Origin of the sequence: Streptomyces sp. NPDC015032, from assembly GCF_043080425.1 — a bacterium.
Classification (GTDB): domain Bacteria; phylum Actinomycetota; class Actinomycetes; order Streptomycetales; family Streptomycetaceae; genus Streptomyces.
The window spans coordinates 1-57,671 of sequence record NZ_JBIBVN010000022.1 but is presented as its reverse complement, the minus strand read 5'-3'; the positions used below and the strand labels follow the sequence as shown (position 1 = coordinate 57,671).

Below are 57,671 nucleotides of genomic sequence, written 5' to 3'. Positions count from 1 at the left end.
ACGCGGGCAGGCTTTGCCCCTGCCCGGAATTTGAACGAGTGGCCCCCTGGACTTGCCCGACGCGGGACCCGGACCGGGGAGGTGGGTAAAGCCGTGGAAGCCGGTCGCCCCAGCCACAGAGCCTCGGCCACGTGCTGCCCTTCGGGGAATGCTGGCGGGATCGGCTCGTCGGGGCTGGCGTGCAGGTGGGCCAGGGCGTGGACATCTGCCGAATACCTCGCTGGTCGCAGTTTGGCGGTACGGCTGCGGTTGGCCGGCTGGGCGGTACCGGCACTCCCGGGCGAACAGGGCCCGGACCCGGTCAGTCCGTCTCGTGCTCCGGGCCGCCGAAGTCGGGACTGGTGAAGTCCGGGCTGGTGAACGTCGGGCGGGGGCCCGCCGCCGGTCCCTCGTCGGGGCTGGTGAAGTCCGGCCGGCTGTAGCCGATCTTCGGGATGCGGTTCGCCGAGCGATGCGGTGTACGTGCCGCGCGTCCGGCGTCGGGGTCGGCGAGCGCGTCCCTGAGGAACGGAAGGATGCCGCGCTCCAGCAGGGCGTGGCGCCACGCCTCCCTGGCGCGCGCCACATCCTCCGGCAGTTCGTTCCCGAGATCTTCGGCGGGCAGCGGCGCCGATCCGTTGCGCAGCGCGGTGACGAGCAGTCCGACGGCGGCGGCGAGGATGGCGGCGGCCATGACCGCCGCGAAGAACCAGCCCGCGGCGACCATGGTGGAGGCGAAGGACGGCGGCGGGCTGAGCAGTTTCAGCAGATAGCCGGCCAGCAGGAATATGAACGCGGAGGTGCCGGCGAGCACCGGCGCCAGGACCGTGACGACGGCCCCTATGCCGGCGCCCGACTGGTTCCGACGGATCGTGCCGTACCCGGGGTCCGGGTCCTCGGACGCCCCTTCGGCCGGCCCGCGCAGCTCTTCGCGGGCCTTCACATAGTGCTCGTACTCCGTGGCGGCCGTCGCGGTGATCAGTGTCGTGGCGTCCAGTGCCATGGTGCGCAGCTGCACGGCGTTGAGCCGCTCGCCGACCGCGGCCAGATCTGGTCGTTCATGAGCATGGCGCAGTGCGTCGTCGAGGATCCGCTCGTACTCGGGGCGGTCCTCGGTCAGCAGGTGCGGAGCGCTGTTCATGTGCATCCCCCGATGCTCCGTCGGGCCTGAGTGCCCGTTCGAACCGGGCAGTTGGGCGGAAACGGAGGAGAGCCTGCTACTGATACGCCGATGGTAGAGCGCCCACGGCACGAGGTGACAGGGGGTTTCCGTAAATAGGCCCGGTGGTCGGCGTGGTCAGGTCGTGGAGCGTCTTCCCGGCTGGACGTCAGTCATGCAGGGGCAGTTGGACGACCAGTAGCTTTCCGGCCATGGTCACTCCGCCGTCCATGGCGATGGCGAGTCCGTCCGCGTAGACGTGCGGGCCTTCGACCACGGGTCCGGAACCGTCCTCCCCGTCCTCCGAGCCGACCTCGCCGAGGAGGTACGGAATGGGGCTGTGACCATGGACGATGCGCTGTCCGCCGTAGGCCGACATCAGCTCCCGGACGGCCTGCGGCCCCGCCTCGTCGCGGAAGGCGAACCGCTTGGTGAGCTTCCGGAAGAGGTCCCAGCACTCATCGGCGTCGTTACGTGTGAGAATGGCGTGCACGGTGTCGTTGACGTCCTCGATGGTGTGGCCGTAGTCGAGGTACGCCGTCGTGTCGGAGTGCATCAGCAGATGCCCGTCCTCCTCGACGATCGCGTCGAGCCGGGACATCCACTGGAGGTGGACGTCCTGGAGCCGATCCATGTCGTTCTTCTGTCCGCCGTTGAGAAGCCAGGCGGCCTGGAAGGTGGCGGTGCCCGCGCCGGAGTTCACCGGGGTGTCGTTGAACCGCTTGGCGCCGATGAGCAGCAGTTCGTGATTGCCCATCAGGGCCTTGCAGTAGCCTCCGGCGGCCGCGGCCTCGGCGGACAGGCGCATCACCAGGTCGATGACGCCGATGCCGTCGGGGCCGCGGTCGGTGAAGTCGCCCAGGAACCAGAGCCGGGCATTGCCCGCGGACCAGTTGCCCTCGGCGTCGATGAGGCCCTGTTCGGCGAGGGCGGCGTGGAGCTCGTCCAGATAACCGTGAACGTCACCGACGACGTACAGCGGTCCGAGCCCCGGCTCCGGAGTGGGCCGCGGGTCGGGGACGGCCCGCACCTGGACGGTGTCACCGCGGTTGATCACCGGAAGGTCGCGCTCGGTGGGGGTGTACCCCTCCGGCATCTCGTCTCTCGGAACGGCATTGCCCGGGTGCGGTGGTGGAGGCGGCACCGGAGTCTGCGCATAGGGCGGTACGCGGAAGTCGCGCAACGTCGCAGTCCGCACCACGGGTTCCTGACCGGCCCCCTGTGTCATCGACCCCTCCACCACCGTCGCGCCGCCGTACACCTGACGGGCCCTGCTGGTCGAGGCGGTCCGCGGTGTCGTGCGCCCATCATAGGAATGCGGATCGTGCTGTGTGACGCACCAGGGGTGGTGAATCCGGGCGCACGTCGGGTTCACCGGCCGTTTGGTCCGAAATCGCCTGATCAATCCCTGGCAGGGGAGCGGGGCGGGCTGACCGTGGTGCGGGGCGGACGGCGTTGCGAGGACGTCCGGACGATGAGCTCTGTCGGTATGACCTGCTCCACCGGTCCGTCGTGTTGTACGCCCTCGATGGCGTCGATCAGGAGCTGGACCACCGCCGTGCCGATTCTGCGCGGCTTGAGCGAGAGGGTTGTGATGGGGGGCTCGGTCGTCGCGTACACGGTGGACTCGCTGCAACAGACCAGCAGCAGGTCCTCGGGGACGCGCAGACCGTATCGGCGGGCGGCCGCCAGAAGGTCGGTGCCGTTGGGGTCGAAGAGCCCGTAGACGGCATCGGGCCGGTCCGGGCGGGCGAGCAGCCGGTCGGCGGCGACCGCACCCGCGCACGGGTCGTGGGCGGGGTAGGACTCGTACACCGGGTCCTGGCCCACGCGCTCGCACCAATGCAGGTACGCGGTGGTGGAGAGGCGGGTGTACGTGTCGGTCGTGGTGCCGGTGAGCAGGCCGATGCGGCGGGCTCCGGCGGCGGCGAGATGGTCGAGGAGGTCGAGCACGGCCGCCCGGTGGTCGTTGTCGACCCAGGCGGTGACCGGGAGGGTCCCGGCCGGCCGGCCGTCCGAGACGACGGGCAGTCCCTGGCGTACGAGCTCCGTGACGACCGGGTCCTGGTCGGAGGGGTCGATCACGACGGTGCCGTCGAGAGCGACGTTCGACCAGACGTCGTGACGTGAGGTGGCGGGCAGGATGACGAGGGCGTAGCCGCGGGCGAGCGCGGCGGAGGTGGCCGCTCTGGCCATCTCGGCGAAATAGGCGAACTCGGTGAAGGTGAAAGGTTCGTCCCCGTAGGTCGTCACCGTCAGGCCGATGAGGCCGGACTTGCCGGTACGGAGGGTTCGGGCCGCGGCGGAAGGGCGGTAGCCCAGGCGCTCTGCGACCTCGCGGACATGGCGGCGGGTGGCTTCCGGGAGCCTGCCCTTGCCGTTGAGCGCGTCGGAGACGGTCGTGATGGAGACCCCGGCGGCGGCGGCCACGTCCCGGATTCCCGCTCGTCCTCGCCGGCCGCCGCGCCGGGGTGTCTCCGTCCGGCTCACCTGGTGCTTCCCTGCTGCTGTCATGGCGAGCCGATAGTAGGGCTCGGACGGGAGGTTGGCCTGGTCGCATATTCACTCGTTGACAGGCACGTTTTTGCATGATCATTAAGTGTCAAATGCCTTGAAAACGAAGGATGTTAGCGGGCTCAACCATGATGTGTCATGCATCGGACCCGAAGGGTCTCCTCAATGGTCGATGTCTCGAAGAGGTCTCATCTCACCTCTTCGGGGGACGCGCGCTACGGAGTGAGCCACCGGCGCGCGCCGGAGGGGGAAGCGCTCCCCCATTCCCGGCCGTACCGGACGAGGGAACGCTTCGGTCCCGGTCGTACGGGACGTCGGGACGCTCCGGCCATTCGCAGCAGCGCCCAATCCTCATAAGGTGAGCAGTATTGATGCGTACAGACGGTCGAGGAGGACCTGCGGTGAGCGAGACGAGCCCCAAGCTGCGCGCCGAGCTGGACGGCGTCCCTGCCTATGTGCCGGGCAAGCCGGCAGCTGCCGGTGGACCGGTCGCGTTCAAGCTGTCCTCCAACGAGAACCCCTATCCGCCGTTGCCAGGGGTGATGGAGACCGCCCTCGCGGCGGCCGCGAACTTCAACCGCTACCCGGACATGGCCTGCACCGGTCTGATGAACGAGCTGGCCGATCGTTTCGGTGTGCCCGTCTCGCACCTCGCCACCGGAACCGGATCGGTCGGAGTGGCGCAGCAGCTGCTCCAGGCCACCTCGGGCCCGGGCGACGAGGTCATATACGCCTGGCGCTCCTTCGAGGCGTACCCGATCATCACGCAGGTCAGCGGTGCGACCTCGGTGAAGGTGCCGTTGACCGGGGGTGACGTGCACGACCTCGACGCGATGGCGGACGCGATCACGGACCGTACCCGGATGATTTTCGTCTGCAACCCGAACAACCCGACCGGCACCGTGGTGCGGCGGGCCGAGCTGGAGCGGTTCCTGGACCGGGTGCCGGGCGACGTCCTGGTGGTGCTCGACGAGGCGTACCGGGAGTTCATCCGCGACGTCGAGGTTCCGGACGGCATCGAGATCTACCGGGACCGGCCCAATGTGGCGGTGCTGCGGACCTTCTCCAAGGCGTACGGTCTGGCGGGTCTGCGGGTCGGTTTCGCCGTGGCCCACGAGCGGGTGGCGGCCGCGCTGCGCAAGACTGCGGTGCCCTTCGGGGTCAGCCAGCTCGCGCAGGACGCGGCGGTCGCCTCGTTGCGTGCCGAGGACGAACTCCTGGGACGGGTGGGCTCTTTGGTGTGCGAGCGCGACCGGGTGCAGCGGGCGCTGGCGGGCCAGGGGTGGACCGTTCCGGAGTCCCAGGCGAACTTCGTCTGGCTGCGGCTCGGGGGCCGTACCGCCGACTTCGCCGCGGTGTGCGAGCGGGCCGGTGTGATGGTCAGGCCGTTCGCGGGTGAGGGTGTGCGGGTCTCGATCGGGGAGGACGAGGCGAACGACCTCTTCCTGAAGGTGGCGGAGTCGTACCGCAAGGAGCTGTAGTGCGGCGCAGGCCGCCTGCGCACACCGGAGGCCCCGGGCCCCGTACCTCGTTCGGCGAGGTGCGGGGCCTTCGCTTTCGGGGAGGAGGGGTGTTCGCACGGGAACGTTCCGGGGTGTCTGCTTCGGGGGGATTGATCGGAACATCCCAAGAGGGGTACCCCGCCCGAACGTCCCGAAAGTCCGTACGTCATAATTGCTTGTGAATGTGAACGCGTTCACAAGCGTCCTGTTTTTCCCATGATTAGTTGGATTTAAAGGGCAAACTGCCGGTGCGACTACGGCGACGTAAGGAGAAGACGACGTGGAGCTAGCTCTGGCGCCGGAAACCCTGGCGCGATGGCAGTTCGGTATCACCACCGTCTACCACTTCCTGTTCGTCCCTCTGACGATTTCTCTCGCCGCGCTCACCGCCGGCCTGCAGACCGCCTGGGTGCGGACGAACAACGAGAAGTACCTCAGAGCCACGAAGTTCTGGGGCAAGCTCTTCCTGATCAACATCGCCATGGGTGTCGTCACCGGCATCGTCCAGGAGTTCCAGTTCGGTATGAACTGGTCCGACTACTCACGGTTCGTCGGCGACATCTTCGGTGCCCCGCTCGCGTTCGAGGCGCTGATCGCCTTCTTCTTCGAGTCCACGTTCATCGGGCTGTGGATCTTCGGCTGGGACAAACTTCCGAAGAAGATCCATCTCGCTTGCATCTGGATGGTTTCCATCGGGACCATCCTGTCCGCGTACTTCATCCTGGCGGCCAACTCCTGGATGCAGCACCCGGTCGGCTACCGGATCAACAAGGAGCGCGGCCGGGCCGAGCTCACCGACTTCTGGCAGGTGCTCACCCAGAACACCGCGCTCGCCCAGTTCTTCCACACCATCACCGCAGCCTTCCTGGTCGGAGGCGCGTTCATGGTCGGCATCGCGGCCTTCCATCTGGCGCGCAAGAAGCACATCCCGGTGATGCGGACCTCGCTGCGGCTCGGGCTGGTCACCGTGGTGGCCGCCGGACTCCTCACCGCCGTCAGCGGCGACCAGCTCGGCAAGGTCATGTTCAAGCAGCAGCCGATGAAGATGGCCGCCGCCGAGGCGCTCTGGGAGGGGCAGAACGCGGCACCCTTCTCGATCTTCGCGGTCGGTGACGTGGCCAAGGGCCACAACACCGTGGAGATCTCCGTCCCGGGGGTACTGTCCTTCCTCGCGGACGACAGCTTCACCTCGTACGTCCCCGGCATCAACGACATCAACAAGGCCGAGCAGGAGAAGTTCGGCCCCGGCGACTACCGGCCCAACATCCCGGTCGCCTTCTGGAGTTTCCGCTGGATGATCGGCTTCGGGATGGCGTCCTTCGCCCTCGGCATCCTCGGCCTGTGGCTGACGCGGCGGAAGTTCATGCTGCCACCGGCGATGCGGACCGGTGAGGACGAAGTTCCCCATCTGGTCCTCTTCAAGAACAAGGCCCTCAGTCCGAAGCTCGCCAAGTGCTACTGGATCGTCGCGCTCTGGACGCTGCTCTTCCCGCTGATCGCCAATTCCTGGGGCTGGATCTTCACCGAGATGGGCCGCCAGCCCTGGGTCGTCTACGGCGTGCTCCAGACCCGCGACGCAGTCTCCCCCGGCGTCTCGCAGGGCGAGGTGCTCACCTCGATGATCGGCTTCACCCTGCTCTACGCCGCGCTGGCGGTGATCGAGGTCAAGCTGCTCGTGAAGTACATCAAGGCCGGACCGCCGGAGCTCACGGAGACCGACCTCAACCCGCCCACCAAGATCGGCGGCGACGACCACGAAGACGCCGACCGGCCGATGGCCTTCTCCTACTGAGAGCAGAGGAGCTGAGAGATGGAACTCCACAACGTCTGGTTCGTACTCATCGCCGTCCTCTGGACCGGCTACTTCTTTCTGGAGGGATTCGACTTCGGAATCGGTGTCCTCACCAAGCTGCTGGCCCGTGACCGCAAGGAGCGGCGGGTTCTGATCAATACGATCGGGCCCGTCTGGGACGGCAACGAGGTATGGCTGCTCACCGCGGGCGGTGCGACCTTCGCCGCCTTCCCCGAGTGGTACGCCACCCTGTTCTCCGGCTTCTACCTGCCACTGCTGATCATTCTGGTCTGCCTGATCGTGCGGGGTGTCGCCTTCGAGTACCGCTCGAAGCGGCCCGAGGAGAGGTGGCAGACCAACTGGGAGCACGCGATCTTCTGGACCTCGCTCATCCCGGCGTTGCTCTGGGGCGTGGCCTTCGGGAACATTGTGCGCGGGGTCAAGATCGACGCCGACATGGAATACGTGGGCAACTTCTGGGACCTGCTCAACCCGTACGCCATCCTCGGTGGGCTGGTCACGCTCACCCTCTTCACCTTCCACGGTGCCGTGTTCGCGGGGCTCAAGACCGTCGGCGACATCCGGGAGCGGGCACGCAAGCTGGCGCTGAAGCTGGGGCCGGTCACCGCCGTGCTCGCACTCGGCTTCCTGATCTGGACCCAGATCGACAACGGCGACGGCTGGAGCCTGCTGGCGATGATCATCGCTGCGGTGGCGCTGGTCGGTGCGATCGGTGCGATCGCGGCGGGACGCGAGGGCTGGTCGTTCGCGCTCTCCGGGGTGACCATCGCGGCCGCGGTCGCCATGCTCTTCCTGGCGCTCTTCCCGAACGTCATGCCGTCCTCGCTGAACGACGCCTGGAGCCTCACGGTCACCAACGCCTCGTCCACCCCGTACACGCTGAAGATCATGACCTGGTGTGCGGGTATCGCCACCCCCCTCGTCCTGCTCTACCAGGGCTGGACGTACTGGGTGTTCCGCAAGCGCATCGGCACGCAGCACATCGCCGAAGCGCACTGAACCCATCCGGGCCCGTCCGGCACTGATCCGCCGGACGGGCCCCGGTTCACCGACCGAGTTCGCTAGGGGCTGTTTCACGTGAAACCGATCGACCCGCGCCTGCTCCGCTACGCCCGCGCCACCCGCCTCTTCCTGGCAGCCGTGGTGGCGCTCGGCGTTGTCGGCGCGGCGCTGGTCATCGCCCAGGCCATGCTCATCGCCGAAGTGGTGGTGGGCGGGTTCGAGGACGGGCTGACCGTCTCCGGGCTGCGGACCCCGCTGATTCTGCTCGCGGTGGTGGCGCTCGGCCGGGCCCTGGTCTCCTGGCTGACCGAACTGGCCGCGTACCGGGCCAGCGCCGCGGTCAAGTCCGAACTCCGCGGCCGGCTGCTGGAGCGTGCCGCGGAGCTCGGGCCCGGCGGGCTGGGCGGCCGGCACACGGGCTCCCTGGTGACGCTCGCCACCCGGGGCGTCGACGCGCTCGACGACTACTTCGCGCGCTACCTGCCGCAGCTCGGACTCGCAGTGGTCGTGCCGGTGGCCGTCCTTGCCAGGATCGTCACCGAGGACTGGGTCTCGGCGGCGATCATCGTGGTCACGCTGCCGCTCATCCCGCTCTTCATGATCCTGATCGGCTGGGCCACCCAGTCGCGGATGGACCGCCAGTGGCGGCTGCTGTCCCGGCTCTCCGGGCACTTCCTCGACGTGGTCGCCGGACTGCCGACGCTGAAGGTCTTCGGCCGCGCCAAGGCGCAGGCCGAATCCATCCGCACCATCACCTCGCAGTACCGGCGGGCCACGCTGCGGACCCTGCGGATCGCGTTCCTGTCGTCCTTCGCCCTGGAGTTGCTGGCGACCCTGTCGGTGGCCCTCGTCGCCGTCACCATCGGCATGAGGCTCGTACACGGCGGACTCGACCTCTACACCGGCCTGGTGGTGCTGATCCTGGCCCCGGAGGCATATCTGCCGATCCGCCAGGTCGGAGCGCAGTACCACGCGGCCGCCGAGGGGCTCTCGGCCGCGGAGGAGATCTTCTCGGTTCTGGAGACCGAGCCCAGGCGGGGCGGCACGGCGGACGTCCCGGAGTCGCTGCGGCTGGAGCTGGAGGGCGTGACCGTACGCCACGAGGGCCGTAGCGAGCCTTCACCGGACCGGGTCTCGCTGGTGGTGGACGAGGGGGAGACCGTTGCCCTGGTCGGCCCGAGCGGTGTCGGGAAGTCCACTCTTCTCGACGTGGTGCTGGGCTTCACCGCACCCGACGAGGGGCGGGTGAGGGTCGGCGGCGTCGATCTGGCGACCCTGGCGCCGGAGCGCTGGCGGGAACGGATCGCCTGGGTGCCGCAGCGCCCGTATCTCTTCGCGGGCACGATTGCCGAGAACGTACGGCTGGCAAGGCCGGACGCGGACGACGGCGCGGTGACGGCGGCGTTGCGGGACGCGGGGGCGTACGACTTCGTGGCGGAACTGCCGGACGGCGCGCAGACGCTCCTCGGCGAGGACGGTGCGGGCCTCTCCGCCGGTCAGCGCCAGCGGCTCGCACTCGCGCGCGCTTTCCTCGCCGACCGTCCGGTGCTGCTGCTCGACGAGCCGACCGCGAGCCTGGACGGCGAGACGGAAGCGGGGATCGTCGAGGCGGTGCGGAGGCTCGCGGCAGGGCGGACCGTACTGCTGGTCGTGCACCGCCCGGCGCTGCTCCCGGTGGCCGACCGGGTCGTGAGACTGGAACCGGGAGAGGCACTCCGGCCGGAGAGGCCCGAGGCCTCCGTCGCGGTGCCGCAGCCGACGGGCGCACCCGCCGGAGAACATGACGCGGCGCCGGAGCGCGAGGTGCTGCGGGACACCGCGGCCCGTTCCGGGCGGGTCCTCGCCCGGGTCAGGGAGGCCGCGGGCGCACAGCGTGGACAGCTGGCACTCGCGCTGCTGCTGGGAAGTCTCGCCCTGGGCTCGGCCGTCGGCCTCATGGCCGTCTCCGGCTGGCTGATCTCCCGCGCCTCCGAGCAGCCCCCAGTGCTCTATCTGATGGTTGCCGTGACCGCGACCCGCGCCTTCGGCCTCGGACGGGCCGTCTTCCGCTACGCCGAGCGCCTGGTGTCGCACGACGCGGTGCTCAAGATGCTCGCCGAGCTGCGCGTCGCGGTCTACCGGGGGCTGGAGCGCATCGCACCGGCCGGGCTGCGCCGGACCAGGCGCGGCGACCTGCTCTCCCGGCTGGTCGCCGATGTCGACGCCCTCCAGGACTACTGGCTGCGCTGGCTGCTGCCCGCCGGGACCGCCGTCGTCGTGGGAGCGGCGACCGCCGGATTCGTCGGCTGGCTGCTGCCGGCGGCGGGCATCGTGCTGGCCGCCGGACTGCTGCTGGCCGGAGCGGGAGTGCCGCTGGTCAGCGGTGCCTGCTCCCGCCACGCGGAACGCCGGCTGGCCCCCGCGCGTGCCGATCTGGCCACCCGGATCACCGATCTGCTCGGTGGGACCGCCGAACTGACCGTTGCGGGGGCGCTGCCCGCCCGCAAGGCGCGGACCCGGGAGGCCGACGGCGTGCTGACCCGCATCGCCGCCCGCGCGGCGACCGCCACGGCGCTCGGCGGTGGCCTCATCGCCCTGATCGGCGGCCTCACCGTCGTCGGCACGGCACTTGTCGCCGTCCCCGCCGTGTACGACGGACGGCTCGCCGGCGTGGAGCTCGCGGTGGTGGTGCTCACGCCGCTGGCCGCCTTCGAGGCCGTGACCGGTCTGCCGCTCGCCGTGCAGTACCGGCAGCGGGTCAAGCGCAGTGCGGAGCGGGTGTACGAGGTGCTGGACGCCCCGCTGCCCGTGCGCGAACCGGACAGCCCGGCCGAGACGCCCGGATCACCCTTCCCGCTGGAGGTACAAGGGCTGTCCGCCCGGTACGCGGGAGCGGAACGGGATGCCCTGGACTCCGTCGGCCTCCGCCTGACAGCCGGTCGGCGGATCGCCGTGGTCGGGCCCTCCGGCTCCGGGAAGACGACTCTCGCGCAGGTCCTGCTCCGCTTCCTGGACGCCCGGGAGGGGACGTACCGGATCGGTGGGGTCGATGCCTCCGCCTTGGAGGGGGACACGGTCCGGCGGTTCGTCGGGCTGTGCGCCCAGGACGCCCACATCTTCGACAGTTCCATCCGTGAGAACCTGCGGCTGGCCCGTACCGGCGCGACGGACGAGGAGCTGCGGGCCGCCCTCGGCCGGGCACGGCTGCTCGACTGGGCCGAGGCGCTGCCCGACGGGCTCGACACCCTGGCCGGCGAACACGGCGCACGTCTCTCCGGCGGCCAGCGCCAACGCCTCGCACTGGCCAGGGCGATCCTCGCCGACTTCCCCGTACTCGTCCTGGACGAGCCCGCGGAGCACCTCGACCTGGCGACCGCGGACGCCCTGACCGCGGACCTGCTGGCCGCCACCCGGGGGCGCACGACGGTGCTGATCACCCACCGGCTGCAAGGGCTCGAAGCCGTCGACGAGGTGGTCGTGCTGGATGCCGGCCGAGTCGTACAGCGGGGCCCGTACGCCGATCTCGCCACCGAGGACGGCCCACTGCGCCGGATGCTGCAGCGCGAGCGGGAGACCGAAGGCGTGCCCGGGGAGGCGGCGGGTGTACGGGTGTGAGCGGGAGGCCGCAGGGTGCCGGGGCAGCCGTCGGCGCAGGGGCGTGAGCGAGATGGCACGATAGCCGACTTTCCTCCCCAATAGGGACTAACTAGTCTCGGGGTATGTCAGAGCAGGACCCCAAGGACTCAATCGAAGCCGCGACCCGGGCGACCCGCAGCCTGCAGGGCCTGTCCACCGAACTCACCGCCCGTGTACCGCAACTGCTGGAAGCCATGCGTTCCGTCGGCACGGGCCTCGAACTGCATTCCACCCTCGACCGGATCTGTGAGACGGCGGCCGAACTCGCCCACTCCCGCTACGCCGCCATCGGCGTCGTCGACGAGGCGGGCGAGAGGCTCTCCGATTTCGTCACCTACGGAGTGCCGGACGAGGTGGCGCACGAGATCGGCCGCCGCCCCGACGGGCACCGGGGACTGCTCGGCGCACTGATTCACGACCCTGTCCCGGTGAGGCTCGCCGATCTGACGGCCGATCCCAGGTTCGCCGGATTCCCGCCCGGCCATCCCCCGATGCGCACCTTCCTCGGCGTCCCGATCCGCGTCCAGGGGGAGATCTTCGGCAATCTCTATCTGGCGGAGAAGGACGACGGGGGCGAGTTCAACGACTACGACCTGCACATGCTGCGGGTGCTCGCCACGGAGGCCGGGATCGCCATCGGCAACGCCCGGCTGTACGAGGCGGCCCGCCAGCGCGAGCGGTGGATCGACGGGTCGGTGGCGGTGACCACCGCCCTGCTCTCCGGCGGCGACGCCGATGACGCGCTCGCCGTCGTCGCCGAACAGGCCCGCCATCTCGCCGCGTCCGCCGCCGGGATCGTGCTGCTGCCGGCCGAGGGGGGCGGCTTGGAGACAGTCGCCGTCTCCGCGGACGACTCCTGCGTCCCACTGGGGGTGATCATCGGGCCGGACAGCCCGGTGGTGGTGAAGCTGCTGGGCGGCGAGGCGGTTTTCATCGACGACTCGGCCACCGATCCCCGCGTGGTCACCAAGCTGGCCCACCACTTCGGCCCCAGCATGCTGCTGCCCCTGCACAGCGGCGGTCGGGTGCTGGGTGCGCTCGCCACCCCCCGTGCCCGGGGCGGCCGGCCGTTCACCGAGACGGAACGCACCCTCGCCACCCAGTTCGCCTCACAGGCCGCACTTGCGCTGATGATGGCCGAGGCACAGCGGGACCGGGAGCGGCTCGCGGTGTACGAGGACCGTGACCGGATCGCCCGTGATCTGCACGACCTGGTCATCCAGCGGCTGTTCGCCACCGGAATGATGCTGGAGAGCGCCCAGCGCCGGTCGGTCGTGCCCGAGGTGCAGACAGGCGTCGGCCGGGCGGTCGACGAACTGGACGTGACCATTCAGGAGATCCGTACCGCGATCTTCGCGCTCCAGCAGGAACCGGCCGAGGCGCCGTCCGGACTGCGCACCCGCGTGCTGCGCGAGATCAACATGGCGGCGGTCCCGCTGGGCTTCAAGCCCTCGCACCGCTTCCTCGGCCCGGTCGACTCGCTGGTCGGCGAACTGACCGGAAAGAATCTGATCGCGGCGCTGCGGGAGGCACTCTCCAACGCCTTCCGGCACGCCGAGGCCTCGTCGATCGACGTGGTCGTCGACGCGACCGTCGCACTGCCCGACGGGAGGGACGCGGTGAGGCTGTCGGTCGCCGACGACGGGGCGGGCATACCGGAGGGCGGTCGGCGCAGCGGGCTGCGGAACCTGGCGCGCCGAGCGGAATCGCTCGGCGGCGCGAGCTGGTTCGGGCCCGGTACCGGGGAGGACGGGGGCGGCACGACGGTGGTCTGGGAAGCGCCGATCTGAGGCGGCGGGGAACTCAGGGCCCGGGAATTCAGGGCCCGGCTCCCCACTGACCCGGCCTCTCAGCGGCCCGACCCCCGGCAGAGGCGTCGGTGGGGCCGGGTCTCAGTGGTGGGCTCAGCGCGGAGCGCCGGCCGTCCGGCGCTCGGCGAGGATCCGCTCGATGACGACGGCGACGCCGTCGTCGCTGTTGGTGGCGGTCCGGCCGGACGCGGCGGCGAGAGCGGCCGGGTGGGCGTTGCCCATCGCGTACGACGTGCCCGCCCAGTTGAGCATCTCCACGTCGTTGGGCATGTCGCCGAAGGCGACGACCTCGGCGGGCGAGATGCCGCGCTCGGCGCAGCAGAGTGCCAGGGTGCTGGCCTTGGAGACCCCCGGGCCGCTGATTTCCAGCAGGGCCGTGGGGCTGGACCGGGTGAAGGAGGCCCGGTCGCCGGCTGCCGTACGGGCCAGGGCGAGGAAGTCGTCCGGGGTCAGTTCGGCGTGGTGGGCGAGGAGCTTCAGTACGGGGGCGCCGCTGCCCGGCGTCTCCTCCTGAAGCAGTTTCTCGGCGACGGCGACGGTGGCACCCGGGTCCAGGTGGAAGGGCGGGTAGGCCGGTTCGTAGTGGATGCCCGTGGCCAGCTCGACGGCGAAGGAGGTGCCGGGGGCGGCGGCGCGCAGGGTGTGCACGACGTCGAGGGCGATGGTGCGTTCCAACGGGCGGACCTTGACCAGCTTGCCGTCCGCATGGAGATCGGCGACCGCCGCACCGTTCGCGCAGATTGCCAGGCCGTGGCCGTGGACATGGTCGCTGACGACATCCATCCAGCGGGCCGGGCGTCCGGTGACGAAGAAGACCTCGATCCCGGCCTCCTCGGCGGCGGCGAGCACGGCGACCGTACGGTCCGAGACGGTCTTGTCGTCGCGCAGCAGGGTGCCGTCCAGGTCGGTGGCGATCAGCCGGGGAGCGGGAGGCGAAGGCGAGTCGGTAGCTGAGGTCACGCGCCCATTCTCGCGTACGACGGTGCACGGTCGTGCGGAGGGGCGCACATATGAGGATGTGCGCCGCTGACCGGGGAACATTCCTGTGGCATGTGGCCGTGGGCCCCAGGCAGTCGTCCCGGGCGGGTCGGCCGTCGCCCCCGGGCGGTCGGCTCTCGTCCCGGGCCTGCCAGGCATCTGTGCGGGACCCTGCCCGGGGCCGGACCCGGCCGACTTCGAGCCGGACCCGGCCCGGGTCGGCGTGGACCGTGCCGGTCCGAACCGACCCGAGCCGGGCACCGGGTCAGTGGCCGAGCTGGGCCAGGCCCTCGGTGGCGATGCGTTCGAAGACCTTCTCGTCCATGGCGAAGTCGGAGTCGGGGATCGGCCAGTGAATGACGATCTCGGTGAAGCCCAGCTCGAAGTGGGTGCCGGCGAAGTCCACGAAAGCGTCGAAGGACCGCAGTGGGCGGTCCGGCGTGAAACCGGTGAGGAGGATCTTGTCCAGCTCGGTGACGTCCCTGCCGATGGACTCGCAGGCCGTGCCCAGCTTGCTGAGCTGCCCGCGGATGGCCTCCACGGACTGCTCCGGGGTGCCCGCTTCGTACAGCTTCGGGTCGCCTGTGGTGACCCAGGCCTGGCCATACTGCGCGGCGAGCTTCATTCCGCGCGGCCCGGTGGCGGCCACCGCGAAGGGCAGCCGGGGCCGCTGCACACAACCGGGGATGTTCCGGGCCTCGTTCGCCGCGTAGAAACGGCCCTCGTACGTCACCGAGGGCTCGCGCAGCAGCTGGTCGAGCAGCGGTACGAACTCGTCGAAGTGATCGGCTCGTTCGCGCGGCGTCCACGCCTCCTCGTCGCTCCGGCGCAGCGTCGTGGCGTCGAATCCATTGCCGCCGGCGCCGATGCCGAGGGTGACGCGTCCGTGGGAGACGTCGTCCAGCGTGATGAGGTCCTTGGCCAGCGTGACGGGGTGGCGGAAGTTCGGGGAGGTGACGAGGGTGCCCAGGCGCAGCCGCTGGGTGGCGGCGGCAGCGGCGGTGAGGGTCGGTACCGCGCCGAACCATGGTCCGTCGCGGAAGGTCCGCCAGGCCAGGTGGTCATAGGTGTAGGCGGCGTGGAAGTCGAGTTTCTCGGCTCGCTGCCACACTTTCTTCCCCGTGGCCCAGGGGTAGACCGGAAGGATTACGGTGCTCAGACGCATGGGCAGAGCCTACGCGGCGGCCGAGGGCCGCCATCCTCACGTCCGACCTGTCCCGGTTGTGCGGCAGCAAGGTCCGGCTCATCTGCCTCTGACCGCAGCACTGTCCCGAAGCCGGTCACCGGAGTCCGCAAGAGCAGGGTGCCGATCGGTTTCGCAGGTCAGTGCATGATGCATGAACGAGGCGCGACTGACGTGGACTTGTGCCCCACCGACCACGGGCCTGTCGTTCGTGTCACGTCTCGGTCTGCTGCCAGACCGCGGTGAGCGCTGTGACCGGGTCGGTATCGGCCGGTGCCGCGGGCCACCATTCGCCGTCGTCATCCTGGAGGTAGGGGTACCAGCAGGTGTCGGGGCCCAGGCGCAGCTGGATGCCGTGGTCGGTGAGGGTGAGGCGGTTGCGCCAGGTCCGGAGAGGGCCGGGTGTGGTGGTCATCTCGGTGAGGGCTGTGGTCAGAGTGGCGCGGGCGGCCGACATCATCGCCGGGGCTGGGGTGTGGGGTTGTTCGGCGACGGTGAGGCCCGTCGTGCCGCCGTGGCGCCAGGCGCGGGTGAGGCGGGCGAACTCGGTCGGTCTGGTGCCGGTGTTCTCGATCAGACGGTGGAACCACTCGGGGCCGGGGCGGCACGCGGCGATCCGTACCGCGTCCTGGTGCTGGGTCAGGTGCAGGTCGGCGGTGTCACCCGCGAGGAGCCGTACGGCGCGTGAGGCAGTGTCGGCTACGAGGTGCTCCAGGTCCGTGGAGGTGAGGCCGCTGCCGGGTGGTGGGGCTACGGGCAGGGTTGCGGTGTGGGCGGCCGGTGCGGGGAGTTCTGGCAGCCCGGGGGCATGTTCGGCCCAGTCGGTGTACGCGGCGGAGGCCGGGACGCCGGTCGGGGCTGGCGGGCTCGCTGCCTGCCGGGGCACCGTACGGCGTGTGCGCAGCTGGGCGAGGACCTCCTCGCGGCCTCGGCCGCGCAGCGCGAAGAGCACGAACGGGTCGGCGTCGATGACGGCGGCGATGGCGTAGCAGAGTGCGGCGGCGTGTTTGCAGGGGTATCCCCAGTCGGGGCAGGAGCAGTCCGGATCGAGTTCGGTGGGCTGAGGGAGAAGGGGGACGCCCGCCTGGCGGGCGTCGTCGACGAGTTCGGCGGGCATCTCGCCGTCGAGGAGCGCCGCCAGATGCCCGGCACGGGCCGCGACGGTGTCGAGCAGGGTGTCCCACTGGGCGTCGGTGAGGACGGGCAGACGGACCGAGGAGCGGTACGGGCTCGGCCGACTGCCCTGGACGGCGGCCTTGATCCGGCCCGGGGCGACATCGGCTGGGCCGACCTTGCCCTGACGGGCGTAGGTACGTCCGCGGGACAGGCGTCCGGCGTCCAGGGTGGAGTCCTCCAGGGCCGTCACCCACGCCTGGCCCCACCAGGTCGTGGCGAAGGCGCGCTTGCCGCGGGCGGGTGCGCGGCGCTGGCCGGGGAGCGAGCGGGTCATGACTGCCTTCCCAGGGCGACGAGTTCGGCGAGGTCGGCGTCTGACAGTTCGGTCAGGGCGGCCTCGCCGGAGCCGACGACGGCGTCGGCGAGCGCGCGCTTGGACTCCAGCAGCTGCGCCACCTTGTCCTCCACGGTGCCCTCCGCGATGAGCTTGTGCACCTGGACGGGCCTGTCCTGGCCGATGCGGTAGGCGCGGTCGGTGGCCTGGTCCTCGACCGCAGGGTTCCACCAGCGGTCGTAGTGCACGACGTGGGTGGCGCGGGTGAGGTTGAGTCCCGTGCCCGCCGCCTTCAGCGACAGCAGGAACACCGGTACATCACCGCGCTGGAAGCGCTCCACCATCTCCTCGCGCCGCGCGACGGGGGTGCCGCCGTGCAGGAAGAGGGTGGGGGTGCCGCGTTCGGCGAGATGTTTCTCCAGGAGGGTCGCCATCTGTTTGTACTGGGTGAAGACCAGCACCGACTCGCCCTCGGCGGTGATGGTGCCGAGCAGCTCGTCGAGCAGGTCGAGCTTGCCGGAACGGCCGCCGAGCGGCGTGGACTGGCGCAGGTACTGGGCGGGGTGGTTGCAGATCTGTTTCAGCCCGGTCAGCAGCTTGAGCACCAGACCGCGGCGGGCGATGCCCTCGGATTCCGCGATCTTCACCATGGTCTCGCGGACCACCGCCTCGTAGAGGCCCGCCTGTTCGGCCGTCAGCGCCACGACCCGCTCGGTCTCGGTCTTGGCCGGCAGCTCGGGCGCGATTCCCGGGTCGGACTTCCTGCGGCGCAGCAGGAAAGGGCGCACGAGACGGGACAGGCGTTCGGCGGCCTCGGGTTCCTCGCCCGACTCGATGGCGCGGGCGTGCCGGTCTCGGAAGGCCGCGAGGGGGCCGAGGAGCCCCGGAGTGGTCCAGTCGAGGAGCGCCCACAGCTCGGAGAGGTTGTTCTCCACGGGCGTGCCGGTGAGGGCGACGCGGGCGCGGGCGGGCAGGGCGCGCAGCTCGCGGGCGGTGACGGCGTAGGGGTTCTTGACGTGCTGCGCCTCGTCCGCGGCGATCAGCGACCAGTCGGTCCCGGCGAGGGCTTCGCGGTCGCGGCGCAGCACCCCGTAGGTGACCAGGACGATCTCGTCGCCGGCCAGGTCGTCGAGATGGCGCTCGCCGCCGTGGTAGCGGCGCACGGGAGTGGACGGCGCGAACCGGGCCGCCTCGCGCTCCCAGTTGCCGAGCAAGGAGGCCGGGCAGACGACGAGGGTGGGGCCGGCGGTGGCGGGGTCGGTCTGGCGGTGCAGGTGCAGGGCGAGCAGGGTGATGGTCTTGCCCAGGCCCATGTCGTCGGCGAGGCAGCCGCCGAGGCCGAGTCCACACATCTCCGCCAGCCAGGCGAGGCCCCGCTTCTGGTAGTCGCGCAACATGGCCTTGAGCGCGGCGGGCTGCGGGGCGGGAGTACGTGACTCGGGATCGCGGATACGGGCGACGAGGTCGCCGAGCGCGCCGACCGCCTCACAGGGGATCTGCTCGCCGTCCCTTTCCACCTCGCCGGTCAGCGTGGCGCTCAGCGCCTCCATGGGCGTGAGCGGTTCCATCCGGCGGCGCCTGGCGCGGGCCACCAGCTTCGGATCGGCGACCACCCACTGGTCACGCAGCCGGACCAGAGGGCGGCGCGTCTCGGCGAGGGCGTCCATCTCGGCCTCGGTGAGCGGCTCGCCGCCGAGCGAGATCTGCCAGTGGAAGTCGAGGAGTGCGTCGGCGTCGAGGAGCCCGCCCGCACTGGAGCCGGGGGCGGTGCGCTGCCCGATCTCCGCGGTCGCGGTGAGTGCCTTGACCAGCTCGCGCGGCCAGTGCACGTCGATGCCGGCCGAACGCAGTGTGTCGGTGGCGTCGCCCAGCAGGTCGAGGGCCTCGTCGTCGGACAGACGGAGTTCGTCGGGAGCGGCGTCCTTCAGCAGCCGCTGAAGCGGAGGCCAGGCGCGGGCGCCGCGGCGCAGCGCCAGCAGCGTCTCGGTCTCGGCGCGCGGGCCGAGCAGCCGTTCCACCTCGCCCGGCTCGCTCCACAGCCGGGCGGTCTCGACGACGAGCCCCGGATCCGCCGCGGTGTGCAGCTGCGGCACGGCCCGGAAAGCTCGGCGCCGTCCCTCCGGTGGGTCGACGCGCAAGGAGACGCCGACATCGGCGGTGAACGCGACGGTGGTCTCCTCGGCCCACTCGCGCAGGGCGGGTACGGCACGCGTCTCGCGCCAGGCGTACGGCAGCGCCCCCATGGCGAGCGGCGCGGCCGGGGTGCGGACCAGGTCGTCGGCGACCGCGTCGCAGAACTGGCGTACCAGCGCGGCGGGTTCGGCGATCCGCACCGGAGGGGGGCCGGGCTCGGGCAGACAGTGGGCGTGGGGCGGAAACGCGGCGGCGAGGGCGTCCAGGGTCTGACGCTGGGCGGCGGTGAAAGGCCCCGCCTGCCAGGTGTCGTAGCCGGCGGGGGTGAGGGCGGGGTAGAGGCGGCCGTCGGCGAGCAGCCGGAGCGCGAGGCGGGCGGCGGCCTGCCAGGCGGCGGCGGACGGATGCGGTGGCCGCGCCCCGGTCAGGGCGGCGATGGCGAGGGCGGCGGGCAGCGCGTGGCCCGTCACCTTGCGCCGCCTGACCGAGCGGCCGTGCGGCAGCACCAGTTCCGCCGTGCCGGTCTCGACGCCGGTGGGTGCCGCGCCCTCGGCGGTGGCCGCCCCGGCGGGCTGCCACAGCAGCAGCCGGCCGAGGCGGGCGGGCTCGCCGGGCAGGAACACCGCCGCCCAGCCGTTGTCGAGCAGGCCCCGTGCCCAGGAGGCCGACTCCGGTGCCGTCGGCGGCAGCACACTCCTCCGGCCCGTGCCCGGCTCCCGTACGACGACTCGTGCCACCTTCCTCAACTCCATCCTTCTGTGAGCGAGCCGCACCGTGCCTCGCTCGTCACCACGTACCCGTCGTGCCCGGCGAGTTCCGCCGCCCCGCCGTCACCGGCGGGAGCGCGCCTTGTTCGCTGCGGTGCGGATGCGTTTGGCCAGCCGCTTGTCGACGTCGCGCAGGCTCTCGCCCAGCTCGGCAAGCACCTGGGCGGTGGCCGGGTGCTCCACTCGCCACAGCTCGTCCACCCGCTGTTCGAGCACCTCTGGTGCCACGTTCGGGTTCTCCTGGAAGCCCAGGAGCAGCTCCTCGTCCTCCTGGGCACCGACGAAGAGCGAGAGACCGTCGATGAACAGCCACAACCGGGCCTGCTCCGCGCGCACCGTATCCGCGTACGCGTCCGCCTCAGGGCGTGCGCCCAGGGCCGCGGCGGCCACCTGGCGGCATCCCTCGACATCGGAGTCCGCCGCCTTGCGCAGCACGCGCAGTGCTCGCGAGTCGTCGAGTACGGCCAGCACCGGCTGGACCACGGCGCGTCTGGCCGCGATGTCGGGGCCGTCGCCCGCACAGGCGTCGAGCAGTCCAACCGCGGCGTCGGCCCCGGAACGGTGCTTCAGCCACCCTTCGACCTCTTGGCGCGTCTCCTCGGGGGAGTAGCCCAGAAGGCCCTGGAGAAGGGTGTCGGCGTCGGCTTCGGCGTACTCGCCGAGCAGCGGTGCGAGCGCACCGCATTCCATCAGGTAGGCGCGCAGTCCGTGGCGGCCGAGCGGGGTCAGCCGCATGCGGTCCCCGTTCTCGTGGTCCCACGGCCGGCCCAACGCGTTCAACCAGGCGCCCGAACCGGCGGGTCCGCGCCCGCTGACGGCGTTCAGGGGCGTGGCCAGGACATCCTCGGTCGCGACATCATGGTCACCGGGCACGAACTCCACCGCGCCCAGGTAGGCGAGTTCTGCCGCCAGGTTCCGGAACGCCGTCGCGATCAAAGCCAGGAGGAAATCGAGCTCGGGACCTTCAGTACCCGCCTCTCGGGCTTTCGCCCGCAGGTCGTCGATCTCCACCCACGCGCCGTCCAGCGCGTCGTACAGCTGCCCGATCAGCGCGTCGGCGATCTCGGCCGACAGCTCGCCCAGCTCGCCGAGCGATTCGTCCAGTACCCCCGTCTCGCCGATCTCCTCCAGCAGGTCGCCCAGGGTGACGGACCAGAGCTCCAGAAGATTCTCACCGGCGAAGTCGGCCGTCTCGCCGCCCCAGGCGCGGCCCCCGCTGATCGTGATCAGCCCGCGGTTCACGGCGAAACTCCACGGCTCATCGAGAACGTCCACGTCCTTGGCGCTGCGCAGCGCCTTCAACGCACGGGCCCGGGCGGCGGCCTCGGCGTATGGCGAGTCCTCGTCGGTGAACTCCCATAGCCGGAGCTCCTCGACGGCCTCACGGGCGAGCGCGGGCCGCAGCACCCGGCTCGCGGTGACCTGCCGTCCCTCGCGACACCAGGCGGTGAGCCGCAGCGCCGAGTCGAAGAGCGGTACATCCCGCACAGCCGCCGCAAGGTCCTCCCGCGGAGCCAGGGCCACCGGGCGCAGCACGGGCGTACTCGCGACCGGTCCGTCGACTCCGGCGTCGACCGGGCCGCCCGACCCTCGGCAGCGCCCGCAGGCGCACGATGCCGTGTCCCCGGCAGCCGGCTGTCCCCCACCGCCGCGCCCGGCCCGGGTACTGGCCGGCGGCTTCGCCGTGCCGGGCACCGTGTCCGGCGTCACATGGGCCAGCCGCTCAGCGATCCCGCTACGGGGGAAGGCCGCCGGGTCGTAGCCGGCCGACCGCAGCTCGGCGACCAGCTCGTCGTACGGGCCGTCTCCCGCCCTGTCGGGTACTTCGAGGTTTGCCAGTACCTCGCCCAGGCCCCACACCCCGCCGATGTCCTCGGCCGGTATGTCGGCACGACGGCCGCCGATGCAGCGCACCGCTCGCTCCGCGCCGACCGGTCGCGGCAGTGTCTTCTCCAGCGTGATCCGGTGCTCCCAGTCATCGCCGAAGTCGTAGACATAGCGCAGCCGCGCCCCGTCCTCGGACAGAACACCACCGAGCGCGGTGGCGTGCTGGGCGCTGCTGCCGGGGCCGAAGCCGAGATCGATGTCGGTGAGCCGGGCCGCGTCGCCGTACACCCGGCCGGACTCGTCGGTGAAGAGGTGCAGATGGCCACCCTGCCAACCGAAGGCGGCCTGGATGGCGTCGTGCAGGGTGCGAAGAGAGGTATCGGACGGCAGTACGAGGCGCCGCCACAGAGGCGGCTGGGTGCCGTGCAGCACGATCTTCAGCTGGAGATCGGATGGGGCCGCCCCCGTGTCTCGTCGCATTTCTTTGTCTCCCACCCGTCCGAGGCCGCTCGAATGGCCCCAGCATGATGGTCGCGTGTGTCCCAACCCAAACCGGATCACCTCGGTTGCGGCCACTTCGGTCGCGGGGGCCCCGGTATCGCTCGCAGCGGATACCCTGCGTCCGTGCACCGACCTCGCGGCTCAAGGCCGCGGGCCTGTACGGCCGCAAGTACGTGATCGACGCGACAGTCGCCGAGGTGGCACTGCGTCAGCCGGGCCGGTGGTCGTACTGACATCCGACAACGACGACATGGCGCGGCTGTGTGGGGGCCGCGTCCGGCTCATCGGCATCTGAGCGGATGGGCACAGGTGCCCGTGCCCGGCCCCGGCCCCGGCCCAGGAAGGAATCCGCCCTGGTCACGCCGTGATGGGTGAAAAAGGCTTGCCTGAGGTGACAAGGGTGCCCAGGCGCAGCCGCTGGGTGGCGGCGGCAGCGGCGGTGAGTGTCGGTACCGCGCCGAACCACGGGCCGTCGCGGAAGGTCCGCCAGGACAGGTGGTCGTAGGTGTAGGCGGCGTGGAACTCCAGCTCCTCGGCGCGCTGCCAGAGCTTCTGGCCCTCGCTCCAGCGGTGGATCGGCAGAATGACAGTGCTCAGACGCATGACTACGACCATACGGGGCCGAAATGGGCGGGCCCGCGTCCATGGAGGCGCACCGGGCCTCGGCCGGCCGGTCGGGGATCAGCCGCGGAAGCGCAGGAACACGGGGGGTACGGCGGCGGTGAGCCAGACGCCGTTGGCGCTGACGTAGAAGGTGTGGCCCGCGCGGTGCATGGCGCCCGAGTCCACGGACAGGACAACGGGGCGACCGCGCCGGGCACCGACCCTGGTTGCGGTCTCGCGGTCGGGCGAGAGGTGGACGTGCGTGCGGTTCATGGGGCGCAGGCCCTCACCGCGGATCGCGTCCAGCGCGCTGCCCACCGTGCCGTGGTAGAGGTAGGCGGGCGGCTCGGCCGGAGGGAGCGCGAGGTCCACCGGGACGGTGTGGCCCTGGCTCGCACGAATGCGGCCGCTCTCGACGGCGAAGCGCTGTTTGTCGTTGACGGCCACTACGTGATCGAGCTCACTTTGGGTGATGGGGAAGCTGTTGCGGGCCGTGGCGCGCAGCAGCTCGTCGATCGGCACCCATCCGTGGGCGTCGAGCGTGATGCCGATCCGTGCCGGCTGGTGCCGCAGGTGCTTCGAGAGGTACTTGGACACCTTGACGGTGCGCTTTTCGTCCATACCCGCACAGTGCCCTCGGCGGTCTGCTGGATGCATCCGGATTTCACCCCGATTCACTACAGCAATTTTATTTGCTGTGGCAATTTCCGTCCACAGGTTTGATCCACAGCCAACACGAGTTATCCACAGGCTACTTGGTAATTCTGTGGACAAGTCACCGGAGAATCAGCCGATTTGATCAAGTGGCCTTACTCCGCGACGAGATGAGGTGAGAGTGTCCAATGTCCTTGTCTGTACCTCCCGTTGCGCAGCAGCCGCGACAAAGGCGGAGACATTCTGTGGTCCAACCAGCTCTTGTACGGCTCGGATCGTCTCCATCGGCAGGTCCACTCCGCGCGTTCCGGATATCGGGACCGCCGAACCGATCGGGGCGTCCGTGTCCAGGTGGTGCCGCAGGTGCCGGGTGGCGAACGCGCGCATCGCCCGGGCGAGTTCGGCGTCCACCGTCTGCTGGGCGAGCGGGCGCAGCCTGCGCACCATGGTGGCCGCGTCCGCCGCGTCCGAGTCCGTCGGCGGACGGTGATCCAGATAGCGCGCGAAGACGTGCTCGGTGGTGAACTCCAGAAACCGTGAGGCTATCTGCTCGACCTGGCCGCGAAGTTCCCTCAGATGACCGGAGATTGCGCGGAGTGGAACACCGGCTGCGTGCAACTCGACCGCTACGGCGAGCTCTTGTGGGCTGGGGACCAGGAACTCGTCCTCCCGCCCCGGGATACGTTCGAGTACGCCGAGGTCCACCGCCTCGGCGAGCGCCTTGTCGTCCGGGCTGCCGCCGAACCTGGCGTTCAGTTCGGCCCGGGTGATCCGGTCGGCCTGCTCGTCCGTCCAGGGGCCGTGCACCTCGGCGACGAGCCCGAGCACCCCACCCAGACCGCGGCCCGTGTCCCAGGCCTCCAGCAGCTCCTTGATGCTGGCCAGGGTGTAGCCGCGGTCCAGCAGATCGGCGATCTGCCGGAGCCGGGCGAGGTGGGTGTCGCGGTACACGTTGGCCCGGCCGCGCCGTTCCGGAGTCGGCAGCAGGCCGCGGTCCTGGTAGGCGCGGATCGTACGGACCGTGGCGCCACTCGCATGCGCCAGGTCCTCGATCCGGTACTCGGCGGCGGACCGGCCGACTGCCGCCGACGGCTGCTCCAGGCCGCTCACAGCGGCGGCTTCAGCCGGGCGATCCCGCGCAGCGCACCGGGGCTGAACCGCGACAGGAACCGGGCGCCGCGGGCCTCGGGAGTCACCGGCACGACGGCCTGGTTGCGCACCACGGCCTTGAGGATCGCGTCGGCGACCCTTTCCGGCGGGTAGTTGCGGAGCCCGTACAAGCGGCTGGTCCGTTTCTGCAGCCGCTTCTCCTCCGCGGCGTCGGCACCGGCGAAGTGCGTCGTCGCGGTGATGTTCGTGTTGACGATGCCGGGGCAGATCGCGCTGACCCCGATCGACCGGTCGGCGAGCTCGGCCCGCAGGCACTCGCTGAGCATCAGCACGGCCGCCTTGGAGGTGCTGTACGCGGGCAGCGCCCTGGAGGGCTGGTAGGCGGCGGCGGAAGCCGTGTTGACGATGTGGCCGCCCTGGCCGCGTTCGGCCATCTGCCCGCCGAAGATCCGGCAGCCGTGGATGACCCCCCACAGATTGACGTCGAGGACGTTCTTCCAGTCCTCGCTCGTCGTGTCCAGGAAGGAGCCGGACAGGCCGATCCCGGCGTTGTTGACCAGGACATCGATGATGCCGTACTCGGCGGCGACCTTCTCGGCGAGCTTCTCCATCGCCTGCTCGTCGCTGACGTCGACCGCTTCGCCCCAGGCAGCCGGGGAGCCGATCAGCCGGGCCATCTCCGCCGTCCTGGCGGCACCCTCCGCGTCCCGGTCCACGGCCACCACCCGGGCGCCCGCCTCGGCGAAGGCGAACGCGGTGGCCCGGCCGATGCCGCCGGCCGCGCCCGTCACAAGGACCAGCTGTCCGCCGAACCGGTCCGCGTACGCCCCGGTCGGCGTGGTGTCCGGCACCGGCCGGCCGCCCGCCCGCGCTTCCTCGTTGGCGGCGACGAACTCGCTGATCCAGGAGGCGAGCCGGTCCGGCCTGGTGCGCGGCACCCAGTGCTTGCCCGGCAGCGAGCGGCGCAGCAACTGCGGTGCCCAAAGCTCCAGTTGGTCGTACAGCTTCTCCGACAGGAAGATGTCGCCGGTCGGTGTGATCAGCTGGACCGGTACGTGCGCGTAGGCGTCGGTACGGGGCCTGCGCAGCCGGGTCCGGACGTTGTCGCGGTAGAGCCAGGCGCCGTGCGCCGCATCGCTGGGCAGGGAGGACGTCGGGTAGTCGCCCGCGGGCACCTTCTCCAGCCGCTCCAGGATCCTCGGCCACCGTCTGCCGAGCGGGCCGCGCCAGGCGAGCTCGGGCAGCACCGGCGTATGCAGCAGGTAGACGTACCAGGACTTGGCTCCCTGGCCCAGCAACTGGCCGACCCGGCGCGGGGTGGGCCGGGCCATCCGCTGCTTGATCCAGTGCCCGAAGTGGTCCAGGGACGGCCCGGACATCGAGGTGAACGAGGCGATCCGGCCCTCGGTCCGCTTGACCGTGACGAACTCCCAGGACTGGACCGACCCCCAGTCGTGCCCCACCAGATGCACCGGCCGGTCCGGGCTCACCGCGTCGGCGACGGCCAGGAAGTCATCGGTGAGCTTCTCCAGGGTGAAGCCGCCGCGCAGCGGCTTCGGTGCTGTGGACCGGCCGTGTCCGCGCACGTCGTACAGCGCGACGTGCCACTGATCGGCCAGCTGCCTCGCCACGTCCGTCCAGACTTCCTTGCTGTCCGGGTAGCCGTGGACGAGGACGATCGTCGGCCGTGCCTCGTCGCCCAGCTCGGCTACGCACAGCTCGATTCCGCCCGTGCGAACCCGGCGCTCGCGCACCTCCGGCAGATTCTGCGGACTCATGCCGCCACCCTCTCCTCGGCCCAGTGCCGCACATGCGGCAGATCGTCGTCCAGCCAGAAGGCGCTCTGCTCGGGGTCCTTGGAGTCGGTGACCACCAGGATCTCCTCGAACTTGGCGCCCGTACCCCGGAATCCGAGGTGGGGTTCGACCGCCCACAGCCCGGGCTGCGGCGGGTGGTCGGAGAAGCGGTAGGGGCTCCACAGCGGCGACCAGCCGTCCCGGTGTCCGTGCACCGCGTCGCTCAGGAGGCCCTTGAGCGACTGGGTTCCGAAGCCGAACACCTGCGGCGACCAGCGGCGCTCGGTGACGCGGTCGACCTTGTGGGCGATGACGCCGAAGGGATAGGCACGATGCCTGTTGGCGTACCCCTGCTTGATCATCAGGCGTTCGACGTCCTCGTAGATCTCGCGCAGTGAACGCCGCTCCCGCACCTCGCGCAGGATCAGCTCGCGGTGGATCTCCAGATCGGCCAGGAGCTTGTTGTGCAGAGGGCTGAGCCCGAGGCAGCCGGAGTAGCCGATGTCCGCCGTGAAGCCCTTGTACACCGGGGCCATGTCGAGGATGAACGGCATCCCCGGCTCCAGCTTCCGGCTGGTCGGGAAGAACTGCAGGGGCACCTTGAAGCCGGCGAAGGCCGTGCGGTCCCCGAACCAGGCGAAGGGGAGGTGGAACCAGTCCCGCACCCCGCGCTCGCGCAGCCAGACGCGCTGCATCCGGGCCGCCTCGCGCTCGGTCACCCCCGGCCTGAGCCGGGCGGCGACCGCCTCCGCGCAGTCGTACGCGAGACGCTGCACCTCTCTGAACCCCCGCAGTTCCGGGGCCCGTTCGTCCTTCACTGCCGAAGCCATGCCACCGTCCGTTCCCTGCCGTGTGCGGTACGTGTCCGTAACGTGACACTGGTGAATGTGACAATGTCCGGCGGCTGCGTCAAGAGGTGTGCGGAGACCTGTGGACAACTCCGGGGCGCCCGGTCTCCGGCTCCAGAACTCATCCCCTGTGGTGGCCCCCCTACGGGTCCCTACGTCTGGAGTCTGATGCGGATCCAGCCGCCTGGACTGACGTCCGCTGTGGCCCGCGCCACTATCTTCGAAGACGTGACTGTGATCGCGACAGAAAGCCTGAGCAAGCGGTTCCCCCGGGTGACCGCGCTTGACCGGCTCTCCTTGGACATCGGGCCCGGTGTGACCGGCCTGGTGGGTTCCAACGGGGCCGGCAAGTCCACATTGATCAAGATCCTGCTGGGTCTGTCCCCCGCCACCGAAGGCCGGGCCGAGGTGCTTGGGCTCGACGTCGCCACCAGTGGCGCCGCCATCCGGGAACGGGTCGGCTACATGCCCGAGCACGACTGCCTGCCACCCGACGTCTCGGCCACCGAATTCGTCGTCCACATGGCGCGGATGTCCGGGCTGCCACCGACGGCCGCCCGTGAGCGCACGGCGGACACACTGCGCCACGTCGGTCTCTACGAAGAGCGCTACCGCCCCATCGGCGGCTACTCGACCGGCATGAAACAGCGCGTGAAGCTGGCCCAGGCGCTGGTCCACGACCCGCAGCTGGTTCTGCTCGACGAGCCGACCAACGGTCTGGACCCGGTCGGCCGCGACGAGATGCTCGGACTGATCCGCCGCGTGTACGCGGACTTCGGCATCTCGGTCCTGGTCACCTCGCACCTCCTGGGCGAGCTCGAACGCACCTGTGACCATGTCGTCATCATCGACGGCGGCACGCTCCTGCGCTCCAGCTCCACCAGCGACTTCACCCAGACCACCACGACCCTCGCAGTCGAGGTCACCGACAGCGACACCCACCCGGACGGCACCGACGCGCTGCGCCGGGCCCTCACCGGCGCCGGAGTCGGGCTCGTGGGCCTCGACGGCCTCGACGGCCAGGGGCTGCCCGGTGCGGGCCACATCCTGCTGATCGAGGCGACCGGCGAGGAGACGTACGACATCGTGCGCGACAGCGTCGCCGGGCTCGGACTCGGTCTCGTACGGATGGAGCAGCGACGCCACCACATCGCCGAGGTCTTCCACACCGAAGGGGAACCGCAGGCCGCAGCCGTGTCACAGACCGCGTCCGCGGGCGCCGGGGCCGTACAGCAGAAGGGGAGCGGTCGGTGATGAGCACTGAGACCGGGGCCGTGAGCGGGAGCGAGACCTCCCGGATCCACAACATCGGATACCGCCCCTACGACGGCGCGCGGCTGGGCCGCGGCTACGCGCGGCGCTCGCTCTATTCGCAGTCCCTGCGGGGCTCCTTCGGACTGGGGCGTTCCGCCAAGTCCAAGGTGCTGCCGATGCTGCTCTTCGGCGTGATGTGCATGATCGCGGCGATCATCGTTGCCGTATCCATCTCCATTCCGGGCAGCACCGCCCTGCAGATCAAGTACACGTCGTACGCGATCTACCTGCAGGCGGTCATCGGCCTCTTCCTGGCCGCGCAGGCACCGCAGTCGGTCTCCCGGGACCTGCGCTTCAAGAGCATGCCGCTGTATTTCTCACGGCCGATCGAGCGGGTCGACTATGTCGTCGCGAAGCTGGCGGCCATGGCGTCCGCGCTCTTCATCCTCACCGGGGCGCCGCTCGTCATCCTCTATGCGGGCGCGTTGCTCGGGAAGTTCGACTTCGTCGAGCAGACCAAGTGGTTCGGACAAGGGATGGTCTCGGTGGCGCTGCTCTCCGTGCTCTTCGCGGGACTCGGCCTGGTGATGGCCGCACTGACTCCGCGCCGCGGCTTCGGTGTCGCCGCGGTGATCGCCGTGCTGACCATCTCCTACGGTGCGGTCTCCACGGTCCAGGCCATCGCCTGGCAGACGGGTTCCGCCGGGGCCATCGAGTGGCTGGGGCTCTTCTCCCCCATCACACTGATCGACGGCGTGCAGACCGCGTTCCTCGGGGCCGGTTCGGCCTTCCCCGGAGGGGAAGGCCCGGGAGCGGGGACCGGCGTGGTCTATCTGATCGTTGTTCTCGCGCTCGTCGCCGGCTCGTACGCCGTACTGATGCGCCGCTACCGGAAGGTCGGGCTGTGACCACCATCGAGATCGACCACACCTCGCGCTGGTTCGGCAATGTGGTCGCCGTCAACGACGTGAGCATGACGGTGGGCCCGGGCGTCACCGGGCTGCTCGGACCCAACGGCGCGGGAAAGTCCACGCTGATCAACATGATGGCCGGCTTCCTCGCACCGTCGACGGGCACCGTCACGCTCGACGGTCAGGCGATCTGGCGCAATGAAGCGGTGTACCAGGAGATCGGGATCGTGCCGGAGCGGGAAGGGATGTACGACTTCCTGACCGGCCGCGAATTCGTCGTCGCCAATGCCGAGTTGCAGGGGCTCGGCGATGCGGAGGCGCGGAAGGCGCTGGCCACGGTCGAGATGGAGTACGCGCAGGACCGCAAGATCTCGACGTACAGCAAGGGCATGCGCCAGCGCGTGAAGATGGCATCCGCCCTGGTCCACGAACCGTCGGTGCTGCTGCTCGACGAGCCGTTCAACGGGATGGACCCGCGCCAGCGGTTGCAGCTGATGGAACTGCTGCGACAGATGGGGGCCGAGGGTCGCACCGTGCTCTTCTCCTCCCACATCCTCGAAGAGGTGGAACAGCTCGCCTCGCACATCGAGGTGATCGTGGCGGGGCGGCACGCGGCGTCCGGTGACTTCCGGGAGATCCGCCGGCTGATGACGGACCGCCCGCACCGCTATCTCGTACGGTCCAGTGACGACCGCACCCTCGCTGCCGCGCTCATCGCCGACCCGTCGACGGCCGGTATCGAGGTGGACCTCGGCGAACGGGCCCTGCGCATCCAGGCGGTGGACTTCGGACGCTTCACCGAGCTGCTGCCGAAGGTCGCACGTGAGCACGGAATTCGTCTTCTGACCGTTTCGCCGTCCGACGAGTCCCTCGAATCGGTCTTTTCCTATCTCGTAGCGGCCTGAGTAGTGGCCTGAAAGGAGCTGTGAAGCGTCATGTACGACCCCACAGTCGCCCGGCTCACCTACCGGGCCCTGCTCGGCCGGCGCCGGGCCGCCATCCTCTTCGTCCTGCCGGCACTGCTGTTGATCATCGCTGTGGCGGTGCGGACGTTCGCCGGAGCCGATGACCAGGTCGCCTCGGATGTGCTGGGCGGCTTCGCCATCGCCACGATGGTGCCGCTGATCGGCGTGATCGCCGGAACCGGGGCCATCGGTCCTGAGATCGACGACGGATCGATCGTCTATCTGCTGGCCAAGCCGGTGAAGCGGCCGACGATCATCTTCACCAAGCTGGTCGTGGCCATCGCCGTCACGATGGTCTTCTCCGCGCTGCCCACGCTCATCGCGGGGCTGATCCTCAACGGCAACGGCCAGCAGATCGCGGTGGCGTACACCATCGCGGCACTGGTCGCCTCGATCGCGTACAGCTCGCTGTTCCTCCTGCTGGGCACCGTCAGCCGGCACGCGGTCGTCTTCGGTCTCGTCTACGCGCTGGTGTGGGAGGCCTTGTTCGGCACCCTGGTGCCGGGGGCACGCACGCTCAGCGTGCAGCAGTGGTCCCTCGCGGTGGCCGAGAAGGTCGGCGGGGCGGGCACGATCACCTCCGACGTCGGGCTGCCGGTTGCAACGGTCCTGCTGGTGGCGGTCACCGTGGTGGCGACCTGGTACGCGGGGCAGAAGCTGCGCGCCCTGAAGCTGGCCGGGGAGGAGTGACCGGGGAGGAGTGACCGGGGTCTGCCTCCCGGTGTATCCACCCGAGTGCTCCGTTCCTGATCTCTCCGGCACTGTCAACCCTCGTCTCCTGGGCGGGGGTTGACGCATTTCGGACAGGCATATGCGTAACTGTATGGTCATCGGTTCGTTGGGCGGGGTGCGTGGAGGCAACTGGGATCTGTGGCGTCGTAGCTTTCGTGAAACAGGGATTGCCGATGCCGGCGAGGGAGTATCCGCCGGGTCGGTCATTGAGTGAGTGGCAACCGTGAGCGGCCTCCGCCCTCGAGCCCGGGAAAGGGCTGCCCGTCGTCGGTTTCACGATCGGAAGGCATGTCCATGCCCACAGAAGTCGCCCTGCTCGAATCGCGTGCCCTGCGCGTGGAGCAGATGGAGCGCGTCGATGTCCTGGACAAGGTCAAGAGCCTTGTCATGCTCCCGGACGGAATTCACCTTCGCACAGAGGATGTGGCTCGTTACTTCGAAGTATCCACAGAGGTCATCAAAAAGGTCACCCAGCGGCATCGGGCCGAGGTCGCAGAGAACGGTCTCACGCTCGTGCGTGGTGCTGAGCTGCGGGAATTCCATAGGGACATGGTGTCCCTATGGGGCGGTGAAGGCGCCGAGAGTTATCCACAGGCCGCCACGCAGCTCACCCTCTACACCCGCAGGACCGTCCTCAACGTCGCGATGCTTCTTCGCGACAGCGACATCGCCCGATGCGTCCGTGCGTATCTGCTCGACGCCGAGCAGGGCCTGCGCGCGGGCTACGCCTCCCTCGAACACCGCGTCACCCAGGTGGAGAGCTGCCTCGCCGGAGTCGGCACCGCGCTCCAGGAGCTCGGGCCCGTCCTCAACCGGATGTCGCACCGGCTCGACAGCCTCGACCGGAGGCTGGACGTCACGCATCAGGTCGTCGGTGCCATGAGCGTGCGGCTGGGGCACATGTCCGAGGACATCGTCCGTATCGACGGAAGGATGGATGAACTCGCCCGCAACCTCAAGGATCTGAGCCGCCGCACCAGCAAGCAGCGCTGATCCGGCAGGAGTTCGCGGCCTTTCGGCGCTGCCCATAGAAGGGGTGCCGTCCCGAAAACGGGTGGCGTCGAAAGGCCGCCCCCGGCACAGTGATGGGGACGGCATCCGCCGACACGCACGCCACAGGCCGGGAGAGGAGCGGGACGATGACCGAGCGTCCGAGTCCGTCGAGTTCCCCGCAGGGCGGACCCGAGCCGGCGCCGGAGTAGTCACCGACGACTCCGCCGTGCCGCTCGGAGCGGAACGCCCGGGGCGGCCTTCTCTGCGCATCGCGCGGCCGCCCACCCGGAGGATTGGCCGAGTGGTAAGGCAGCGGCTTGCTAAGCCGTCGTCGGGGCCGTGAACCCCGCGCGCGTTCGACCCGCGCATCCTCCGCCGCAGCAGGGCCGCGTACCGGTACGCGGCCCTGATCCGCTCCTACGCCTGGAGCAGTTGTTCCAGCACCACAGCGATGCCGTCGTCCTCGTTGGACGCGGTGATCTCCTGGGCCACGGCCTTCAGATCCTCGTGCGCGTTGGCCATGGCCACGCCCCGCTGCGCCCAGGCGAACATCGGGATGTCGTTCGGCATGTCACCGAAGGCCAGGGTGTCCACGGCCTTCACACCCAGCCGGCGCGCGGCCAGCGAGAGTCCGGTCGCCTTGCTCAGCCCCAGTGGCAGGATCTCCACCACACCCGGACCGGCCACGACCACGTCCACCAGGTTCCCGACAGCTGCTCGCGCGGCCTTCGCCAGTGCGTCGTCGTCGAGATCGGGGTGCTGGATGTAGACCTTGTTCAGGGGGGCCGACCACAACTCGGCCGGGTCCTCGGCGATGACGGCCGGAAGCGGCCCTTCCTGTACGCGGTAGCCGGGGCCGACCAGCACGTCGCCGTCGAGCCCGTCACGGCTCGCCGCCAGCGCCAACGGGCCGACCTCGGCCTCGACCTTGGACAGCGCGAGACCGGCGAGCTGCCGGTCCAGCGTCAGCGAGGTCAGCAGCTTGCGCTCGCCAGCGTGGTAGACCTGCGCGCCCTGGCCGCAGACCGCGAGCCCCTCGTAGCCCAGGTCGTCCAGGATGTGCCGGGTCCACGGGACCGCGCGGCCGGTGACGATGATGTGTGCGGCACCGGCCGCGGTGACCGCGGCCAACGCCGCACGGGTGCGCTCGGAGACCGTGCCGTCGTTGCGCAGCAGCGTGCCGTCGAGATCGGTCGCGACGAGCTTGTACGGAAAGGTCACTTGGCGACCGGCTCCAGAACCTCGCGCCCGCCCAGGTACGGCCGGAGCACCTCCGGCACCCGCACCGAACCGTCGGCCAGCTGGTGGTTCTCCAGGATCGCCACGATCGTGCGCGGCACGGCGCAGAGCGTGCCGTTCAACGTGGCCAGCGGCTGGAGAACCTTCTTGCCGTCGCGGGATTCGCGCATCCGGACGGACAGCCGGCGCGCCTGGAAACTGTCGCAGTTCGACGCGGACGTCAGCTCGCGGTACTTGCCCTGTGTCGGGATCCACGCCTCGCAGTCGAACTTCCGGGCGGCCGAGGCCCCCAGGTCGCCGGTGGCGACATCGATCACCTGGAAGGGCAGCTCAAGAGCGGTGAGCCACTGCTTCTCCCAGTCCAGGAGCCTGCGGTGCTCCGCCTCGGCGTCCGCCGGGTCGACGTACGAGAACATCTCCACCTTGTCGAACTGGTGGACGCGGAAGATGCCCCGGGTGTCCTTGCCGTATGTGCCGGCCTCACGGCGGTAGCACGGCGAGAAGCCCGCGTACCGCAGCGGCAGCTTGTCGGCCTCGATGATCTCGTCCATGTGGTACGCGGCGAGCGGGACCTCGGAGGTGCCGACCAGGTAGTAGTCGTCCTTCTCCAGGTGGTACACGTTCTCCGCGGCCTGGCCGAGGAAGCCGGTGCCCTCCATGGCGCGCGGACGGACCAGAGCCGGGGTGAGCATCGGGATGAAGCCGGCCTCGGTGGCCTGCGTGATCGCCGCGTTGACGAGGGCGAGCTCCAGCAGCGCGCCGACCCCCGTCAGGTAGTAGAAGCGCGAACCGGAGACCTTGGCGCCACGCTCCATGTCGATGGCGCCGAGCATCTCGCCGAGCTCCAGGTGGTCCTTGGGCTCGAAGCCCTCGGCCCCGAAGTCACGGATCGTGCCGTGCGTCTCCAGGACGACGAAGTCCTCCTCGCCGCCGATCGGCACGTCCTCGTGGACGATGTTGCCGAGCTGGAGCATCAGGCGCTTGGCCTCCGCGTCGGCCTCGTCCTGCGCCGCGTCGGCCGCCTTGACGTCGGCCTTCAGCTGCTCGGCCTTCTTCAGGAGCTCGGCGCGCTCCTCGGGCGAAGCCTTGGGGATGAGCTTGCCGAGCGCCTTCTGTTCGGAGCGGAGTTCGTCGAAGCGGACGCCGGACGACCTGCGCCGCTCGTCGGCGGAGAGAAGGGCGTCGACGAGCTCGACGTCCTCTCCACGGGCGCGCTGGGAGGCGCGAACACGGTCGGGGTCCTCACGGAGCAGGCGAAGGTCAATCACCCCTCCAGGCTACCGGTGCGCGCTTCTCCGGCTCGAACCGATATGACCACGCGTGTCATTTTGCCCGAATTGCCTGAATTGGCAATGCTGAAAGATGTGGAATCGCCGGAGTTGGTAGCCGTCGATCTCGGCTGAACTTAGTCGTCAATAAAAAGAGTTTATTCCCCTAAAAGGGGCAGAAGGTATTGGGTGTCTTGACGCATCTGCCGTGCGGGGAAGGGAAGTTGGCCGTCACTTGTCCACAGGTGTGGGTGCTGCTCAAGGTTATCCACAGGCTGTGAAGAAGATCTGTGGATGCCGGGGGCCGGGCATTCCGAAAGTCGCTTGAGGGTTCACGGATTCCCGTTCAAACCCACTTCAGACGCTCGTTCGGGTGGGAATTTTCCATTCTGGAGAGTTGATCAACGGAATTGGAGTGACACGGGGTGACCCAGGTGGCGTTCCGGCCTGTGGACGCATCTGAGGCGACCGGGGTGATATGTCTGCCATGTCGTATTGGAGCGCCCTTGCGTGTCGACTTGTCCCCAGGTCGAGAGCCGGCGCTGTGGATAACTCTGTGGATAACGAAAATCGGCAGTTCGTACCGGCGGCCGTGCGGGCACGCAGTGCCGGTGGCGCGGGCTCATCGGCATCCGGGCCGGGGCGGGCCGTCGGCCCGGATGCCCCGTTCCGTACGGCCGAGCCGTCAGCCCCGGCCGTCCAGATTGCGTGCCAGCCAGTCGGAGGCCTCCGTGAACTCGGCGTCCGACGTACCCGCCCGCAGCGGCCGTACGTCCTGGAGCGCCACCCCGGCTCGCGGGTACGACCCGAGGAACCGCACCTTCGGGCAGATCCGCTTCAGCCCCATCAATGCCTCGCCGACCCGACGGTCCGCGATGTGCCCCTCGGCGTCCACGGCGAAGCAGTAGTTACCGATTCCGGCTCCCGTCGGCCGCGACTGGATCAGCATCAGGTTCACCCCGCGCACCGCGAACTCCTGGAGCAGTTCGAGCAACGCACCGGGATGGTCCTCGCCCAGCCAGATGACCACCGATGTCTTGTCCGCACCCGTCGGTGCCGCCGGCCGGGCCGGGCGGCCCACCAGGACGAACCGGGTCTGCGCGTTCACCGCGTCATGGATCTCGGTCACCAGCGGTTCGAGGCCGTAGGTGGCCGCCGCGAACTCACCGGCGAAGGCGGCGTCGTACCGCCCTTCCTGCACCAGCCGGGCACCGTCGGCGTTGGAGGCCGCCGACTCCCACACGGCGTCCGGGAGATGGGCGGCCATCCAGTTGCGCACCTGCGGCTGTGCGGCCGGGTGCGCGGTGACCGACTTGATGTCGGACAGCGCGGTACCGGGCCGCACCAGCAGCGCGAAGGTGATGGAGAGCAGCACCTCGCGGTAGATCATCAGCGGTTCGCCGCTGGTCAGCTCGTCGAGCGTCGCGGTGATGCCGCCTTCCACGGAGTTCTCGATCGGTACGAGCGCTGCCGCGGCCTCCCCGTTGCGCACCGCGTCCAGAGCCACCGGTACGGAGACCATCGGGACGAGTTCGCGGGTGGCGGCTTCCGGAAGCGTACGGAGGGCGACCTCGGTGAAGGTGCCTTCGGGACCGAGATATGCGTAGCGCGTGGCGGACATACCGTCACCCTAATGCGCGCCGGTCGCTCAGGACTCCAATAGCCGCTGCCCCACGTATTCGCCGTCCGCCGCACCACCCGGCACCGCGAACAGGCCGCTGGCCTCGTGCCGGATGAACGGCGACAGGGCATCCCCCCGGTCCAGCTTGCGCTGCACCGGAACGAACCCCCGCAGCGGATCCGCCTGCCAGCAGATGAACAGCAGCCCCGCGTCCGGCGTGCCGTCCGCCGCGATGCCGTCGTGGTACGAGAAGGGACGCCGCAGCATGGCTGCGCCGCTGTTCTTCTCGGGGGAGGAGATCCGGGCGTGGGCGTTGTCCGGGATCAGGAGCCTGCCGTCGGAGCCCGCCTTGTCGAGATCCATCGCGGTGGTCTCGGTTCCGCCGCTCAGCGGAGCACCGTCCTTCTTGCGGCGCCCTATGACCTGCTCCTGCCGTTCCACCGGGAGCTTCTCCCAGTCGTCGAGCAGCATCCTGATCCGGCGTACGACGGCATACGAACCACCGGCCAGCCACTCGTACTTCTTGTCCGTCCCGTCCGGGACGAAGACGCGCCGGTCGAAGTCGCTCTCGGCGGGCGCGGGGTTGGCGGTGCCGTCGATCTGGCCCATCAGGTTGCGGGCGGTCATCGGCTGCGCGGTGGCGCCGGGGCTGCGGTTGAAGCCGTTCATCTGCCAGCGGACCCTGGCTGCCGGGACGGCCTCCTTCTGTACGGCACGCAGCGCGTGGAAGGCGACGAGTGCGTCGTCGGCACCGATCTGTACCCAGAGATCACCCTCGGAGCGCCTGGTGTCGAGATGGTCGGAGGAGAACGGCGGCAGCGGGTCGAGCCCCGGTGGCCGGTGGCCGACCAGGCCCGTGCGTTCGAAGAAGGTGCGGCCGAAACCGAAGGTGACGGTCAGCGAGGACGGTCCGGCGTCCAGCGCGATGCCGGTGTCATGGGCGGCGCCGTCCGCGGCACCGCCGTCGGCGGGTTCGCCGGCCATCAGGCGGCGGGCCACGGCCGACCAGCGGCGCATCAGGGCGGCCGCTTCCTTCCGTCCCGCACCGGGGGCCAGATCGAAGGCGACGAGATGGCCGCACGCCTGAAGCGGAGTGGTGATCCCCGGCTGATGTTTCCCGTGAAACACCACCTGGGTGGAGCCGACCGCGGTCAGCGCGGTCGCCTTGTCGGGCCGGGTCGCGGCATAGCCGGTCGCACCGCCCGCCGCGCCCAGGACCAGCCCGGTCGCACCGGCCACGCCGGCGCTGCCGAGCAGCCGCCGCCGGGAGATGGTGCCGCTGCCGCGGGCTCCGTCGTCCCCGCCGCCCGCGGCGGGCACTCTCTTGCCGGCGGGGGCCCCGCCGGCTGCGGAGGTCTTCGTGCTGCCTGCGGGGGTCTTTTGGCCGCCGGGGGAGGTCTTGCTGCTTTTTCCGCTCACGTTCCTGCTCAGCCGATCTTCACGTTCTTGTCGATGGTTGTCTGATCGATGTCCGACGTACGTACGGTCACCGCGACCTTCCAGTCGCCCGCCATGGGGATCTGGACGCCGCTCGCGGTCCAGTGGCCCTCGGCGAGCCGGACAGGAGTGACGGGGAGCGGGCCGATGTCCTTGGACTCCAGAGTGAAGGCGAGCTTCAGTTCGGGGACGTCCATGGCCTTGCCGTCGGTGTTGTCGATCCAGAGGTGGAGCTCATTGGTGCCGGTACGGGCGGGGTCGATGTCCATCCGCACGGTTCCCTGGCCGCCCTTGCCGCCGGTGTCGAAGGGCAGCGTCAGATTGACCGGGCCCGCGGCCGCGGGGGCGGCTGCCGCCGTGGAGCTGCGGGCCGTTTCCTCCTCGGTACGTCCCGGCTCGGTCGAGGTCAGTGCGGTCGTCACGGCCAACAGGGCCACGGCGACTCCGACCTCCGCGAGTACCGAACGGCGCAGCCCGGACCGGTCGGGGTCGGCATCGCGTACCCGCTTCTTCTCGGCGGTGGCCACGGCTGCCTTCTGGCGAGCGAGCTGGGCCGCCCGCGCGGGGTCCTCGGCGGGCGACGGGGTGACCGACGCGGCCTCCTCTTCCTCCACCCCGGCCCCGGCCATGGTCCCGGCCCCGGCCTTCACCTCGGCCCCGGTCTCCTCCGCCGCCGCGGCGTTCGCGACCAGTCGTGCGGTCCAGCGGCGTGAGAACCAGGCGATCCCGACCAGGACGGCGACGAGTCCCACCTTCACGAGCAGCAGTTGCCCGTACCCGGTGCCGGTCAGCGCGGACCAGGTGCCGACCTGGCGCCAGGACTGGTAGATCCCGGTGGCGGTGAGCACGAGCACGCTGCCGAACGCGACACGGGAGAAGCGCTGTACGGCCGTCGCCCCGATGTCCGGCGTCCGGTACAGCGCGACCAGCAGGGCCGCCAGCCCGCCCAGCCAAGCTGCGACGGCCAGCAGGTGGAGGATGTCGACCGGCATGGCGATGCCGGGCTGGAGCCCGGTCGAGGCGTGTTCGGCGAGCGCCCAGGTCCCGGCGATCCCGGCGGCGATCACGGTGCCGCCGATGGCCAGCCCGAAGGCGAGGTCCTTCTTCTCGCGCTCGTCCTCGCGCTTCGCGTACGCCCCGAACAGCACGGCGATGAAGAGTGCGGAAGCGCCGAGCAGCAGCAGCCGGGACACGAGCGCCGCGCCGGTCTTGGTGTCGAGGACGGCATTCAGGCCGTCGAGGTCGAAGGCGTCCCCCAGCTTTCCGGAGCCGGTGTACGGGCTGCGCAGGAGGAGCATGGCCAGGGTGGCCACGGTGAGGGTCATCCAGCCACGTACGACCAGGCGCTGCAATGGGCGCGCGCTCGCCCCGCGCTGCCAGCAGGCCAGCACGAAGGCCGCGCCTCCTGCCAGCAGGATGAAACCGGCGTACGCGGCATAGCGGGCGATGTCGTAGAGGATGCCGACGAGGCCGCCCCCCGCCTTGTCGGCCGGGAGGGCGACGTTGGTCTTGGAAGGGGCCCCGATGGAGAAGGTGAAGGCGCCCGAGACGGGATGGCTGTCCGCCGAGACGGCCTGCCAGGCAACGGTGTACGTGCCGTCGGGCAGTCCGGCGTGCAGCGTGACCCCGTACTTCACGGTGGAGCCGCTGTGCAGATCACGTGGTGCGGCACCGGTGTCGGCGCGTTTGCCGTCGGGGTCCAGGACCCGGATGGAACCGTCGCTCATGGCGACCTGCTCGGAGAAGGTGAGGGTGACTTCCTTGGGAGCGGTGTCGACCACCGCCCCGTCCTGCGGATCACTCCCGGTGAGCGCGGCATGCGCGGACGCGGGTCCCGCGCCGCCCAGCAGCAGGCCGAGCACCATGCTGACGAGGGCGGCCAGGAGGGCGGCCGCGGCGAGCGGCCGGCGCGGTGCGGGAGCGGCTGGGGGCGGTCCGAAGTGCGGGACGGTGGCGGCTGTCATGGCGTGTCAGGCCCTCACTGCTTCTTCGGGTTGTGGGTGGTCTCCTTTACGGGAAGGTCGACCTTTATCGGGTCGGCCTTCTCGAAGTGCAGCTCCACGGACACCTTCTCGCCCTGCTTGGGCTGCTTTTTGAGCTTCATGAACATGATGTGGTTCCCGCCGCGTTCCAGATCCAGCTCGCCGCCCGCGGGCACCTCGAAGGACGACACCATGCGCATCGTCTGGTTCTTCGTCTCGTGGATCGTTATGTCGTCCGAGAGCGGGCTGGTGACGGAGGTGAGCCGGTCGGAGGTGTCTCCGCTGTTCCGTACGACGAGGAAACCGGCCGCCATGTCGCTGACCGGCTGCGGCATGAACGCGCCGGTCACCTTCAGCTCGGGCTCGCTGCCCGAGGACGAGCACCCCGCCAGCGTCAGCCCGGTGGCGAGGGCGACGACGCCGGCGAGGGCAGTGCGGCGGTTCACGGGGTCTCCCCCTTGATGATCTTGGGAAGGTCCTTGGTGTAGTCGTCGGGCGAGGTGTCCTCGCTGTAGACGAGGTAGCCCTTGTCGGTCTTCGGGGAGAACGCCATGACCTGGGATCCGTGCATCGAGACGATCGTGCCGTCCTTCTCCTTCTTCGGGGCGTCGATGCCGATGCCGATCTGGCGCGCGCCCGCCTGGATGGCCGGGAAGTCGCCGGTGAGGCCGATGAAGGAGGCGTCCTGGGCCTTGAGCCAGGTGCCCAGCGAGGACGGCGTGTCGCGCTCGGGGTCGGTGGTCACGAAGACGACCTGGAGCTTGTCCTGGTCGGCCTTGGGGAGGGACTTCTTCGCGATGGCGATGTTGCTCATGATGAGCGGGCAGACGTCGGGACAGTTGGTGTAGCCGAAATAGATCAGTGTCGGCTTGCCCTTGGTCCGCGCACGGAGGTCGTACTTCTCGCCGTGGGTGTCGGTGAGGACGAGGTCGGGCTTGGTGAACGGCTGGTCGAGTGCCGTCGCGGCCTTGGTCTTGGGCTGGACGGACACATCGGCGATGGGCGACTTCGCACCGTCGTCGCTGTTGCCGCAGGCGGACAGGGTGAGTGCGGCCACGGCAGTGAACGCCGCGGCCAGCACAGTCTTCTTACGCATGGAGCACTGATTCCTGGTGGGTCGGTGGGCCGGTGGGACTGGTGGGACTGGTGGGGCTTCGGGGCGGGTACGGCCGGTCGGGCCGGGACCGGCAGCGCTTCGGGGCCCGCGGGCTTCGGGGCCCGCGGGCTGCGATCAGGCGGCGCGGCGTCGGCCCGCGAGGATGCCGAAGGCCACCCCCGCGATGCCGATGACGATGCCGACGATGCCCAGGACACGGGCCGTGGTGTCGCTGGAGGACTCGTCCGACGCGGCCGTCGTCTGCTTGTCCGTCGCCTGCGTGGTGGCGCCGGCACCGCTCTTGCCGTCGGCGCCGTGCTCACCGGTGGCCGCCGCGGTCAGCTTGAGGACCGGTGCCGGGTTCTCGGGCTCGTCGGCGCCGTCCTTCTGCTCCTCGATCCAGCGGACGACTTCCTTGTCGTCGTACGTCTGGATGGCCTTGAACACCAGCTGGTCGGCGTCCTCGGGCAGCTGGCCGATGGAGAGCGGGAACTGCTGGAAGCTGCCCGGCCGGATACCGCGCTCGTCCTTGTCGCCCGTGGCCGTCCAGGTGACCTTGGAGACGGCCTCGTTGATCTTCTGGCCGTGCATCTCGAGCGGCTTGGCCAACTTGCTCTTGGTGACCGCGACGTCCCAGCCCGGCACGGCCTGCGGCATGACGGAGGCCAGCGGATGTTCGGTCGGGAAGCTGACCTCGAGCTTGGCCGTCGAGGCGTTGTCACGCTCGTTGGGGACCTTGAAGTTGACGGTGGCGTAACCGCCCTTGGCGGCTTCGCCCTGCGGCTGCACGCCGACGTGCGCGGAGGCCGTACCGGCAAGGATCAGCACGGTGGATGCGGCGATGCCGCCGGTGAGGGCGATGCGGGAGACGTTCATGACAGGGATCACTCCACGGAAGCACGAAAGGTGGTCCGGCGCGCGGGTGCGCGGCGGTATCGCGACACTTCTTCCCCACGTGCGGCGTGCGTGCACGACTCGTACGCCGGGTGGCGCTCATGCCGAGTGGTGCGTGCACCGGGTGGAGGGCGTCGCGTCAGGCTGCGAGTGCGTATGCGGGGGGAGGCCCGCGCCTGATCACCAAGTGCTGCAACGGGTCCCCGGCGGCGAGAGCCGGGGCGTCGACTGCGGTACGGAGGGTGCGCGGCCCGGTCGCCGGGGCGCCGGGCAGTCCGGCGCGCAGGGCGTTCACGAGTGCGAGCGCGGCGCGCAGCGCTCGCAGCCGGGCGCCGGCCGCGAGCTGCTGGGCGCCGTGCGCGGACAGCCGGGCCAGCCGGAACAGGGCGATCTCGCCGCGCCGCAGCAGCCAGCCGGTGGCCACGGCGGCCAGCAGGTGGCCGAGCAGCATGGGCAGGCTTGGCAGCAGCCCGGTGAGGCCGGCCGGATCCGAGCCGGCTGCGGAGGCCATGTGCTGGTGTCCGCGGGCCGCCACCGACGCCGGGTCGATGCCCGCGGTGGTGACGATGCGGTGCGCTTCGGCGGCGTTCAGCTGCGCCGGTCCCATGCCGCAGACGAGGCTTGCCGCGAACCTGATCAGCGTGTCGTCGCCCGCGGCGGTGTCCGTCGGGGCGGCGTGCGTACTCATGCCGAAGAGGGTGTGCAGGGCGAGCTGTCCGCCGGCCAGCGCGGTGGCGATGGACGGTAGTGAACGCTCGCGTCCGGCGAGCGGTGCCGCCACCGCGAAGACCCCCAGGAAGCCGGCGAGCAGCGTCCACCAGGGGACGGCCGCGCAGGAAGCCAGGGAGTGACCTGCCGCGGACAGCACGACACAGACCGCGGTGAACACCGCGGCCCTCAGGAGCCGCAGACCGGCTCCGGCGCGTGCGACGGGCATAGACATGGCGGGGCCATCATCGCACCGTACCCCGGACTTCCGCGCGGCAGGTCCGGAAGGTTGCCTTCCGTCCGATGGGACGCGGGATGCCGGTGTCGTGGCCGGATCCGGGCACCGGTCGGGACGATCGGCCGGGCCGGGCATACACGGGTGCGGGGAACGCTGGTATCCGCCGAATGAGCGGTGTCACATCCGGTCCGCGCTTACGAACGGCCCCGCGCGGCAATACGTATCGGTATGTCGAGCCGCAGCCAGGAGGCTGGAGCATGAGCATCTGGTGGTCCCTCCATTTGCGGCGTGAGGCTGCGAGCGTTCCGCTCGCCCGTCGTTTCCTGCTGGGCACGATGGAGACCGCCGGCGTCGATCCGGACATCTCCTTCGATCTGTCGGTCGCGCTCACCGAGGCCTGCGCGAACGCCGTCGAACACGGTGGCGACCACAAGGTCCAGGAGGAACAGAGCGTCGGCCGGGACCCGTGGGACGTATGGGACGAGCTGCCCGGGAGAGCCTCCGGACAGTACCGGGTCACCGCGTATCTGGACGGTGAGAAGTGCCGTATCGAGGTCGCCGATTCGGGACCGGGTTTCCCCGCCCGGCGCACGCTGCGCACGTCCGCGCAGCGGCACGATCCCCCGCAGTACCCGCCGCTCGGCGCGGAGGACGGCCGGGGGCTCTGTCTGATCGAGCAGCTCGCCGATCACGTCCACTTCGGCAACCGTCCCGGCCGCGGTGCCGTGGTGAGCTTCGACAAGGTCCTGAAATGGCGGAAGGACGCCCTGCTCATGGTGTCCTGAGCGGGGCGCCCTTCGACGCGTGGAGGACCTGTCTCCGTGAGGCGGGACTCAGCCCTTGAGCTGGGCCATCCACGCCTCGATCTCGTCGGCCCGGCGCGGCAGCTTGTCGGAGAGGTTCCGGTTCCCGTCCTCGGTGACGAGGATGTCGTCCTCGATCCGGACGCCGATGCCCCGGTACTCCTCGGGGACGGTCAGGTCGTCGGTCTGGAAGTACAGACCGGGCTCGACCGTCAGACAGACACCGGGCTCCAGTGTTCCGTTGACGTACGTCTCGGTGCGTGCGGCGGCGCAGTCGTGGACGTCCATGCCGAGCATGTGGCCGGTGCCGTGCAGCGTCCAGCGGCGCTGGAGGCCCAGCTCCAGGACCTTGTCCACGGACAGGTCGCCCAGCAGGCCCCACTCGACGAGCTTCTCGGTGAGTACGCGCTGTGCCGCGTCGTGGAAGTCGCGGTAGTCGGCACCGGGCTTGACGGCCGCGATACCCGCTTCCTGCGCCTCGTACACCGCGTCGTAGATCTTCCGCTGCAGTGGCGTGAACGTGCCGTTGATCGGAAGGGTGCGGGTCACGTCGGCGGTGTAGAGGTCATTGGTCTCCACACCGGCGTCGAGCAGCAGCAGCTCGCCGGGGCGCACCGGGCCGTCGTTGCGCACCCAGTGCAGGGTGGTGGCGTGCGGGCCGGCCGCGCAGATCGAGCCATAGCCGATGTCATTGCCCTCGATGCGGGCGCGCAGGAAGAAGGTGCCCTCGATGTAGCGCTCGCTCGTCGCCTCGGCCTTGTCGAGGACCTTCACGACGTCTTCGAAGCCGCGTGCGGTGGCGTCGCAGGCCTTCTGCAGTTCGGCGATCTCGAAGGCGTCCTTGACCAGCCGGGCCTCGGAGAGGAAGACGCGCAGTTCTTCGTCGCGCTCGGCGGTGACCTTGTCGGTCAGCGCGGCCTCGATGCCGGCGTCGTGGCCGCGGACATTGCGGACCGGGCCGGTGGCCTCGGTCAGCGCGGCCGGCAGCTCGCGCACATCCTTCGCCGGGATGCCCAGCAGCTGCTCGGCCTCGGCGAGGGAGTGGCGGCGGCCCACCCACAGCTCGCCCTGGCCGTCGAGCCAGAACTCGCCGTTCTCGCGGTTGGAGCGCGGCAGCAGGTGGATGGTCGCCTCGTGCCCGTCCCGGGTGGGCTCCAGGACGAGGACGCCGTCCTGGGTCTGGTCGCCGGTGAGGTACGCGTACTCGGTGGAGGCGCGGAAGGCGTACTTGGTGTCGTTGGAGCGGGTCTTCAGGTTGCCCGCGGGGATGACCAGGCGCTCACCGGGGAAACGCGCGGAGAGCGCGGCGCGGCGGGCGGCGGCGTGCTCGGCCTGGGCGATCGGTTCGAGGCCGTGGAGTTCGGTATCGGCCCAACCGGACTTCATGTTCGCGGCGAGTTCATCGGAGACGCCCGGGTACAGGCCGTTCTTCCGCTGCTTGACCGTCGCTTCTTCTTCGGTCTCCGGGGTCTCCGGGGTGAGCTCCTCAGCCACGACTTGTCTCTCCTTGATACGACACTGGACCCCGTCCATCGTACGGGCGTACGGAAGGGGGCACAGGGCCGGAAGACCTGTTACACAGCCTGGCCGGAGCGGACCGAGGACGTTGCCCGGACCCCCTTCGGCCGACCGGGGCGGGACGCACGGCTCTCAGCCGAAGCGCGCGGCCAGAACGACCACGTCCTCCGTGCTGTCGTCCTGGTCGAGACCGTCCGGCAGGACGGTCCGCAGCACATGGTCGGCGACGGATCCGGCGTCGTCGCGCAGCGCCTTCGGCACGCGCGCCGCCGCCGAGTGGAGCCGTGCGAACGCCCGGTCCATCGAGTCGCCGGTACGGCGCAGCAGCCCGTCGGTGTAGAGGAGTACGGTCTCGCCGGGCGCCGGGGTGATTTCCACGCTGGGCGCCTCCCAGCAGGCGAGCATGCCCAGCGGCGCGGAGACCGAGGTCTCGATGAACTCGGTGCGTTGGTCGCCGATCACGAGCGGCGGGGTGTGGCCCGCACCGGCCAGCAGGATCTTGTGGCGGGCGGGTTCGCAGTAGGCGAACAGGGCGGTCGCGGAACGGGCGGGTTCGGTGAGCCGCAGCAGCAGTTCCAGATCCGAGAGCACGGCGACCGGATCCTCGCCCTCCATCACGGCGTACGCCCGCAGACCGGCGCGCAGCCGGCCCATGGCGGCCAGGGCGCTGGGCCCGGAGCCGTCCACCGAGCCCACGGCGAGACCGAGCGCGCCTTCCGGCAGGGCCAGCGCGTCGTACCAGTCGCCGCCTCCCAGCGGGGCTGCACGGTGGCGTGCGGCCAGCTGTACGCCGGTGACCCGGGGCAGTCGGGTGGGCAGCAACTCCTCCGTGACGGTGGCGACATCGGCCCTGGCGCGCTCCAGCTCCAGCAGCCTGGCCAGATGCTCGCCGGCGTGCCCGGCGTAGAGGGCGATGAGATGGCGTTGGCGTTCCAGTGGTTCGGCGGGTTCGTCGTACAGCCAGACGGCGGCACCGAGCCTGCCGGTCGCTTCGGCGGTGAGCGGCAGGGCGTAGCTGGCGGCGTAGCCGAGGCGGGTGGCGACCTCGCGGCGGCGGGGGTCGAGGCCGGTGTCACCGAGCAGGTCGGAGGTGGTCCGCGCCCCTTCGGTGTCCGGGAGCCCTTCTAGGATCCGGCCGTAGGAGGTGGCGCTGCGTGGCACCGTCTCCATGTGCCCGAGCTCGGCGTGGGCGAGTCCGAGGCCGATAGTGCTGACGGGGCCGCGGCGGTCGGACGGTTCGAAGACGACGAGTCCGCGGCGGGCTCCGACCAGGGTGGCTCCGGCGTCAAGCAGTTCGTGCAGTGCGTCGTCGAGCGTGCTGGTCCTGGCCAGTCGCTCGGTGAGTTCGTGCAGCGTGGTGAGATCGGAGACCCAGCCGGCCAGCCGGTCCTGGATGAATGATCCGGGGGCGGCCGGTACTCCGGACAGAGAACCGGCAGTGTGCGCTGAAACAGGAACCGTGGGATCGATTCCAGCCACTTTCGGCAGGTGCGGGGCGCTCATGACAGTCGGCTTTCCCACCGGTGCGATTCGTCGAATAGCATCGCAAACCCCCATGTCATTCTGCGTCGCTATCAGTGCATCCACATGTACACGTAGCACCCACATGTACACGCACAAGTAAGGCGATGTCCAGCATTGTCCCTACGGGATTTGTGGTGTCCGAACGACTGCTAAGTTGGCTAAAAATCGCAGCCCGTGACGGCCATTTGCGGTCGACTGGGCGTGCTCGACAAGGGGGTGTTCTCGGGGTGAAGTCCCGGAGGAAGCGTCATTTCGGGCATGCTGGGTACGTAAATCGATGATGGCCAGGGGCAGTTCTGATCGCCCCGGAACCCGGCAGTGGGCCCGGGCGTCCTCTTCTGTGACGGCCACGCCCCACCCCGAGTGGCGGGGTCTGTACCTCAAGGCGACAGGCGCGATACGTGCGCCGCTCCTCGCCACGATGGTGTCCGGACCTGTCCCGCCCCCTGCTCGACCCGGCTCGGCCCATGCTCGGTACCGACGATCCACCCGTACCGCAGGTTTGAAGAGCATGTACGCACAGTGAAGAGATGGACGCGTGTTGTGATGCGCGCGTGGTGTGATGTGGACCCTCGGCGTTCAACGGAAAGGAACGAGCGCTCATGCGCGAGATCCTCGGAAGGCGACGCAGGCTCCGGCTCCGGCGCAAAGGGAGGCCCGCCCAGCTCGACGCGGCCCTGACCTGTGCCACGGCATGGCGGTGGCCCGTGCTCCCCGGAGTGGGGCTGGAGGCGGCCGGTGGCCGCGGTGACCGCGGCCGTGGCTGCGCCTGCCCCGATCCCGAGTGCGTCGTACCCGGCGCACACCCCTTCGATCCCGGTCTCCTCGCGGCGACCACCGACGAGCGCATGGTGCGGTGGTGGTGGTCGAACCGGCCCACCGCTCCGATCGTGCTGGCCACCGGCGGACACGCCCCGTGCGCGCTGAGCCTGCCGGCCGTGGCCGCCGCCCGGGCGCTGGCCGATCTGGACCGGATGGGCACGCGGCTCGGCCCCGTGGTGGCGACGCCGACCCGGTGGTCGCTGCTGGTCGCCCCGTACACCCTCGAACGGCTCGGCGAGCTGCTGCACGCCCAGGACTGGGTGCCCAGTTCGCTGCGGTTCCATGGTGAGGGCGGCTACCTCGTCCTTCCACCGTCCGAGGTGGCGGCGGGGCAGGTGCGCTGGGAACGGGCTCCCGCGCCGGGGCCCCGGTCGGGCTCGAATCGGGGTGCCGTCGCCGGACCTGCCGCGCCGTGGCTGCCGGACGTGGGGGCGGTGCTCGATGCGCTGGTCGAGGCGAGCAACGGCGCACCGGACGGCGGCAGTCGGCTCGCCTACTGACGCCCGGGCCGGCTCACACGCTGACGGACGGGCCGACTCACACGCTCGGACGTGAGCGGGCCCGGGCGCCCGGAACCCTGAGTGCCCGGGACAAAAGAGACGTGTGGCGCCGAGATGTTCGTATTCCGTCGTTATCCCCGTCGAGTCGTCAGGAATTCGGGCGAATCCGACAGGTATCGATGATGCTGACGGTGCTGATGGGGCTGGCGGGGCTGACGAGGACGGGGGTATACGGATGAGGCTGTGCGTATTTCTCCGGATCCTCTCTCCGTCCCGGTTCTCCCCGACCCCGTTCTCCCATCGGTCCTTGCAAAGTCTGCCGCTGCAAAGAGCGCTGGCGCGGGGCTTTCTGGTGGAACTTCCGAAGCCTTCTCGACGGATTCTTCGAAAATCCATTCGACTAATGCCGGGGAGGGTTATTCGTAGGGCATTTGTGGTGTCCGGTCTCGACCGGGAGCGGACCTCGACCGGGACGGATCTCGACCGGGGCGGACGGGTCGTCAATCCGGTTTCTGGCCCGCTGGGTTGACGTTGACGGTGGCGCGCGGATGCCGGGAAGCCGGATTCGGCCGTCGAGGGGGCGGCGGCTCCGGGGGCGGTGGCTCCGAGCCGTACCGGCCGGGGTTCGTGCGCGGGCTCGCGCGCCCCGGCGTGCGCTGCGCGCCGTACCCGGAAATGAGGATGCCCGGTCGCTGGCGACGGGGGATGCACCAGCGACCGGGCTTCCAGAACGGTAACAAGAGATCTGCCGTTCGCAAATTCGATCTCGTGTATTCGGACAGCGATTTACCTACGAGTACGGGGAGTTGTGACGCGTGTCACCTTGCGACCCCGAGGGTCGTCACTGTCAGCTGAGCGTCACTTGGCGGTTGGTGAGCCCGCCGCGGGCCCGCCGCTCCTCGGCGGTGAGCGGCGCGTCCGAAGCCAGCGCCGCGGTCAGCCGCTTAGCGAGTTCGGACGCGGGCTTCTCGCACTCCGCGGCTCCCATCGCACTCGGCAGATCCCAGACCGGGACCATCAGCCCGTGCGCCCGGAAGGAGCCGACCAGCCGCGTCCCCTCGCCCAGCGAGGAGGTGCCGGCGGCATGCAGCCGGGCGAGCGCGTCGAGGAGCCGCTCCTCGGGGTGGGACATGACCCAGCGCAGGTGGTTCTTCTCCGGGGTTTCGCACCAGTACGCGGCGTCCACACCGGAGAGCCGTGTGGTCGGGAGCGCCGCCTCGTTCGCGCGCTCCAGGGACGCGGCAACCTCGGGCGTGGCGTTCTCCGCGTCCGGGACCCAGAACTCGAAGCCGGAGTGGACAACGGGCTCGAACGCCGCACCGGGGTCGAGCACGTCCTGCAGCCGCGGACCGTCGGCCGGTGCGCGCCGGGCCGTCACGGGCGAACCGGGCTCGGCGGCCAGCGCCCGCTGCAACGTGTCCGCGAGGTCACGGCTGAGGTCACCGGACGGGGTGTCGTTCTGCAGGGCGAGCAGCACCGAACCGTCGTCGCGGCGGAGCGCGGGCCATGCCATCGGCAGGACGGTCGCCATCGTCACGGAGGGCACGCCCTCGGGCAGCCCGTCCTTCAGCGTCAGCTCGACCGTGGCGGCGGGCACCAGCTCGCGCAGGGCGACCCAGTCGCATTCACCGGCCAGACCCTCGAAGGGGCGGTGGACCAGCTCGGTCACGGCATGGGCGGCGGCGCGGCCGTGGCACGCCTTGTAGCGGCGGCCCGAACCGCACGGGCAGGGCTCACGAGCCCCGACCACCGGGATCTCGCCGTCCTTGAGTTGCTGCTTCCCGGCCTTGGTCTGAGGGCGCTTCTTGGCCATGGTGGGCTTTCTCCCGATTGCGACAGTGCGGTCTGGGCCGCGAGCCTAGCGGCCCGTGTCACGTCCGGGACACACGCGCCCGCGTGCCCCGGTGACAGGGGGTGTGGAACGCCCGTGCGTACGCCTGCCCGCAGACAGGAATGCCGGTGCGTGCGCCCGTCGGGATGAACGCCGGTGCATGCGCCCGCCGGTATGAAGGTCGGTGTGTCCGCCGGTATGAAGGCTGGCGCGGGTGCTGTAACGCGGACCTCGCACACTTCCGTACCCGTACGGGGACGTCAGCCCACGTCGTCGAAGGCATCCGCGAAGCTCAGCCCGTCGAACCCCGGCACGGCCGGTACCCCGGACATCCGCCCGTGTCCCTCGCTGACGAGGACCCAGACGGTGACCTCCCCGGTCACGCTGTCGCGTACGCCCCACTCCTCGGCGAGCGCGCTGATGATGTTGAGCCCGCGGCCGCCGCGCGCCGTCACTGACGGTGTGGCCGGAACTGGTCGGGTCGGACCGCCTCCGTCCGTCACTTCGACGGTCAGCCCGCCCGTTCTGTCCACGTGCCATGCGGCGCGGACGTCGCCGTCCCCCACATCCGTGTGTCGCCCCAGCGGCCTGCCGTGCCGACAGGCGTTGCTGAGTAGTTCGGAAAGGATCAATACAGCATCGTCGACAACCGAATCCGGCACCCCGTGACTGCGCAGTTGCTCGCGCATCCGGTGCCGCGCCTGACCCACGCCCGCAGGGCCATGGGGTACGGCCATGCTCGACGACGTGGGCACTTCCTGTGCCACCACCAACGCCACCCCCGAGACCTCCTTTGCCCCCACGCCACGGTGTGGATGCCCCCCTGGACTGGACCGGAAACCGGCCAATCGACTGCCAGTGACGCACTCGCGACGATCGAATACGGTTCGAATGCGCCGGTGTACACCGTGTAACGGATGTCAGGAGCGTCCGAGTTGTGCCAGAACCTGTTTCGGGCGGTTGGTGATGATTGCCTCGACGCCGAGTTCGACGCAGAGTTCGACATCCTCCGGTTCGTTGACCGTCCAGACGTGTACCCGATGGCCCGCGCGGTGCAGGCGCTCGATGTAGCCGGGGTTGCTTCGCACGATCCTCATCCCCGGACCGGCGATCCGCGCCCCGGCCGGGAGCCGTCCGTCCCGCAGGCGTGGCGAGACGAACTGCATCAGATAGACGGTGGGCAGCGTGGGGGCCGCGGCCTGGACGCGGTACAGGGAGCGTGCCGAGAAACTCATGATCCGTACCGGTGACGGGCCGCCGGTCGGCGGGGCGTCGAGTTCGAAGTGCCTCAGCAGGTGCAGCAGCCGCTCCTCGACCTGGCCCGCCCAGCGGGTCGGGTGCTTGGTCTCGATGGCCAGCTGGAGCGGGCGTCCGGCGGCCCGGGTCTCGGCGACCAGTTCGAGCAGCCGTTCCAGGGTGAGTACGGATGTGAGCTCTCCCGGCACCGGGTCCCAGTCCGGGGACTCCGACTCCTCGCGGTCCTTCCAGGACCCGAAGTCGAGCGCGGCGAGCTCGGAGAGCTCCAGCGTGGAGACGGCCCCGCGGCCGTTGGAGGTGCGGTTCACCCGGCGGTCGTGTACACAGACGAGGTGGCCGTCGGCGGTGAGCCGTACATCGCACTCCAGGGCATCGGCACCGTCCTCGATCGCCTTCCGGTATGCGGCCAGGGTGTGCTCGGGGGCGTCGTCGGACGCGCCCCGGTGGGCGATGACCTGGATGGGGTGGTGCGTGGATTGCTGCCGTGCATGGGTCACTGCGTCATCGTGTCACCGAGGAGTGAGTGCTGGATACAGCTTGCGCGGCGGTTGCGCGTGCCCCGCGCCCGGAGTCCTTTTTGCCGGATGTAAAGATTGGTGTGCGGATGCACAGGTCCTGCTTACAGTGGCCTGACGTGCCTTGGGAAATGCTGTCCCAGGACACGTACACAGCGGATCTCTTGCCGAAAATGATGTGGAACCAAGGAGTAAAGAGCTGTGAGCACAGAGAACGAGGGCAACGAGGGCACCGCGGCCGAGGCCGTTCCGTCCGTTCCGTCCGCACCTCCAGTGCCGGCCGACGCTCCTCAGGGGCCGCCCAAGAGCACACACGCGTCCCCGCCCGCCCCGGCGCACCCGGAGGCGCCGGACGCGGCGACCGCGCGGCAGCCGTCCCAGGCGCAGCAGCCGTTCCCCCCGTCGGAGGAACCGGCCGCCGCGACCGCTCACATGGCTCCCGTCCCGCCCACGCCTCCCCCCGGGTTCCAGTCGGCCGCCGAGGCCAACTGGCCCCCGCCCCCTCCCGCCGTCCCCGCGTACGCGCACCACGGCGCGGACGGCGGCGGTCCGGTCTGGGGCGCCCCGGCCCCGCTCCATTCCCCCGAAGGCCCGCGCAAGCGGGGCACGAGCGGACTGGTGGCCGCGGTGGTGGCGGCGGCGCTGGTCGCGGGCGGTATCGGCGGTGCCCTCGGCTACTGGGCGGCCGACCGGAACGGCGGCTCCGGCTCGACCACGGTCTCGGCGTCGGGCAACCCGCGGGACCTCAAGCGCGACCAGGGCACGGTCGCGGGTGTGGCGGCCAAGGCGCTGCCCAGCGTGGTCACCATCGATGCGCAGGGCGGTGACGGCGAGGGCGGTACGGGCACCGGCTTCGTGTACGACAAGCAGGGCCACATCCTCACGAACAACCACGTGGTGGCCTCCGCGGCGGACAACGGCCAGCTCACGGCGACGTTCTCGAACGGCAAGAAGTACGACGCCGAGGTGGTCGGCCGGGCACAGGGGTACGACGTCGCGGTTCTGAAGCTGAAGAACCCGCCGTCGGGGCTCGCCCCGCTGTCTCTCGGCAACTCGGACCAGGTCGCGGTCGGCGATTCGACGATCGCGATCGGCGCCCCGTTCGGTCTGTCCAACACGGTGACCACGGGCATCATCAGCGCCAAGAGCCGGCCGGTCGCCTCCGGTGACGGGTCCGGTGGCAGCAACTCGTACATGAGCGCCCTGCAGACCGACGCGTCGATCAACCCGGGCAACTCCGGTGGCCCGCTGCTCGATTCGCGCGGCGCGGTCATCGGCATCAACTCCGCCATCCAGTCGACCGGCAACAGTGTCGGCCAGACCCAGGCGGGCTCGATCGGCCTCGGTTTCGCGATCCCGATCAACCAGGCGACGAACGTCGCCCAGCAACTGATCAAGACCGGCCAGCCGGTCTACCCGGTGATCGGGGCCACGGTCATGATGGATGACAAGAACGGTGGCGCGGTCATCTCCAACCAGGGCGCGGGCGGCACGGCGGCCGTGTCGAAGGACGGCCCCGCGGACAGGGCCGGTCTCAAGGCGGGCGATGTCATCACGAAGTTCAACGACTCCGTGATCGACAGCGGCCCGACCCTGATCGGCGAGATCTGGACCCACAAGCCCGGCGACCGGGTGACCGTGACCTACAAGCGCGACGGCAGGACGGCAACGACCGAAGTCACCCTGGGGGAGCGCAAGGGCGACAGCTGACCGGCCAGGCTGTCTTCGAGTCAACCGCGGTCCACGGACCGATGACGCGGGGTGGGCTGCCCGAGCGGCTTAGGAGAACGGTCTTGCAAACCGTCGTGACGTGAGAGCGTCACCGTGGGTTCGAATCCCACACCCACCGCGCAGGTGAACGGCCTCCGACCAGGTATGACGGTCGGGGGCCGTTGTGCTGTTCGCTGCCCGTCGGCCACCGTGTCTTCCCGTGGTTTCCCGCCCGATCGGGCACGGAAGGGGCACGCGTGGGGCACGGGCTGACCCGGGTTGAGGGGATCCACAGGGCAGCGGACGCCCGTTGGTTACCGCGGTTACCGGTTGATCGGGATCTCATAGACGATCTCGCAGTGAGCGGCAGGCACGACGATGTCCGCTGTCTCCACGGGCCGTCCCTGGTCGCTGTAGTACGTCCGCCGGATGTGCGTGACGAGACCGGCCTTCTGGATGCCCAGAAGTGATGCCTCCTCGGCGATCGCCTGCCGCGGCTCCGGTTGTTCCACGGCGTGGCTGACGGTGATGCCGATCGCGGCCATGCGGTTCACGACGCCCGTCCCGGCGTGCGGCCCTCCCTCGGGGAGGACGACGAGGGTGCCGGCGGTGAGGTCGTAGGGCTCCCAACTCGTCGACAGTTGCACCGGCCTGCCGTCGGCCAGGAACTCGTACGCCGTGCGGACACACAGATCGCCCTCGGCGATACCCAGGCGGGCCGCGATCTCCGCCGGGGCGGGGACCTTGGCGTCGGTCCGGCTCTCCCAGTCCCCTTGCCTGCCCACAGCCTTCATGTCCGCCCGGAACGGCGAACCGTCGCGCTGCTCCCGCGCCGACGAACGGACCACCCGCACCCGCTGCCGGGGCTCGGCGACGTACGTGCCCGATCCGTCGGTGATCGCGCGCCGCCCGGATACCGCCGTGCCCCAGGATCCGGGCCTCGGCCCCCATCATCAGCCGCCGCTGCCGCTCGTCCAGATGCGGGAACAACACCCCGAACTTTGCCGTGAGTTGACCACGAACCTCTTTGGAGACGCTCATATCACAACAACGTGCCGCACCACGCGAAGGAACACCTTGATTCTGTGCGAGCCCTTAGGAGCAGGTGCAGCGGCGCCGTGCCGCGCTGACCGTACCGATCAAACTCGGCGCAGCCTGATCAAATGAAACCGCAGGGCCAACGGGGAGGTCGCACCAGTTCTACACCCACTTGGGGTACACAAAAATGCCCCACCCTTGCTCTCTGGTTTATATGGATGTGCGAGCGAAAGTCCGTACGGAGTGACCGACGGACAATGGACCGACCGAACTGAACCGAGTTCGTCAAGGAGTTCCCATGTCAAACAGGAACGGGCACCCAGGTATAGGACGTCTTGGCAAGGCGCCGGCCAAGATCGACAGACGCACACTGAACTTCGCGCAATACCTCGAAACCACTCTGCCTCCGGCTCCGATCGCGAAATCCTGGACGGACAAGGTGCAGGACTGGGAGGCACTCGGCAACATCCAATACGGAGACTGTGTGGAAGCTGCTGCCCTGCACCTGGAGCAGAACTGGTCGGCCTACGAAGGGCCCGCGGAATTCGAGCCCAACGAGAAAGAGGCCCTCGATGCCTACACGGCCATCGCCGGGTTTAGCCCCAGCGATCCCTCGACCGATCAGGGAACCAATATGCTCCAGGCGCTGGTCTACTGGCGCAACCAGGGCATCGGCGGCAACAAGATTTTTGCGTTTGCCGCCTGCGAGCCGGGTAACACCGAGCACATCCGCGACGCGATAGCGCTCTTCGGGGGCGCCTACATCGGGCTGGCACTGCCGGATACGGCCAAGCAACAGAACGTCTGGATGGTGCCGCCCGGCGGTCCGGTCGGAGAGGGCGCGCCGAACAGCTGGGGCGGCCACTGCGTCCCGGTCATCGGATACACCCCCACCCAGCTTTTTTGCGTCACGTGGGGACAACTCCACGCGATGACCTGGCAGTTCTTCCAGACGTACTGCGATGAGGCATATGCGGTACTCAGCGGCCAGTGGACGGACCCCAGTCGCCCCGACCCTGATGGGTTCACGCTTGACCAACTGCGTCAGGATCTGGCGGCTATCCCGGGCTGACTTGGCCTACCAGGTGGCAAGTGGTGCCCTGCCTCGCACGCCGCTCCTGCCCCGATAGTCGCTGGGTGACGGCGGGGCGAGGAGCGGCGCGGTAGGCGCACCGCAGGGGGAGGCAGAAGCCCTCGTCGTCGACGGCCCATAGCGAGTACTAAGGGCTGTCCCGTAATCCCTGGCGTGCGCACGACGACAGCTACTTCCCAAGCTCTCGGCTGCGCTCGAGCAGGGGAGGCCCCATCCTCGCCGCGTTGTCGGAACGTCCGAATACATCCAGTATGCGGACGTCCCTCCGCTTTGCGCCCATCAGTTCAATGCGAGCACTGCACGACCTGGTGAAAATTGTCCCGTGCGCCGCCGTGCTGCACTCCCGCCTTGGAATTCCGCTGCGCGCGTGTAACCGGGACGGGGCAATCCCAGGGGCCTCCACTTTGAATCAATGCTCAGACGGAGTCATGATGTCCCTGAAAGGCAAGATTGCCCAAATCCTTCCTTCCTGTACTAATGATGAGCAAAATGATCCGGGCGCAGATCCTGACAGTGACAATGATGTGGCCGGAAAAAGAAGGAGATCTTCCTGGGCTCAGCGCACTACTGCGCATGTAGCTCACCTCCAGGCACTGCTTAACAGGAGGTTGGAGACTGGTTTACCGGAAGAAGATCGAAAGATCGCAGAGAAGATAAGGACCCATCTGGATGCGGCTCGAAATGCGGCCGGAGGGCGGGCGGGCCCAATTTCGATCCTGACCGGCTCCCTGACCGGTTCGCATATTGACCGCGCGTACTCTAATATACACAAGGCCGAAGTGAAGCTTCTCAAGCTGGTGCCTGACGACGAAAACGAGCTTAAATGGGCTGGTACCGTCGTCCTGGCTCAGGCCAGGCAGCACCTCGGGCGGGATGATCCGAGGCTAGCGGCTCTGGAGGGCCGCTTGACAACTAATGGTCAAGAAATGGGGCCAGACCTAAGGGAGTTGGCCGTCGCCACCCTGCTGGCAGCACACGAAGCGGAAGAAACGGAGAGGGCAAAAGCGCGCAGTTTTCGCAATATTCTCCTCTCTGCAGTTTTCGCGACCAGTTTCATCGCCGCACTCTTCATTTTCTGGAGCCTCAAGGGTGGTGCGGCAATAAATCTCCTCCTGTGCTTCAACCCTCCGGGTGGACAAGTTTGCCCAACAGGAAAAAATGGCGGCAAGGCGGACGCCTTGCTTGTGGAGGGGATAGGCGCCGGCGCAGCGGCCTTCGCTGGCGCAGTGGCCATTCGGAAAATCCAGGGCACAACCACTCCATATTCGATTCCTGTAATGCTCATACTTTTGAGGCTACCTGCAGGAGCCCTGTCGGCCCTTTTTGGGATTATATTAATTCATGGTCGATTTATTCCCGGCCTGACGGATCTGGATTCTGCCCCGCAGATTGCTGCCTGGGCGATAGTGTTCGGAGTTGGACAAGAATTGGTAACGCGACTGATTGACAATCAAGGGAAAAAGGTATTGGAAAACGTGCGAGGATCGGAACGCGGCTTCGGTAATAGCGAGAACAGGTAGAGGGCGTCTGAAAGATGATGTCGAGGGCCAGTCGCTCGACGAGCTTTCCTTCCAGGCTCGCGAAAAGCCCGCCGCTCGGCGATCAGCCTGTTCCCATGCGCACACCGCAACCGTTACGGGTTGAGGCACACCTTGGGTTCAACCCGAATAGCTGATCCGCCGGGACGGCGTAGCCCCGCTCGCCAGTATCCATCCCGTTCTGGAACGCGCCGCCAACCCGAGCGGGAGTTGGAAACCGTCGGCACTTCCCGTGGAGGGGTGCCCGATCGTACGGATCGGAGGGTCGCAACTCCTGAGGGCGTGCGTGGACGTGGGACCCAGTGGAGGTCCTTCGCCCCGGGGATGCTGGCACATCCGTAGGCTTCCAGGTGTCGGCGTGGGCCGGCGGGCGGATGCTGATGGAGAGCGGTAGCTCTGGAGCGCGGAAACAGGGCCAGTGGACCCCGTGTGGGCCACGGCACCTGTCCAAGACGTAGGGCCGGGTAGGCTGTACCCGCTCCGTCCCAGGTGGGCCGGGGCCAGGGTGGGTTGCCCGAGCGGCCTAACCTCGGGCTTTCGCGAGGTGGGTTGTCCGATGCTTGATCAAATAAGCGGAGAGTGCCCCTGACCTGCAACGATGGGACTTGTCTAGGGTCCTGTTGGCTGCACGGAAAGAAGCATTCTCCAGGTGAGTAAGCGTATCGGGTTGTACCCGCGTGTCCGCGTCGAGGGCGGTGGCAAGGGGACCGTCTCGCGGGCCGGGGCGGTGCTGTTGGTCGAGACGGTCCGCAAGTGCGGTCTGGACACCGCGATATCGACGGCATTGGTGCCGTGGCGCAAGCCGCGGACAGTGCACGACCCGGGCAAGATCCTGCTGGATGTCGCGCTCGGAGTCGCCCTGGGCGGGGACTGCCTCGCCGATGTCGCCATGCTGCGGGCCGAGCCCGACGTGTTCGGCCCGGTGGCATCCGACCCCAC

General features: G+C 69.5%; 41 protein-coding genes, 2 tRNA genes and 4 pseudogenes. 19 read left to right on the top strand and 28 right to left on the bottom strand.

Annotation, left to right across the window (positions count from 1 at the left end):
- Positions 1–301 precede the first annotated feature (301 nt).
- The 3 genes from ACF08M_RS26740 to ACF08M_RS26730 all read right to left on the bottom strand — a co-directional run bounded on the left by ACF08M_RS26740 (position 302) and on the right by ACF08M_RS26730 (position 3,652).
- Positions 302–1,126, bottom strand: coding sequence for a hypothetical protein (locus ACF08M_RS26740; protein WP_392187809.1), 825 nt, complete (start codon positions 1,124–1,126; stop codon positions 302–304).
- A gap of 181 nt (positions 1,127–1,307) precedes the next feature.
- Positions 1,308–2,381, bottom strand: coding sequence for a metallophosphoesterase (locus ACF08M_RS26735; protein WP_392187870.1), 1,074 nt, complete (start codon positions 2,379–2,381; stop codon positions 1,308–1,310).
- Between the two features lie 158 nt (positions 2,382–2,539).
- A complete protein-coding gene (locus ACF08M_RS26730) occupies positions 2,540–3,652 on the bottom strand; it encodes a LacI family DNA-binding transcriptional regulator (RefSeq protein WP_392187808.1) in 1,113 nt (370 codons plus the stop codon).
- A 401-nt stretch (positions 3,653–4,053) separates the two neighbouring features.
- Between ACF08M_RS26730 and hisC the strand changes: the two genes are divergently transcribed.
- The 5 genes from hisC to ACF08M_RS26705 all read left to right on the top strand — a co-directional run bounded on the left by hisC (position 4,054) and on the right by ACF08M_RS26705 (position 13,374).
- Positions 4,054–5,133, top strand: a complete 1,080-nt coding sequence (hisC, locus tag ACF08M_RS26725; protein WP_392187807.1) for a histidinol-phosphate transaminase — start codon at positions 4,054–4,056, stop codon at positions 5,131–5,133.
- Positions 5,134–5,434: 301 nt separating this feature from the next.
- Positions 5,435–6,946 (top strand): cytochrome ubiquinol oxidase subunit I, encoded by a 1,512-nt coding sequence (locus ACF08M_RS26720; RefSeq protein WP_392187806.1) that lies wholly within the window; start codon positions 5,435–5,437, stop codon positions 6,944–6,946.
- An 18-nt stretch (positions 6,947–6,964) separates the two neighbouring features.
- Positions 6,965–7,966, top strand: a complete 1,002-nt coding sequence (cydB, locus tag ACF08M_RS26715) for a cytochrome d ubiquinol oxidase subunit II (RefSeq protein WP_392187805.1) — start codon at positions 6,965–6,967, stop codon at positions 7,964–7,966.
- A gap of 78 nt (positions 7,967–8,044) precedes the next feature.
- Positions 8,045–11,563, top strand: coding sequence for a thiol reductant ABC exporter subunit CydD (gene cydD / locus ACF08M_RS26710; RefSeq protein ID WP_392187804.1), 3,519 nt, complete (start codon positions 8,045–8,047; stop codon positions 11,561–11,563).
- Between the two features lie 104 nt (positions 11,564–11,667).
- Positions 11,668–13,374 carry a GAF domain-containing sensor histidine kinase gene (locus ACF08M_RS26705; RefSeq protein ID WP_392187803.1) on the top strand — a complete coding sequence of 569 codons (1,707 nt, stop codon included), beginning with the start codon at positions 11,668–11,670 and terminating at the stop codon, positions 13,372–13,374.
- Between the two features lie 114 nt (positions 13,375–13,488).
- Here the strand turns inward: ACF08M_RS26705 and ACF08M_RS26700 are convergent, their stop codons facing one another.
- The 5 genes from ACF08M_RS26700 to ACF08M_RS26680 form a co-directional block, all read right to left on the bottom strand.
- Entirely contained in the window at positions 13,489–14,355 is an 867-nt protein-coding gene (locus ACF08M_RS26700) for a Cof-type HAD-IIB family hydrolase (protein WP_392187802.1), read from the bottom strand.
- Between the two features lie 283 nt (positions 14,356–14,638).
- Positions 14,639–15,538 (bottom strand): LLM class flavin-dependent oxidoreductase, encoded by a 900-nt coding sequence (locus ACF08M_RS26695; RefSeq protein WP_392187801.1) that lies wholly within the window; start codon positions 15,536–15,538, stop codon positions 14,639–14,641.
- A gap of 232 nt (positions 15,539–15,770) precedes the next feature.
- The gene (locus ACF08M_RS26690; protein ID WP_392187800.1) at positions 15,771–17,006 is read right to left on the bottom strand and encodes an SWIM zinc finger family protein; all 1,236 of its coding nucleotides are present in this window, start codon (positions 17,004–17,006) and stop codon (positions 15,771–15,773) included.
- Positions 17,003–19,876 (bottom strand): DEAD/DEAH box helicase, encoded by a 2,874-nt coding sequence (locus ACF08M_RS26685; RefSeq protein WP_392187799.1) that lies wholly within the window; start codon positions 19,874–19,876, stop codon positions 17,003–17,005. Before ACF08M_RS26685 ends, ACF08M_RS26690 begins: the two co-directional genes overlap by 4 nt.
- A 93-nt stretch (positions 19,877–19,969) precedes the next feature.
- Complete coding sequence (locus tag ACF08M_RS26680; RefSeq protein WP_392187798.1) at positions 19,970–22,213, bottom strand: plasmid pRiA4b ORF-3 family protein; 2,244 nt, start codon at positions 22,211–22,213, stop codon at positions 19,970–19,972.
- 161 nt (positions 22,214–22,374) lie between these two features.
- Between ACF08M_RS26680 and ACF08M_RS26675 the strand changes: the two are divergent.
- Positions 22,375–22,529 (top strand): annotated as a pseudogene (locus ACF08M_RS26675) (DNA-binding protein); the annotation flags it as partial.
- A gap of 68 nt (positions 22,530–22,597) precedes the next feature.
- Here ACF08M_RS26675 and ACF08M_RS26670 read toward each other — a convergent pair.
- The 5 genes and pseudogenes from ACF08M_RS26670 to ACF08M_RS26650 form a co-directional block, all read right to left on the bottom strand.
- Positions 22,598–22,837 (bottom strand): annotated as a pseudogene (locus ACF08M_RS26670) (LLM class flavin-dependent oxidoreductase); the annotation flags it as partial.
- Positions 22,838–22,915: 78 nt separating this feature from the next.
- Entirely contained in the window at positions 22,916–23,458 is a 543-nt protein-coding gene (locus tag ACF08M_RS26665) for an RNA 2'-phosphotransferase (protein ID WP_392187797.1), read from the bottom strand.
- A gap of 165 nt (positions 23,459–23,623) precedes the next feature.
- Positions 23,624–24,601 (bottom strand): MerR family transcriptional regulator, encoded by a 978-nt coding sequence (locus ACF08M_RS26660; protein WP_392187796.1) that lies wholly within the window; start codon positions 24,599–24,601, stop codon positions 23,624–23,626.
- Positions 24,598–26,379 (bottom strand): SDR family oxidoreductase, encoded by a 1,782-nt coding sequence (locus ACF08M_RS26655; protein ID WP_392187795.1) that lies wholly within the window; start codon positions 26,377–26,379, stop codon positions 24,598–24,600. Before ACF08M_RS26655 ends, ACF08M_RS26660 begins: the two co-directional genes overlap by 4 nt.
- On the bottom strand, positions 26,376–27,227 hold the full coding sequence (locus ACF08M_RS26650; RefSeq protein ID WP_392187794.1) for a M24 family metallopeptidase: 852 nt from the start codon (positions 27,225–27,227) through the stop codon (positions 26,376–26,378). The genes ACF08M_RS26655 and ACF08M_RS26650 overlap by 4 nt, the downstream gene beginning before the upstream one ends.
- A 186-nt stretch (positions 27,228–27,413) precedes the next feature.
- Here ACF08M_RS26650 and ACF08M_RS26645 point away from each other — a divergent pair, with 186 nt between their 5' ends.
- From ACF08M_RS26645 to ACF08M_RS26620, 6 genes are all read left to right on the top strand, one after another.
- Positions 27,414–28,499, top strand: coding sequence for an ABC transporter ATP-binding protein (locus ACF08M_RS26645; RefSeq protein WP_392187793.1), 1,086 nt, complete (start codon positions 27,414–27,416; stop codon positions 28,497–28,499).
- On the top strand, positions 28,499–29,407 hold the full coding sequence (locus ACF08M_RS26640) for an ABC transporter permease (RefSeq protein WP_392187792.1): 909 nt from the start codon (positions 28,499–28,501) through the stop codon (positions 29,405–29,407). The genes ACF08M_RS26645 and ACF08M_RS26640 overlap by 1 nt, the downstream gene beginning before the upstream one ends.
- The gene (locus tag ACF08M_RS26635; protein WP_392187791.1) at positions 29,404–30,315 is read left to right on the top strand and encodes an ABC transporter ATP-binding protein; all 912 of its coding nucleotides are present in this window, start codon (positions 29,404–29,406) and stop codon (positions 30,313–30,315) included. Before ACF08M_RS26640 ends, ACF08M_RS26635 begins: the two co-directional genes overlap by 4 nt.
- Positions 30,316–30,345: 30 nt before the next feature.
- Entirely contained in the window at positions 30,346–31,065 is a 720-nt protein-coding gene (locus ACF08M_RS26630) for an ABC transporter permease (protein WP_392187790.1), read from the top strand.
- A 336-nt stretch (positions 31,066–31,401) separates the two neighbouring features.
- Positions 31,402–32,100, top strand: a complete 699-nt coding sequence (locus tag ACF08M_RS26625) for a hypothetical protein (protein ID WP_392187869.1) — start codon at positions 31,402–31,404, stop codon at positions 32,098–32,100.
- 287 nt (positions 32,101–32,387) lie between these two features.
- A tRNA-Ser gene (locus ACF08M_RS26620) sits at positions 32,388–32,475 on the top strand.
- A 42-nt stretch (positions 32,476–32,517) separates the two neighbouring features.
- Here the strand turns inward: ACF08M_RS26620 and ACF08M_RS26615 are convergent.
- The 9 genes from ACF08M_RS26615 to ACF08M_RS26575 form a co-directional block, all read right to left on the bottom strand.
- On the bottom strand, positions 32,518–33,321 hold the full coding sequence (locus ACF08M_RS26615) for an HAD family hydrolase (protein WP_392187789.1): 804 nt from the start codon (positions 33,319–33,321) through the stop codon (positions 32,518–32,520).
- Positions 33,318–34,607 carry a serine--tRNA ligase gene (gene serS, locus ACF08M_RS26610; protein WP_392187788.1) on the bottom strand — a complete coding sequence of 430 codons (1,290 nt, stop codon included), beginning with the start codon at positions 34,605–34,607 and terminating at the stop codon, positions 33,318–33,320. The genes ACF08M_RS26615 and serS overlap by 4 nt, the downstream gene beginning before the upstream one ends.
- 685 nt (positions 34,608–35,292) lie before the next feature.
- On the bottom strand, positions 35,293–36,228 hold the full coding sequence (pheA, locus tag ACF08M_RS26605) for a prephenate dehydratase (protein WP_392187787.1): 936 nt from the start codon (positions 36,226–36,228) through the stop codon (positions 35,293–35,295).
- 27 nt (positions 36,229–36,255) lie between these two features.
- Entirely contained in the window at positions 36,256–37,548 is a 1,293-nt protein-coding gene (gene efeB, locus ACF08M_RS26600) for an iron uptake transporter deferrochelatase/peroxidase subunit (RefSeq protein WP_392187868.1), read from the bottom strand.
- A 107-nt stretch (positions 37,549–37,655) separates the two neighbouring features.
- Positions 37,656–39,629, bottom strand: coding sequence for a copper resistance CopC/CopD family protein (locus tag ACF08M_RS26595; protein ID WP_392187786.1), 1,974 nt, complete (start codon positions 39,627–39,629; stop codon positions 37,656–37,658).
- 14 nt (positions 39,630–39,643) lie between these two features.
- Positions 39,644–40,093, bottom strand: coding sequence for a copper chaperone PCu(A)C (locus ACF08M_RS26590; protein ID WP_392187785.1), 450 nt, complete (start codon positions 40,091–40,093; stop codon positions 39,644–39,646).
- Entirely contained in the window at positions 40,090–40,743 is a 654-nt protein-coding gene (locus tag ACF08M_RS26585) for an SCO family protein (protein WP_392187784.1), read from the bottom strand. Before ACF08M_RS26585 ends, ACF08M_RS26590 begins: the two co-directional genes overlap by 4 nt.
- Positions 40,744–40,878: 135 nt before the next feature.
- Entirely contained in the window at positions 40,879–41,619 is a 741-nt protein-coding gene (locus tag ACF08M_RS26580; protein ID WP_392187783.1) for a YcnI family protein, read from the bottom strand.
- A 157-nt stretch (positions 41,620–41,776) separates the two neighbouring features.
- On the bottom strand, positions 41,777–42,580 hold the full coding sequence (locus ACF08M_RS26575) for a hypothetical protein (protein WP_392187782.1): 804 nt from the start codon (positions 42,578–42,580) through the stop codon (positions 41,777–41,779).
- 260 nt (positions 42,581–42,840) lie between these two features.
- Between ACF08M_RS26575 and ACF08M_RS26570 the strand changes: the two genes are divergently transcribed.
- Positions 42,841–43,368, top strand: coding sequence for an ATP-binding protein (locus ACF08M_RS26570; RefSeq protein ID WP_392187781.1), 528 nt, complete (start codon positions 42,841–42,843; stop codon positions 43,366–43,368).
- Between the two features lie 48 nt (positions 43,369–43,416).
- Here the strand turns inward: ACF08M_RS26570 and ACF08M_RS26565 are convergent, their stop codons facing one another.
- Positions 43,417–44,880 carry an aminopeptidase P family protein gene (locus ACF08M_RS26565; protein WP_392187780.1) on the bottom strand — a complete coding sequence of 488 codons (1,464 nt, stop codon included), beginning with the start codon at positions 44,878–44,880 and terminating at the stop codon, positions 43,417–43,419.
- A 156-nt stretch (positions 44,881–45,036) separates the two neighbouring features.
- On the bottom strand, positions 45,037–46,407 hold the full coding sequence (locus ACF08M_RS26560) for a PP2C family protein-serine/threonine phosphatase (RefSeq protein WP_392187779.1): 1,371 nt from the start codon (positions 46,405–46,407) through the stop codon (positions 45,037–45,039).
- A 623-nt stretch (positions 46,408–47,030) separates the two neighbouring features.
- On the opposite strand from ACF08M_RS26560, the gene ACF08M_RS26555 reads away from it, so the two are divergent.
- Positions 47,031–47,750, top strand: a complete 720-nt coding sequence (locus tag ACF08M_RS26555) for a bifunctional DNA primase/polymerase (RefSeq protein ID WP_392187778.1) — start codon at positions 47,031–47,033, stop codon at positions 47,748–47,750.
- Positions 47,751–48,597: 847 nt separating this feature from the next.
- Here the strand turns inward: ACF08M_RS26555 and ACF08M_RS26550 are convergent.
- The 3 genes and pseudogenes from ACF08M_RS26550 to ACF08M_RS26540 form a co-directional block, all read right to left on the bottom strand.
- Positions 48,598–49,563 (bottom strand): DUF5926 family protein, encoded by a 966-nt coding sequence (locus ACF08M_RS26550; RefSeq protein WP_392187777.1) that lies wholly within the window; start codon positions 49,561–49,563, stop codon positions 48,598–48,600.
- A 278-nt stretch (positions 49,564–49,841) separates the two neighbouring features.
- Positions 49,842–50,448, bottom strand: a pseudogene (locus tag ACF08M_RS26545) (ATP-binding protein).
- 53 nt (positions 50,449–50,501) lie between these two features.
- A complete protein-coding gene (locus tag ACF08M_RS26540) occupies positions 50,502–51,335 on the bottom strand; it encodes a glycerophosphodiester phosphodiesterase (RefSeq protein WP_392187776.1) in 834 nt (277 codons plus the stop codon).
- Between the two features lie 219 nt (positions 51,336–51,554).
- On the opposite strand from ACF08M_RS26540, the gene ACF08M_RS26535 reads away from it, so the two are divergent.
- Positions 51,555–53,063 (top strand): S1C family serine protease, encoded by a 1,509-nt coding sequence (locus ACF08M_RS26535; protein WP_392187775.1) that lies wholly within the window; start codon positions 51,555–51,557, stop codon positions 53,061–53,063.
- A gap of 50 nt (positions 53,064–53,113) precedes the next feature.
- Positions 53,114–53,202 (top strand) — tRNA-Ala (locus tag ACF08M_RS26530).
- A gap of 184 nt (positions 53,203–53,386) precedes the next feature.
- Here ACF08M_RS26530 and ACF08M_RS26525 read toward each other — a convergent pair.
- A pseudogene (locus ACF08M_RS26525) lies at positions 53,387–53,953 on the bottom strand (GntR family transcriptional regulator); the annotation flags it as partial.
- A gap of 446 nt (positions 53,954–54,399) precedes the next feature.
- Between ACF08M_RS26525 and ACF08M_RS26520 the strand changes: the two are divergent.
- From ACF08M_RS26520 to ACF08M_RS26510, 3 genes are all read left to right on the top strand, one after another.
- Complete coding sequence (locus ACF08M_RS26520) at positions 54,400–55,173, top strand: hypothetical protein (protein WP_392187774.1); 774 nt, start codon at positions 54,400–54,402, stop codon at positions 55,171–55,173.
- Positions 55,174–55,622: 449 nt separating this feature from the next.
- A complete protein-coding gene (locus ACF08M_RS26515; protein ID WP_392187773.1) occupies positions 55,623–56,714 on the top strand; it encodes a hypothetical protein in 1,092 nt (363 codons plus the stop codon).
- A gap of 667 nt (positions 56,715–57,381) precedes the next feature.
- A partial coding sequence (locus tag ACF08M_RS26510) for a transposase (protein WP_392187772.1) occupies positions 57,382–57,671 on the top strand: 290 nt, incomplete at its 3' end.

What these genes read in the sequence shown, in the direction of transcription:
- ACF08M_RS26740 (WP_392187809.1), bottom strand. Translation starts at nt 1,126, where the DNA reads ATGCACATGAACAGCGCTCCGCACCTGCTGACCGAGGACCGCCCCGAG.
- ACF08M_RS26730 (WP_392187808.1), bottom strand. Translation starts at nt 3,652, where the DNA reads ATGACAGCAGCAGGGAAGCACCAGGTGAGCCGGACGGAGACACCCCGG.
- cydB (WP_392187805.1), top strand. Translation starts at nt 6,965, where the DNA reads ATGGAACTCCACAACGTCTGGTTCGTACTCATCGCCGTCCTCTGGACC.
- ACF08M_RS26705 (WP_392187803.1), top strand. Translation starts at nt 11,668, where the DNA reads ATGTCAGAGCAGGACCCCAAGGACTCAATCGAAGCCGCGACCCGGGCG.
- ACF08M_RS26695 (WP_392187801.1), bottom strand. Translation starts at nt 15,538, where the DNA reads ATGCGTCTGAGCACCGTAATCCTTCCGGTCTACCCCTGGGCCACGGGG.
- ACF08M_RS26690 (WP_392187800.1), bottom strand. Translation starts at nt 17,006, where the DNA reads ATGACCCGCTCGCTCCCCGGCCAGCGCCGCGCACCCGCCCGCGGCAAG.
- ACF08M_RS26680 (WP_392187798.1), bottom strand. Translation starts at nt 22,213, where the DNA reads ATGCGACGAGACACGGGGGCGGCCCCATCCGATCTCCAGCTGAAGATC.
- ACF08M_RS26665 (WP_392187797.1), bottom strand. Translation starts at nt 23,458, where the DNA reads ATGGACGAAAAGCGCACCGTCAAGGTGTCCAAGTACCTCTCGAAGCAC.
- ACF08M_RS26655 (WP_392187795.1), bottom strand. Translation starts at nt 26,379, where the DNA reads ATGAGTCCGCAGAATCTGCCGGAGGTGCGCGAGCGCCGGGTTCGCACG.
- ACF08M_RS26650 (WP_392187794.1), bottom strand. Translation starts at nt 27,227, where the DNA reads ATGGCTTCGGCAGTGAAGGACGAACGGGCCCCGGAACTGCGGGGGTTC.
- ACF08M_RS26645 (WP_392187793.1), top strand. Translation starts at nt 27,414, where the DNA reads ATGCGGATCCAGCCGCCTGGACTGACGTCCGCTGTGGCCCGCGCCACT.
- ACF08M_RS26640 (WP_392187792.1), top strand. Translation starts at nt 28,499, where the DNA reads ATGAGCACTGAGACCGGGGCCGTGAGCGGGAGCGAGACCTCCCGGATC.
- ACF08M_RS26630 (WP_392187790.1), top strand. Translation starts at nt 30,346, where the DNA reads ATGTACGACCCCACAGTCGCCCGGCTCACCTACCGGGCCCTGCTCGGC.
- ACF08M_RS26625 (WP_392187869.1), top strand. Translation starts at nt 31,402, where the DNA reads ATGCCCACAGAAGTCGCCCTGCTCGAATCGCGTGCCCTGCGCGTGGAG.
- pheA (WP_392187787.1), bottom strand. Translation starts at nt 36,228, where the DNA reads ATGTCCGCCACGCGCTACGCATATCTCGGTCCCGAAGGCACCTTCACC.
- ACF08M_RS26595 (WP_392187786.1), bottom strand. Translation starts at nt 39,629, where the DNA reads ATGACAGCCGCCACCGTCCCGCACTTCGGACCGCCCCCAGCCGCTCCC.
- ACF08M_RS26585 (WP_392187784.1), bottom strand. Translation starts at nt 40,743, where the DNA reads ATGCGTAAGAAGACTGTGCTGGCCGCGGCGTTCACTGCCGTGGCCGCA.
- ACF08M_RS26580 (WP_392187783.1), bottom strand. Translation starts at nt 41,619, where the DNA reads ATGAACGTCTCCCGCATCGCCCTCACCGGCGGCATCGCCGCATCCACC.
- ACF08M_RS26575 (WP_392187782.1), bottom strand. Translation starts at nt 42,580, where the DNA reads ATGTCTATGCCCGTCGCACGCGCCGGAGCCGGTCTGCGGCTCCTGAGG.
- ACF08M_RS26570 (WP_392187781.1), top strand. Translation starts at nt 42,841, where the DNA reads ATGAGCATCTGGTGGTCCCTCCATTTGCGGCGTGAGGCTGCGAGCGTT.
- ACF08M_RS26560 (WP_392187779.1), bottom strand. Translation starts at nt 46,407, where the DNA reads ATGAGCGCCCCGCACCTGCCGAAAGTGGCTGGAATCGATCCCACGGTT.
- ACF08M_RS26555 (WP_392187778.1), top strand. Translation starts at nt 47,031, where the DNA reads ATGCGCGAGATCCTCGGAAGGCGACGCAGGCTCCGGCTCCGGCGCAAA.
- ACF08M_RS26550 (WP_392187777.1), bottom strand. Translation starts at nt 49,563, where the DNA reads ATGGCCAAGAAGCGCCCTCAGACCAAGGCCGGGAAGCAGCAACTCAAG.
- ACF08M_RS26520 (WP_392187774.1), top strand. Translation starts at nt 54,400, where the DNA reads ATGTCAAACAGGAACGGGCACCCAGGTATAGGACGTCTTGGCAAGGCG.
- ACF08M_RS26515 (WP_392187773.1), top strand. Translation starts at nt 55,623, where the DNA reads ATGATGTCCCTGAAAGGCAAGATTGCCCAAATCCTTCCTTCCTGTACT.